This window comes from Streptomyces sp. NPDC102441, assembly GCF_044765585.1.
Lineage (GTDB): Bacteria > Actinomycetota > Actinomycetes > Streptomycetales > Streptomycetaceae > Streptomyces.
This window is the reverse complement of the sequence record NZ_JBIWKH010000013.1, coordinates 235,219-289,285: the sequence shown is the minus strand read 5'-3', so window position 1 is coordinate 289,285 and position 54,067 is coordinate 235,219. Positions and strand designations below refer to the sequence as shown.

59 protein-coding genes (2 of these 59 running past the window's edge) are annotated in these 54,067 nt (G+C 71.6%); 34 read left to right on the top strand and 25 right to left on the bottom strand.

All coding sequences use genetic code 11. From position 1 onward, the window contains the following. Both ACIREO_RS27940 and ACIREO_RS27935 read left to right on the top strand, forming a co-directional pair. Nucleotides 1–347, top strand: the 3' portion of a protein-coding gene (locus ACIREO_RS27940) for a glutamate-cysteine ligase family protein (protein ID WP_404115050.1). The gene continues 1,159 nt to the left of window position 1, outside the view; the window shows 347 of its 1,506 coding nt (coding positions 1,160–1,506); its start codon lies beyond the left edge, outside the window; it ends in the stop codon at nt 345–347. Nucleotides 348–442: 95 nt separating this feature from the next. After that, on the top strand, nt 443–1,222 hold the full coding sequence (locus ACIREO_RS27935; RefSeq protein WP_404115048.1) for a CPBP family intramembrane glutamic endopeptidase: 780 nt from the start codon (nt 443–445) through the stop codon (nt 1,220–1,222). A 21-nt stretch (nt 1,223–1,243) separates the two neighbouring features. On the opposite strand, the gene ACIREO_RS27930 is transcribed toward ACIREO_RS27935, so the two are convergent. Together ACIREO_RS27930 and ACIREO_RS27925 are read right to left on the bottom strand one after the other, a co-directional pair. Further along, the gene (locus ACIREO_RS27930; protein ID WP_404115045.1) at nt 1,244–2,068 is read right to left on the bottom strand and encodes a PhzF family phenazine biosynthesis protein; all 825 of its coding nucleotides are present in this window, start codon (nt 2,066–2,068) and stop codon (nt 1,244–1,246) included. Nucleotides 2,069–2,166: 98 nt separating this feature from the next. Beyond that, nucleotides 2,167–2,826: a class I SAM-dependent methyltransferase gene (locus ACIREO_RS27925; RefSeq protein WP_404115043.1), complete on the bottom strand. Its 660-nt coding sequence runs from the start codon at nt 2,824–2,826 to the stop codon at nt 2,167–2,169. A 150-nt stretch (nt 2,827–2,976) separates the two neighbouring features. Here ACIREO_RS27925 and ACIREO_RS27920 point away from each other — a divergent pair, with 150 nt between their 5' ends. The 4 genes from ACIREO_RS27920 to ACIREO_RS27905 all read left to right on the top strand — a co-directional run bounded on the left by ACIREO_RS27920 (nt 2,977) and on the right by ACIREO_RS27905 (nt 6,567). Continuing rightward, on the top strand, nt 2,977–3,597 hold the full coding sequence (locus ACIREO_RS27920; RefSeq protein WP_404115041.1) for a PadR family transcriptional regulator: 621 nt from the start codon (nt 2,977–2,979) through the stop codon (nt 3,595–3,597). A gap of 212 nt (nt 3,598–3,809) precedes the next feature. Then, nucleotides 3,810–4,352, top strand: coding sequence for a Clp protease N-terminal domain-containing protein (locus ACIREO_RS27915; RefSeq protein ID WP_404115038.1), 543 nt, complete (start codon nt 3,810–3,812; stop codon nt 4,350–4,352). A 67-nt stretch (nt 4,353–4,419) separates the two neighbouring features. Further along, on the top strand, nt 4,420–5,454 hold the full coding sequence (locus tag ACIREO_RS27910; RefSeq protein ID WP_404115036.1) for an EamA family transporter: 1,035 nt from the start codon (nt 4,420–4,422) through the stop codon (nt 5,452–5,454). Between the two features lie 156 nt (nt 5,455–5,610). Continuing rightward, nucleotides 5,611–6,567, top strand: coding sequence for a DMT family transporter (locus ACIREO_RS27905; protein ID WP_404115034.1), 957 nt, complete (start codon nt 5,611–5,613; stop codon nt 6,565–6,567). A 9-nt stretch (nt 6,568–6,576) separates the two neighbouring features. Here the strand turns inward: ACIREO_RS27905 and ACIREO_RS27900 are convergent, their stop codons facing one another. Continuing rightward, on the bottom strand, nt 6,577–7,302 hold the full coding sequence (locus ACIREO_RS27900; RefSeq protein ID WP_404115032.1) for a pyridoxamine 5'-phosphate oxidase family protein: 726 nt from the start codon (nt 7,300–7,302) through the stop codon (nt 6,577–6,579). A 35-nt stretch (nt 7,303–7,337) separates the two neighbouring features. Here ACIREO_RS27900 and ACIREO_RS27895 point away from each other — a divergent pair, with 35 nt between their 5' ends. Further along, the gene (locus tag ACIREO_RS27895; protein WP_404115030.1) at nt 7,338–8,669 is read left to right on the top strand and encodes an aminotransferase class I/II-fold pyridoxal phosphate-dependent enzyme; all 1,332 of its coding nucleotides are present in this window, start codon (nt 7,338–7,340) and stop codon (nt 8,667–8,669) included. Here ACIREO_RS27895 and ACIREO_RS27890 read toward each other — a convergent pair. Beyond that, complete coding sequence (locus ACIREO_RS27890; RefSeq protein WP_404115028.1) at nt 8,656–9,645, bottom strand: DMT family transporter; 990 nt, start codon at nt 9,643–9,645, stop codon at nt 8,656–8,658. The two genes, ACIREO_RS27895 and ACIREO_RS27890, sit on opposite strands and share 14 nt — an antisense overlap. A gap of 73 nt (nt 9,646–9,718) precedes the next feature. On the opposite strand from ACIREO_RS27890, the gene ACIREO_RS27885 reads away from it, so the two are divergent. Beyond that, nucleotides 9,719–10,684 carry a LysR family transcriptional regulator gene (locus ACIREO_RS27885; protein ID WP_404115026.1) on the top strand — a complete coding sequence of 322 codons (966 nt, stop codon included), beginning with the start codon at nt 9,719–9,721 and terminating at the stop codon, nt 10,682–10,684. Here ACIREO_RS27885 and ACIREO_RS27880 read toward each other — a convergent pair. The 3 genes from ACIREO_RS27880 to ACIREO_RS27870 all read right to left on the bottom strand — a co-directional run bounded on the left by ACIREO_RS27880 (nt 10,671) and on the right by ACIREO_RS27870 (nt 13,245). Continuing rightward, entirely contained in the window at nt 10,671–11,120 is a 450-nt protein-coding gene (locus ACIREO_RS27880) for a Rieske (2Fe-2S) protein (RefSeq protein ID WP_404115024.1), read from the bottom strand. The two genes, ACIREO_RS27885 and ACIREO_RS27880, sit on opposite strands and share 14 nt — an antisense overlap. A 159-nt stretch (nt 11,121–11,279) precedes the next feature. Further along, entirely contained in the window at nt 11,280–12,485 is a 1,206-nt protein-coding gene (locus ACIREO_RS27875) for a cytochrome P450 (RefSeq protein WP_404115101.1), read from the bottom strand. Between the two features lie 184 nt (nt 12,486–12,669). Continuing rightward, nucleotides 12,670–13,245: a TetR/AcrR family transcriptional regulator gene (locus tag ACIREO_RS27870; protein ID WP_404115022.1), complete on the bottom strand. Its 576-nt coding sequence runs from the start codon at nt 13,243–13,245 to the stop codon at nt 12,670–12,672. Nucleotides 13,246–13,318: 73 nt separating this feature from the next. Here ACIREO_RS27870 and ACIREO_RS27865 point away from each other — a divergent pair, with 73 nt between their 5' ends. The 10 genes from ACIREO_RS27865 (at nt 13,319) to ACIREO_RS27820 (ending at nt 22,326) form a co-directional block, all read left to right on the top strand. Continuing rightward, nucleotides 13,319–14,368: a zinc-binding dehydrogenase gene (locus tag ACIREO_RS27865; protein WP_404115020.1), complete on the top strand. Its 1,050-nt coding sequence runs from the start codon at nt 13,319–13,321 to the stop codon at nt 14,366–14,368. A 182-nt stretch (nt 14,369–14,550) separates the two neighbouring features. Beyond that, nucleotides 14,551–15,327: a MerR family transcriptional regulator gene (locus ACIREO_RS27860; RefSeq protein WP_404115018.1), complete on the top strand. Its 777-nt coding sequence runs from the start codon at nt 14,551–14,553 to the stop codon at nt 15,325–15,327. A 52-nt stretch (nt 15,328–15,379) separates the two neighbouring features. Next, nucleotides 15,380–15,715, top strand: a complete 336-nt coding sequence (locus tag ACIREO_RS27855; RefSeq protein WP_404115016.1) for a YnfA family protein — start codon at nt 15,380–15,382, stop codon at nt 15,713–15,715. Between the two features lie 524 nt (nt 15,716–16,239). Beyond that, nucleotides 16,240–17,124 carry a HipA family kinase gene (locus tag ACIREO_RS27850; RefSeq protein ID WP_404115014.1) on the top strand — a complete coding sequence of 295 codons (885 nt, stop codon included), beginning with the start codon at nt 16,240–16,242 and terminating at the stop codon, nt 17,122–17,124. Next, on the top strand, nt 17,121–17,504 hold the full coding sequence (locus tag ACIREO_RS27845) for a DUF3037 domain-containing protein (protein ID WP_404115012.1): 384 nt from the start codon (nt 17,121–17,123) through the stop codon (nt 17,502–17,504). Before ACIREO_RS27850 ends, ACIREO_RS27845 begins: the two co-directional genes overlap by 4 nt. Nucleotides 17,505–17,706: 202 nt before the next feature. Further along, nucleotides 17,707–18,468: a 3-oxoacyl-ACP reductase FabG gene (gene fabG, locus ACIREO_RS27840; RefSeq protein WP_398970281.1), complete on the top strand. Its 762-nt coding sequence runs from the start codon at nt 17,707–17,709 to the stop codon at nt 18,466–18,468. 22 nt (nt 18,469–18,490) lie between these two features. Beyond that, on the top strand, nt 18,491–19,246 hold the full coding sequence (locus ACIREO_RS27835; protein WP_404115009.1) for an SDR family oxidoreductase: 756 nt from the start codon (nt 18,491–18,493) through the stop codon (nt 19,244–19,246). A gap of 119 nt (nt 19,247–19,365) precedes the next feature. Beyond that, nucleotides 19,366–20,946: an ABC transporter substrate-binding protein gene (locus ACIREO_RS27830; RefSeq protein WP_404115007.1), complete on the top strand. Its 1,581-nt coding sequence runs from the start codon at nt 19,366–19,368 to the stop codon at nt 20,944–20,946. Between the two features lie 90 nt (nt 20,947–21,036). Then, complete coding sequence (locus ACIREO_RS27825; protein WP_404115004.1) at nt 21,037–21,756, top strand: uracil-DNA glycosylase; 720 nt, start codon at nt 21,037–21,039, stop codon at nt 21,754–21,756. A 75-nt stretch (nt 21,757–21,831) separates the two neighbouring features. Continuing rightward, on the top strand, nt 21,832–22,326 hold the full coding sequence (locus ACIREO_RS27820) for a hypothetical protein (RefSeq protein WP_404115001.1): 495 nt from the start codon (nt 21,832–21,834) through the stop codon (nt 22,324–22,326). Between the two features lie 36 nt (nt 22,327–22,362). On the opposite strand, the gene ACIREO_RS27815 is transcribed toward ACIREO_RS27820, so the two are convergent. Together ACIREO_RS27815 and ACIREO_RS27810 are read right to left on the bottom strand one after the other, a co-directional pair. Then, complete coding sequence (locus tag ACIREO_RS27815; protein WP_404114999.1) at nt 22,363–22,875, bottom strand: DinB family protein; 513 nt, start codon at nt 22,873–22,875, stop codon at nt 22,363–22,365. A gap of 41 nt (nt 22,876–22,916) precedes the next feature. Beyond that, nucleotides 22,917–23,558: a TetR/AcrR family transcriptional regulator gene (locus ACIREO_RS27810; protein ID WP_404114997.1), complete on the bottom strand. Its 642-nt coding sequence runs from the start codon at nt 23,556–23,558 to the stop codon at nt 22,917–22,919. A gap of 82 nt (nt 23,559–23,640) precedes the next feature. Here ACIREO_RS27810 and ACIREO_RS27805 point away from each other — a divergent pair, with 82 nt between their 5' ends. Continuing rightward, nucleotides 23,641–24,852, top strand: a complete 1,212-nt coding sequence (locus ACIREO_RS27805) for an FAD-dependent monooxygenase (protein ID WP_404114994.1) — start codon at nt 23,641–23,643, stop codon at nt 24,850–24,852. Between the two features lie 33 nt (nt 24,853–24,885). Continuing rightward, the gene (locus ACIREO_RS27800; RefSeq protein WP_404114992.1) at nt 24,886–25,791 is read left to right on the top strand and encodes a Gfo/Idh/MocA family protein; all 906 of its coding nucleotides are present in this window, start codon (nt 24,886–24,888) and stop codon (nt 25,789–25,791) included. Here ACIREO_RS27800 and lnt read toward each other — a convergent pair. The 3 genes from lnt to ACIREO_RS27785 all read right to left on the bottom strand — a co-directional run bounded on the left by lnt (nt 25,715) and on the right by ACIREO_RS27785 (nt 28,883). Then, a complete protein-coding gene (gene lnt, locus ACIREO_RS27795; protein WP_404114990.1) occupies nt 25,715–27,343 on the bottom strand; it encodes an apolipoprotein N-acyltransferase in 1,629 nt (542 codons plus the stop codon). The two genes, ACIREO_RS27800 and lnt, sit on opposite strands and share 77 nt — an antisense overlap. 111 nt (nt 27,344–27,454) lie before the next feature. Beyond that, a complete protein-coding gene (locus ACIREO_RS27790) occupies nt 27,455–27,925 on the bottom strand; it encodes a nuclear transport factor 2 family protein (protein WP_404114988.1) in 471 nt (156 codons plus the stop codon). A gap of 175 nt (nt 27,926–28,100) precedes the next feature. Beyond that, nucleotides 28,101–28,883, bottom strand: coding sequence for an SGNH/GDSL hydrolase family protein (locus tag ACIREO_RS27785; RefSeq protein ID WP_404114985.1), 783 nt, complete (start codon nt 28,881–28,883; stop codon nt 28,101–28,103). A gap of 314 nt (nt 28,884–29,197) precedes the next feature. Between ACIREO_RS27785 and ACIREO_RS27780 the strand changes: the two genes are divergently transcribed. Further along, nucleotides 29,198–29,776 (top strand): hypothetical protein, encoded by a 579-nt coding sequence (locus ACIREO_RS27780; protein ID WP_404114983.1) that lies wholly within the window; start codon nt 29,198–29,200, stop codon nt 29,774–29,776. A gap of 68 nt (nt 29,777–29,844) precedes the next feature. Here the strand turns inward: ACIREO_RS27780 and ACIREO_RS27775 are convergent, their stop codons facing one another. The 3 genes from ACIREO_RS27775 to ACIREO_RS27765 all read right to left on the bottom strand — a co-directional run bounded on the left by ACIREO_RS27775 (nt 29,845) and on the right by ACIREO_RS27765 (nt 32,187). Beyond that, on the bottom strand, nt 29,845–30,717 hold the full coding sequence (locus ACIREO_RS27775) for an undecaprenyl-diphosphate phosphatase (RefSeq protein WP_404114980.1): 873 nt from the start codon (nt 30,715–30,717) through the stop codon (nt 29,845–29,847). A gap of 172 nt (nt 30,718–30,889) precedes the next feature. Beyond that, on the bottom strand, nt 30,890–31,636 hold the full coding sequence (locus tag ACIREO_RS27770; protein WP_404114978.1) for a TVP38/TMEM64 family protein: 747 nt from the start codon (nt 31,634–31,636) through the stop codon (nt 30,890–30,892). Nucleotides 31,637–31,704: 68 nt separating this feature from the next. Then, a complete protein-coding gene (locus ACIREO_RS27765) occupies nt 31,705–32,187 on the bottom strand; it encodes a hypothetical protein (protein WP_404114976.1) in 483 nt (160 codons plus the stop codon). 91 nt (nt 32,188–32,278) lie between these two features. On the opposite strand from ACIREO_RS27765, the gene ACIREO_RS27760 reads away from it, so the two are divergent. The 4 genes from ACIREO_RS27760 to ACIREO_RS27745 all read left to right on the top strand — a co-directional run bounded on the left by ACIREO_RS27760 (nt 32,279) and on the right by ACIREO_RS27745 (nt 35,504). Continuing rightward, nucleotides 32,279–32,434, top strand: a complete 156-nt coding sequence (locus tag ACIREO_RS27760) for a hypothetical protein (protein WP_404114974.1) — start codon at nt 32,279–32,281, stop codon at nt 32,432–32,434. A 93-nt stretch (nt 32,435–32,527) separates the two neighbouring features. Beyond that, nucleotides 32,528–33,697 carry an elongation factor Tu gene (tuf, locus tag ACIREO_RS27755; RefSeq protein WP_404114972.1) on the top strand — a complete coding sequence of 390 codons (1,170 nt, stop codon included), beginning with the start codon at nt 32,528–32,530 and terminating at the stop codon, nt 33,695–33,697. Nucleotides 33,698–33,766: 69 nt separating this feature from the next. Continuing rightward, nucleotides 33,767–34,618, top strand: coding sequence for a patatin-like phospholipase family protein (locus tag ACIREO_RS27750; protein WP_404114969.1), 852 nt, complete (start codon nt 33,767–33,769; stop codon nt 34,616–34,618). Between the two features lie 40 nt (nt 34,619–34,658). Further along, nucleotides 34,659–35,504: a spermidine synthase gene (locus tag ACIREO_RS27745; protein WP_404114967.1), complete on the top strand. Its 846-nt coding sequence runs from the start codon at nt 34,659–34,661 to the stop codon at nt 35,502–35,504. Here ACIREO_RS27745 and ACIREO_RS27740 read toward each other — a convergent pair. Continuing rightward, nucleotides 35,466–36,776, bottom strand: coding sequence for an MFS transporter (locus tag ACIREO_RS27740; RefSeq protein ID WP_404114965.1), 1,311 nt, complete (start codon nt 36,774–36,776; stop codon nt 35,466–35,468). The genes ACIREO_RS27745 and ACIREO_RS27740 overlap by 39 nt on opposite strands. 67 nt (nt 36,777–36,843) lie before the next feature. After that, on the bottom strand, nt 36,844–37,872 hold the full coding sequence (locus ACIREO_RS27735; protein ID WP_404114963.1) for a hypothetical protein: 1,029 nt from the start codon (nt 37,870–37,872) through the stop codon (nt 36,844–36,846). 109 nt (nt 37,873–37,981) lie between these two features. Here ACIREO_RS27735 and ACIREO_RS27730 point away from each other — a divergent pair, with 109 nt between their 5' ends. Both ACIREO_RS27730 and ACIREO_RS27725 read left to right on the top strand, forming a co-directional pair. Continuing rightward, nucleotides 37,982–38,419, top strand: coding sequence for a DUF4442 domain-containing protein (locus ACIREO_RS27730; protein ID WP_404115099.1), 438 nt, complete (start codon nt 37,982–37,984; stop codon nt 38,417–38,419). A gap of 128 nt (nt 38,420–38,547) precedes the next feature. Next, on the top strand, nt 38,548–39,210 hold the full coding sequence (locus ACIREO_RS27725) for a DedA family protein (protein WP_404114961.1): 663 nt from the start codon (nt 38,548–38,550) through the stop codon (nt 39,208–39,210). A gap of 67 nt (nt 39,211–39,277) precedes the next feature. Here ACIREO_RS27725 and ACIREO_RS27720 read toward each other — a convergent pair whose 3' ends face one another. Continuing rightward, nucleotides 39,278–39,811 carry a gamma carbonic anhydrase family protein gene (locus ACIREO_RS27720; protein ID WP_404114958.1) on the bottom strand — a complete coding sequence of 178 codons (534 nt, stop codon included), beginning with the start codon at nt 39,809–39,811 and terminating at the stop codon, nt 39,278–39,280. Nucleotides 39,812–39,957: 146 nt separating this feature from the next. On the opposite strand from ACIREO_RS27720, the gene ACIREO_RS27715 reads away from it, so the two are divergent. Further along, complete coding sequence (locus tag ACIREO_RS27715) at nt 39,958–40,710, top strand: acyltransferase (protein ID WP_404114956.1); 753 nt, start codon at nt 39,958–39,960, stop codon at nt 40,708–40,710. Between the two features lie 83 nt (nt 40,711–40,793). On the opposite strand, the gene ACIREO_RS27710 is transcribed toward ACIREO_RS27715, so the two are convergent. Continuing rightward, on the bottom strand, nt 40,794–41,660 hold the full coding sequence (locus ACIREO_RS27710) for an EamA family transporter (RefSeq protein WP_404114953.1): 867 nt from the start codon (nt 41,658–41,660) through the stop codon (nt 40,794–40,796). A gap of 93 nt (nt 41,661–41,753) precedes the next feature. On the opposite strand from ACIREO_RS27710, the gene ACIREO_RS27705 reads away from it, so the two are divergent. Together ACIREO_RS27705 and ACIREO_RS27700 are read left to right on the top strand one after the other, a co-directional pair. Next, complete coding sequence (locus ACIREO_RS27705) at nt 41,754–42,338, top strand: helix-turn-helix domain-containing protein (RefSeq protein WP_404114951.1); 585 nt, start codon at nt 41,754–41,756, stop codon at nt 42,336–42,338. Nucleotides 42,339–42,369: 31 nt separating this feature from the next. Then, nucleotides 42,370–42,924 carry a YbaK/EbsC family protein gene (locus tag ACIREO_RS27700; RefSeq protein WP_404114949.1) on the top strand — a complete coding sequence of 185 codons (555 nt, stop codon included), beginning with the start codon at nt 42,370–42,372 and terminating at the stop codon, nt 42,922–42,924. Nucleotides 42,925–42,950: 26 nt separating this feature from the next. Here ACIREO_RS27700 and ACIREO_RS27695 read toward each other — a convergent pair whose 3' ends face one another. Both ACIREO_RS27695 and ACIREO_RS27690 read right to left on the bottom strand, forming a co-directional pair. Continuing rightward, nucleotides 42,951–43,760 (bottom strand): aminoglycoside N(3)-acetyltransferase, encoded by an 810-nt coding sequence (locus ACIREO_RS27695; protein ID WP_404114947.1) that lies wholly within the window; start codon nt 43,758–43,760, stop codon nt 42,951–42,953. 129 nt (nt 43,761–43,889) lie between these two features. Continuing rightward, nucleotides 43,890–44,306: a CoA-binding protein gene (locus ACIREO_RS27690; protein WP_404114945.1), complete on the bottom strand. Its 417-nt coding sequence runs from the start codon at nt 44,304–44,306 to the stop codon at nt 43,890–43,892. An 82-nt stretch (nt 44,307–44,388) separates the two neighbouring features. Between ACIREO_RS27690 and ACIREO_RS27685 the strand changes: the two genes are divergently transcribed. From ACIREO_RS27685 to ACIREO_RS27675, 3 genes are read left to right on the top strand one after another with little or no spacing between them, the layout of a single operon-like run. Then, nucleotides 44,389–45,036 carry a YigZ family protein gene (locus tag ACIREO_RS27685; protein WP_404114943.1) on the top strand — a complete coding sequence of 216 codons (648 nt, stop codon included), beginning with the start codon at nt 44,389–44,391 and terminating at the stop codon, nt 45,034–45,036. Then, nucleotides 45,033–46,199, top strand: a complete 1,167-nt coding sequence (locus tag ACIREO_RS27680) for an exonuclease SbcCD subunit D (protein ID WP_404114941.1) — start codon at nt 45,033–45,035, stop codon at nt 46,197–46,199. The genes ACIREO_RS27685 and ACIREO_RS27680 overlap by 4 nt, the downstream gene beginning before the upstream one ends. Beyond that, nucleotides 46,196–49,246, top strand: coding sequence for an AAA family ATPase (locus tag ACIREO_RS27675; RefSeq protein ID WP_404114939.1), 3,051 nt, complete (start codon nt 46,196–46,198; stop codon nt 49,244–49,246). Before ACIREO_RS27680 ends, ACIREO_RS27675 begins: the two co-directional genes overlap by 4 nt. A gap of 76 nt (nt 49,247–49,322) precedes the next feature. Here the strand turns inward: ACIREO_RS27675 and ACIREO_RS27670 are convergent, their stop codons facing one another. From ACIREO_RS27670 to ACIREO_RS27660, 3 genes are all read right to left on the bottom strand, one after another. After that, entirely contained in the window at nt 49,323–50,192 is an 870-nt protein-coding gene (locus ACIREO_RS27670; RefSeq protein ID WP_404114938.1) for an ATP-grasp domain-containing protein, read from the bottom strand. An 87-nt stretch (nt 50,193–50,279) separates the two neighbouring features. Then, nucleotides 50,280–51,965, bottom strand: coding sequence for a DUF885 domain-containing protein (locus ACIREO_RS27665; protein ID WP_404114936.1), 1,686 nt, complete (start codon nt 51,963–51,965; stop codon nt 50,280–50,282). A 70-nt stretch (nt 51,966–52,035) separates the two neighbouring features. Further along, nucleotides 52,036–52,551 (bottom strand): Lrp/AsnC family transcriptional regulator, encoded by a 516-nt coding sequence (locus tag ACIREO_RS27660; RefSeq protein ID WP_404114935.1) that lies wholly within the window; start codon nt 52,549–52,551, stop codon nt 52,036–52,038. Between the two features lie 59 nt (nt 52,552–52,610). Here ACIREO_RS27660 and ACIREO_RS27655 point away from each other — a divergent pair, with 59 nt between their 5' ends. Continuing rightward, nucleotides 52,611–53,831: a trans-sulfuration enzyme family protein gene (locus ACIREO_RS27655; RefSeq protein ID WP_404114933.1), complete on the top strand. Its 1,221-nt coding sequence runs from the start codon at nt 52,611–52,613 to the stop codon at nt 53,829–53,831. Here ACIREO_RS27655 and ACIREO_RS27650 read toward each other — a convergent pair. Continuing rightward, a protein-coding gene (locus ACIREO_RS27650) for a GNAT family N-acetyltransferase (RefSeq protein WP_404115098.1) crosses the window boundary here: on the bottom strand, nt 53,761–54,067 show its 3' end. 1,094 nt of this gene lie beyond the right edge of the window; 307 of the gene's 1,401 nt are visible here — the last part of the coding sequence; its start codon lies off the right edge, out of view; its stop codon occupies nt 53,761–53,763. The two genes, ACIREO_RS27655 and ACIREO_RS27650, sit on opposite strands and share 71 nt — an antisense overlap.

The window sequence follows — 54,067 nt, the reverse complement described above, 5'->3', positions numbered from 1 at the left end:
ACGGCATCGAGGCCGAGCTGCTCTGGCCGCGCCCCGGCCGCTCGGGCGGCGTGGCGAAGGTGCCCGCCGTCAAGCTCGTACGGGATGAACTGCTGCCGCTCGCGGCCGCCGGGCTCGACGCCTGGAACATCGAACGCTCGGACCGGGACCGCTACCTCGGCGTCATCGAGGAACGCTGCAGGCTCCGGGTGAACGGCGCTTCCTGGCAGGTCGACACCTACCATCGCGCTCTGGAGGCGGGCCTCGAACGAGAGGGAGCGCTGGCGGCCACCACCCGGCGCTACGGCGAGCTGATGCAGGTGGGTGAGCCGGTGCACACCTGGCCCATCGGCTTTCCCGCGCCCTGAGGTGGACGCAGCCCGGTGTCCCGCCGCACCGGCCCTGTCGGGCAAGCTATGACGACGCATGGCTGACGGCAGGTGTACAGGTGGAGGCGGGGCGCGTGGCTGAATCCATTCCTCACGAGGGGGTGTCCCGGCGGATCCTCCGGTCGGAGACGCTGCTCGTGCTGGCTCTCTCCCTCGGGGCCAGCGGGGTGTCCGCCCTGATCAGCTTCATCGGGTCGCTGACGAAACCGGGGGGCCTCAAGGACCAGGCGGCGACGCTGAACGGGTCGTACGCCCCCGGGCGGCCATGGCTGGACCTGGCCTGGCAGCTGTTCGGTGTCGCCACGGCGCTGGTGCCGGTCGCGCTCGTGGCTCATCTGCTCATCCGGGAAGGTGCCGGCCTGCGGACCCTCGGTCTCGACCGCACCAGGCCCTGGCCGGACCTGGGCCGGGGCACCCTGGTCGCGGCCGGGATCGGCAGCGCGGGACTGGCTTTCTACCTGGTGGCCCGGGCCGCCGGGTTCAACCTGACGGTGGTTCCGGAATCGCTGCCCGAGGTGTGGTGGAAGTTCCCCGTACTGATCCTCTCCGCGGTGCAGAACTCCCTCGTGGAGGAGGTCATCGTCGTCGGCTATCTGCTGCGACGGCTGGGGCAGCTGGGATGGACGCCCATGGCCGCCCTGGTGGCGAGCTCCGTGCTGCGCGGCTCGTACCACCTGTACCAGGGGATCGGCGGATTCATCGGCAACATGGTGATGGGCGTCGTCTTCGTGCTGCTCTACAGGCGCTGGGGCCGGGTCGGACCGCTGGTCGTCGCGCACTCCCTGCTCGACATCGGGGCGTTCGTCGGATACGCGCTCCTCGCGGGAAAGGTGGGCTGGCTGCCCACCCCGTGAGAGGGCGGCCCGCTCCCGCCGTCATCGGAGCCAGGCGAGTAGCTCGCCGTCGATCACCGTGACCGCGCTGCCGGTCAGCAGTGTGCGATCGCCGCGCAGGGAGGTGCGGACCAGGCCCGAGCGGGCGGAGGCCTGGAGGCCGGTGAGGTCGTCACGGCCGAACCTGGCCGACCAGAAGGGCGCCAGGGCGGTGTGGGCGCTGCCGGTCACCGGGTCCTCGTCGATGCCGACCCCGGGGAAGAAGCCGCGCGAGACGAAGTCGTAGGCGCCCGCGGGGTCCTCGGCCGCCGCTGTGGCGATGACGCCCCGCCGGGAGCAGGAGGCGAGCGCCGGGAAGTCCGGCTTCAGGGCTCGCACGGCCGCTTCGTCGGCCAGCTCGACCAGGAGGTCACCGACGCGCTTCCCCGTGTCGTGAAGGGACAGGGGTGACGCGCCGAGCGCGTCCACCAGTCCCGGCGGGGCGGTCACCGGGGTCAGCGGTGCCGTCGGGAAGTCGAGCGTCAGGGTGCCGTCGCCGTGGGCCGTGGTGGTCAGGATGCCGGAACGGGTGGTGTGGCGCACCGTGCCGCTCGTGACTCCGGTCGTGTGCAGGACGTGGGCGGTGGCGAGTGTCGCATGCCCGCAGAGATCGACCTCGGCGGTGGGGGTGAACCAGCGCAGCGCCCAGTCGGCCTCCCCACCGGGCGGCAGCGGACGGGCGAAGGCCGTCTCCGGGAGATTGACCTCGGAGGCGATGCGCTGGAGGTGGTCCGCCGGGGGGAAGGCTCCGGAGTCCAGGATCACGACTCCGGCGGGGTTGCCGGCGAAGGGGCGGTCGGTGAACGCGTCGACGATGCGGATCCTCATGTCGGCGACCGTAGGCAGGGGCGTTCGGCGTCGTCCAAGGCCAATTCCGGATGTGCGGCCCGCGAGCGGCAGAAGCCGGGCGCTGCGGCCCGGAACGCTCAGGGTCCTTCTGGTTTTCGGGCGAAGAACGTGCCGGCCGCCCTCTTCGCGCCTTCGCCGGGCTCCTCCAGCAGGCGCGCGGTGACGACGAGTCCGGCCTGCTCCAGGAGGGCGACGATCCGGTCGGGCGGCACCAGATGGGACTCGAAGGACACCGGATGGTCTCCGTACGCCCGCGTCGGACGCAGGAGCTCGCCGTCGCCCACGTGGCCGGCCATCATCAGGTGCCCGCCGGGTGCGAGCGTGCGCCGGAACTCGGCGAACACGACGGGCAGCATCTCCGGTGGCGTGTGGTGCGTCGAGTAGTAGGCCAGGATGCCGCCGAGCTCGCCGTCCCCGATCGGCGGCGCGGTCATCGAGCCGACCGTGAAGTGCAGGTCCGGGTAGGCCCGCCGGGCCAGTTCGATCATTTTCGGGGACAGGTCGACGCCGAAGGCGGACACCCCCAGGCCGGCCAGGTGTGCCGTGACCTTGCCGGGCCCGCATCCCAGATCCGCGACCGGCCCGCGCCCGGCGGTGCGGACGACCTCGGCAAACGTGGCCAGCATCGCGCGAGACAACGGATCGAGCTCCGCGGGGGATCTGACGAGTGCGGCGTAGTCGGCGGCGACGGTGTCGTACGACTCCCGGACCGCGGCGAGGTAGGTGGGCTCAGTCATGCGGGCGACCTTAGAGCAGCGTCCGGACAGGGTGGACCGCCCCATGGTCAAGAGTGAGGCTTGCCAGTCGATAGCTTCCGATATATCGTTGAGGCATCGCGACCGTTCAGTGAAGAGTCGCGTAACGACAATCATGAGAGGAGCGCAGTCATGCGTTCACACGGAAACGACCACGGAGACAACCACGGATACGGTCCCGGGCGCCGAGGCCCCGGCAGGGGGGACTCCGAAGGCCGCGCCGCGTTCGGCCCGTTCGGACCGCCCTTCGGCGGCGGCCCGTTCGGCGGCGGACCCTTCGGCGGCGGACGCGGCCGGGGAGGCGGCAGGGGGAGGGCCAGGCGCGGTGACGTACGCGCGTCGATCCTCGCGCTGCTCAAGGACCGCTCGATGCACGGTTACGAGATGATCCAGGAGATCGGCGAGCGCAGCGGAGGGGCCTGGAAGCCCAGCCCCGGCTCGGTGTACCCCACCCTTCAGCTGCTGGAGGACGAGGGGCTGATCATCAGCGCCAGCGAGGGTGGCAAGAAGTTGTTCACCCTCACCGACCTCGGCCGCACCGAGGCCCAGTCCGGCCCCGACGCCCCCTGGGAAGAGGCGGGGCGCGGTGTCGACTGGGAGGGCGTGAACGAGATCCGGCAGGCCGGGTTCGGTCTGATGGAGGCGTTCGGCCAGGTCTGGAAGACCGGCTCGGCCGATCAGCGGCAGAAGGCCCTCACGGTGATCAACGACGCCCGTAAGAAGCTGTACCTGATCCTCGCCGAGGAAAGCTGAGCCGTGCGGTACGCGCAAGTGGAGAAGGGCCCCCGCTGTGGGGCCCTTCTTCGGTTCCCGTACCCGCCGTCGCGCCCGGCCCCGTGCTGCCCGTAATGGCGCGATCTCATCCCCGAGGATGAGGAACCCCCCGGTGGCCCCCGCCTTCTGCGGGATGGCGGATGGGTCGTGACGGGGATGTTTTCGCTTCCCGGGGCTGATGGGGTGGAGATGTGCACTACCGGACGTCAGGGATCCCCGAACAAGCCGCACCGAACCACCCATGGGTCGGTGCGGGACCGAGCGCCGCGATGACGGCTGTGGTGACCGGTGCGCGCAGACGGGCGGTGCGCGACGGCGACCGTCATGTCGATACGGCTCACCTCCTGCACTCCCTCGTCGAGTCCGACCCCGAGGTCCGGGAGGCCTTCGACGGAGGGCCGCAGTTGGCCAGGGTGCTCGGATACCTCGTGCAGCGCAGCATCGGATACGGCCTCCGCTGGCAGGGGACGCAGGAGGATTCGGGCGCGTTCCCGGCCGTACGCGAACCCGCGGGCGAAGGGTGGTCGCCCTCGGCGGCGGCGGCCATGGACCGCGCAGTCCGCAGCGCACTCCTGCGCGGGGAGGCCCATGCCGACGGCCTCGACCTGCTGGCTGCGCTGGTCGCGGATCGCCGGTGCCGCGCGGTCGAGGTGCTGGAGCGGGCCGGCGCCGAAGCCGAGTGGCTGCGCGCCCGCGCGGTGGACCGTACGTCCGTGGGGGGACCGCAGGGGTGATCATGAACACGCCGTGGACAGGTGTGACAGGGATGACGCTGCTGACGCCTGCTGCCATGATGTGCCGATGCAAGCGACTCAGGGCAGAAGCGCCGGTCTGGGCCTGGCCCTTGCCTCGGCCTTCGCGTTCGGTGGTTCAGGGGTTGCGGCAAAGCCGCTGATCGAGGCCGGGCTGGACCCGCTGCACGTGGTGTGGCTGCGGGTGACCGGCGCCGCCCTCGTCATGCTTCCGGTCGCCTGGCGCCACCGGAACCTGGTACGGGAGAGGCCCGTACTGCTGGCCGGTTTCGGGCTGTTCGCCGTGGCCGGGGTGCAGGCCTTCTACTTCGCCTCGATCTCGCGTATCCCGGTCGGTGTCGCCCTCCTCATCGAATATCTGGCGCCCGCACTCGTCCTCGGCTGGGTGCGCTTCGTGCAGCGGCGGCCCGTCACCCGTGCCGCCACCGCCGGTGTGGTGCTGGCGGTCGGCGGACTCGCCTGCGTTGTCGAGGTGTGGGCCGGTCTGAGCTTCGACGCCGTCGGACTGCTGCTCGCCCTCGGCGCGGCGTGCTGCCAGGTGGGCTACTTCGTCCTGTCGGACCAGGGCGTCGGCCATGGGGACACGGCGGACGCCGGACCTCCGCACCCCGTCGGCGTGATCGCGTACGGACTGCTGGCCGGCTCGGCCGTGCTGACAGTGGTGGCCGGCCCCTGGGCCATGGACTGGGCGGTCCTCGGAGGGAGCGCGGACATGGACGGGCGTGACGTCCCCGCCTGGCTTCTGCTCTGCTGGATCGTGCTGCTCGCGACCGTGCTGGCCTACGCCACGGGTGTGGTGTCCGTGCGGCTGCTCTCGCCCCAGGTCGCGGGGGTCGTCGCCTGCCTGGAGGCGGTCATCGCCACCGTGCTCGCCTGGGTGCTGCTGGGCGAGCACCTCTCCGCGCCGCAGCTCGTGGGCGGCGGAGTGGTGCTGCTCGGCGCCCTGATCGCGCAGTCGTCCGCGCCGAAGCCGCCGTCTGGACCGGTGGCTTCGGGACCGGTGGCTTCGGGTCCGGGTGTGCCGGGGGCGCACGAGCCGGCCCGTACCGAAAGCGAGTTGTCCCGGCCGCCGGCCTCGCCGTAGGGTGCCGATCATGCCGCAGACCGTACTTCCGCCTCCCGCCGCCTAGCGCGAGGCGGCCACTCCGGACGAAGACCGGGCTCGGGTACGCCCCGAGCGGTTCGTCGCTGCCCGCGCAAGGAGCCGAGCGACCACCACCCCCTTCTTCTGGAGAGTCACGTGTCCCACCCTGTTTCCGGCCTGCCCGTCGGGCGGAGCCTTGTCTATCTCGTCGTCGCCGGTCTTGCCTGGGGCACCGCCGGCGCCGCCGCCTCCCTGCTCTTCCGGATCAGTGATCTCGGGCCTCTCGCCCTGTCGTTCTGGCGCTGCGTCGGAGGCCTCGCCCTGCTGGCCGGGGTGCTCGCGATGCGGCCCCGCCGCCCGGTCACCCCCGTCGAGCCGCGCCGCCGGCGGCTGTTGCGCGTCCTGGGGACCGGTATCGGTCTCGCCGTGTTCCAGAGTGCGTACTTCGCAGCGGTCGAGGCGACCGGACTCGCCGTCGGCACCGTCGTCACACTGGGCGCGGGGCCCGTCCTCATCGCGGTCGGCGCACGGCTGACCATGGGGGAGCGGCTGGGCCGTGGCGGGATCGCGGCCGTGCTGGGCGCCCTCATCGGTCTCGCCGTGCTGGTGCTCGGTGGCGAGCCGGCCGAAGTGCGGCCCACCGGGCTGCTGCTGGCCGTGCTGTCCGCCGCCGGGTACGCGGCGATCACCCTGCTGACCCGGTGGCTCGGCAGGGACGGCGCGGCCGGTGACTCCCTCTCCACCAGTGCGTGGGCGTTCGGCATCGGCGCCGTGGGGCTGCTGCCCATGGCAGCGGCCGAAGGCCTCGTGCCGCACACCGCCGAGACGGGCCACGTGCTGTGGCTGCTCGTCTACGTGGCGGCGGTGCCGACCGCACTCGCCTACGCCCTCTACTTCGCGGGGGCCGCGGTGGTCCGGTCGGCCACGGTGTCGGTGATCATGCTTCTCGAGCCGGTGAGCGCGGCGGTCATCGCGGTGACCGTGCTGCGGGAGCGGCTCACCGCGGCCACGGTCATCGGCACGCTGCTCCTGCTCACGGCCGTCGCGGGGCTGGCCTTCGCCGAGACACGCGGCGCGGCGGTGGCCCGCCGGCGGGCCACCGTGCCGGCCTGACCCGCCCGGTCACGGGGCGGGTGGCAGGCCGCCGTCGCCGGACCGGAGCGCGGTGAGATAGTCCGGCACCTGGACCGACGGGTCCAGGTCGCCGGACGGCACCGGCGCGGCGTATCCGTGGTTCAGCGGAACCACGCCCGCCCAGTGCGGCAGCGAGAGGTCCGCGGGGTCGTCGTCCGGGTCGCCGGTACGGACCTTGGCGGAGACCTCGTCGAGGTCCAGGCGGATCACCGCGGTCGCGGCAAGTTCTTTGGCGTCCGCCGGCCGGGAATCCTTCGACCTTCCCGGCACGACCTGGTCGACGATGGCGTCGAGTGCGACGCGCCGCTCCTCCGGATCGGTCACCGTGCGGGCGATGCCGTGGACCACCACGGAGCGGTAGTTCACCGAGTGGTGGAAGGCGGAACGGGCCAGCACCAGGCCGTCCACATGCGTCACGGTCAGGCAGACGGCGAGGCCCGGGTCGGCCGCACCTGTCGCGCGCAGCGGACGCGATCCGGTCGAGCCGTGCACGTACAGCCGCCGGCCGATCCGGCCGAAGAGCGTGGGGAGGACGACCGGTGCGCCGTCGCGGACGAAGCCCAGATGGCAGAGGTAGGCCGCGTCGAGTATCGAGTGGACCGTCGCGTGGTCGTACGAGGCGCGCTGCTTGGCGCGGCTCGGGACCGTGCGCTCCGTCGGCTCGTAGGCGGCCTCGGGGAGGCCGTTGCTGTCGGGCGTGGCGGTGTCCGGCATTGCGTACTCCATTGCACTAGTACATAATAATGTTTGTGCTAGGAGAGTATCGGATCAGTGGGCGGCGTGCATCCGACATTGCCGCGAGTGTGGAGCGAGGCGTCGCGTCGGGTGAGCTCGCCCCCGGCCATGTACTGCCGCCCATGCGGGAGTTGGCGACCTTGCTCGGCGTCAACCCGAACACGGTGGCCGCCGCCTATCGGACCCTTCGCGAGCGGGGGGTGATCGAGACGGCGGGGCGCCGGGGAAGCCGCGTGCGGCCGAGGCCCGCGAGCACGGCACGTGGTTCGCTCCGGGTGGAGGCCCCTCCGGGCGTGCGCGACCTGGGCGACGGCAACCCCGACCTCGCTCTGCTGCCGGACCTCGGGGAGGCGCTGGCGGCGGCTGCGCAGGCGTACGGCCGTGGGCCCGGTCTCTACGGGGGCGCGGCGGTGGTGCCCCGGCTCGCGGAGCTCGCACGGGCCGGCCTGGACGCCGACGGCGTGCCCGCCGGGCCGGTGGCGGTCACCTCCGGGTGCCGCGACGCGATCGAGCGCGTGCTTGTCGCACACCTCAGGCCCGGTGACGCGGTGGCCATCGAGGACCCGGGGTGGGGCGCCCTGCTCGACCTCGTCCCGGCGCTCGGCATGCGCGTCGTTCCGATGGCGCTGGACGAGGAGGGCCCGCTGCCCGACGCGGTGGAGGGGGCTCTGCGGGCGGGTGCCAGGGCCCTGGTGGTCACCGGCCGGGCGCAGAATCCGACCGGTGCGGCGGTGGGCAGCCGACGGGCCGCCGAACTGCGGGCGGTGCTCGCCGGTCACCCCGACGTGCTCCTGATCGAGGACGACCACGGGCACGCCTTCGTCGACCTGCCGGTGCACCCGCTCGCCGGGGCCACGGAGCGCTGGGCCTTCGTGCGGCCCGTGTCCAAGGCGTACGGCCCCGATCTGCGGGTGGCCGTGATCACCGGGGACGGGCTCACCGTGGACAGGGTGACGGGGCGTCAGCGGCTGGGGCCCGGATGGGTCAGTGGCCTGCTGCAGCATGCGGTGGCGCATCTGTGGGCGACGGAGGCGGTCGACACGGCGGCCGTGGCCCGCTCCTACGGGGAGCGCCGGGACGCGCTCGTACGGGCGCTGGGGGAGCGGGGGGTCGCGTCGTTCGGGCGGACCGGGATGAATGTGTGGGTGCCCGTGGGCGACGAGACCGGGGCGGTGGCCAGGATGCTGCACTCCGGGTGGGCCGTGGCCCCGGGGGCGCGGTTCCGGATGAACTCGCGGCAGGGAGTGCGCCTGACCATCTCTTCGCTGTCCGTCGCCGACGTCGGGCCGCTGGCCGACGCGGTGGCGGCAGCCGTGCCGCCCGCCCGGCCGGTCAGTTACGGCTGAGCGGCCCGGCGGTGACGCGACGGGACGCGCCGGCGGAGCCCTCGGCCCGGCTCCGGGTGAGGGCGGCGCCCGCGAGGACCACCAGGGCGCCCACCGGGGTGTTCCAGCTCAACTGCTCGCCGAGCAGGGTCACTCCGGCCGCTGTGGCGATCACCGGGATGAAGTAGGTGACCATCTGCGCCGTCGTCGGGCCGACCTCCTCGACGAGTCCGTACTGCAGGAGGACGGCGATTCCCGTTCCGAGCGCTCCCAGGGCGATCACGGCGAGCGTGGGAAGGAGAGGGAAGCGTCCCGGCATGGAAGTGAACAGCGGGACGACCAGGGCCAGTTGGACCGTGCCCAGGAAGAGCTGGCTGCCGGTCAGCGCAAGCGTGGAGTTGCCGGTGTCCGCCAGGGTGCGGCGGACGTAGATCCAGCCGACGGGATAACTGAGCGAGGCGAGCAGGGCCATCGCCGTGCCGGTCACGTCGAGTCCCGAGAAGCCCTGCCAGGCGCCGAGCACCGTCAGTACGCCGATGAATCCCAGGCCGAGCCCCGCGACGCGGCGGCGGGTGGGCCGGTCCTCGGAGAGTGCGACGAGGGAGAGCGCCATGCCCCACAGGGGTGAGGTCGCGTTGCAGATCCCGGCCAGCGTGGAGGGGATGGTCAGCTCGGCGTACGCGAAGAGCGAGAAGGGCAGCGCGTTGAGGAAGAAGGCGGCGACGAAGAGGTGGCCCCACGTCCGTCCGGAGCGGGGCAGCCGCTCGCGGCGCACCACCATCGCGACGGCGAGGACCGCCGTCCCGGACAGCAGCCGGCCGAAGGTCACCTGGAACGGGGCGTACCCGTCGGTGCCGGCCTTGATCAGCAGAAAGCTGAACCCCCAGATCAGCGACAGCGCCACGAAGCGGACGCGCCAGTCCACGGCCGGCCTCCGCGCCGGGGGTGCGGAGGTGTCGGAAGGGGGCCTGACTGCCGGTGCGGCGGGGACGCTCACGCGTCAACCATGGCGAGGCAAACCGCGTAGGACAAGTGAGGTTTCGTTGAGCGATTGACGTAGCATCGCTTACATGTTGAACCTGGAGCGACTGCGGACGCTGGATGCCCTGGCGCGGCACGGCTCGGTGAGTGGTGCCGCCGACGGCCTGCACGTCACGACCTCCGCCGTTTCCCAGCAAATGGCAAAACTGGAACGCGAGGTGGGGCAGCAGCTCCTGGCCAAGAACGGACGGGGGGTCCGGCTCACCGACGCCGGCCGGCTGCTGGCGGACCATGCCGCGAAGATCCTTTCGCAGGTGGAGATCGCGCAGTCGGACATCGAGGCCCAGCGGGGTCAGGTCGTGGGCGAGGTCCGGCTCGCGGCCTTCCCGACGGCCGCCCGTGGTCTGTTCCCTGCCGCCCTCACCACGCTCCGCGAGGTCCACCCCGAGCTCAGACTGCGTACGACGGAGCTGGAGCCCGAGGCGGGAATCCGCGCGGTGCTCCGCGGGGATGCCGATCTCGCCGTGGTGCTCGACTGGAGCAACAAGCGTCTGCCCGTCCCCGGAGGTCTCGCCAAGGCCGAACTCCTCGACGACGCACCGGACATCGCGATGCCCGCGGACCATCCTCTCGCGGGCAGGGCGGAGGTGGACATCGAGGACTTCGCCGACGAAGACTGGGTTTCCTGGCCGGAGGGTGAATTCTGTTACGACTGGCTGATGTTCACCCTGCGGTCCAAGGGCTTCGAGCCGCGCATCGCGCACCTGGCGGGCGAGCACCACACCCAACTCGCACTCATCGCCGGGGGATTCGGCGTCTGCGTGGCGCCGCGACTGGGACGGGGACCGGTGCCCGACGGTGTGAGTCTCGTGCCCGTACGGCAGCCGATGCGACGACATGTCCACGCGGTGTGGCGCGCGGACGCCGACCGGAGGCCGTCGATCAGGGCCGCGGTGGAGGCGTTGCGCGCGGCAGGCCGGGGTCTGCACGCCCCGATCCCCGGATCGGGGCGTGCAGACCCCGGCGGCCCCGCCCCGTCCCTCACGCCAGAGTGATGGAGCCGCCCTCCACACGGATCGCCTTCTCCGGCAGCGGCCTGGTCGCCGGGCCGCCCGTCACCTCGCCGGTCGCCGCGTCGAACGTGCTGTTGTGGCACGGGCAGGTGATGACCCCGTCGGCGATCCCCTTCACCGCGCAGCCCTGGTGGGTGCACTCCGACGAGAACGCCTTGAACTCGCCGGCCTTCGGCTGTGTCAGCACCACACCCTGGTCGGCGAGGACCACGCCGCCGCCCTCCGGGATGTCGGCCGTCCTGGCGAGAGGCGCGCCGCCGTTCGCGCCTTCCCCCTCCCCGGCCGGTTCGGCCGTGTCCGAACCGCCGGAGTCCGCCGCTCCGCCGCACGCGGTGAGAGCGACGGCCAGTCCCGTCGCGCCGGCCGCGACGACGGCGCGGCGCCCCACGTGGAACTGGCTCTCCTGCGATGCGCTCATGACCGCTTTCCCTTCGTCGGAGTACGAGACGCCGGTGAGGATGGCGTCAGGTGTGGATACGGATCCGCGCGGCCGCACGTTCAGTCGCGCGGCCGATCCTTCCACGCGGGACCGGCGGGACCGGCGGGACCGGCGTGGACCGGTCGGGAGTGCTCCGCCTCAGCCGTGCGGGCGTACCGGCAGCGCCCGCACGCTGTTGCCCACGAAGGACGCGTGACGCGGCAGTTCGGCGTCCGGGACGGCGAGATCGAGGTCGGGGAAGCGCGCGAACAGCTGGGCGAGCGCGGCGGTGCCCTCCATCCGGGCCAGCGGGGCGCCCATGCAGTAGTGCGCGCCATGGCCGAGCGAGAGGTGCCGGGTGCCGCTGTCACGGGTGATGTCGAAGCGGTCGGCGTCCGGGCCGTGAGCCTTCTTGTCGCGGCCCGCCGCGGAGTAACCGGCGAGCACCGGGGTCCCCTTGGGTATCACGGTGCCGCCGAGTGCCAGGTCACGCGTCGGGTAGCGGAACGGGAAGTAGCTGACCGGGCTGTCCCAGCGCAGCGTCTCCTCCACCACGTCCGACCAGCTCGCCCCGCCCGACCGGACAAGGTCGAGCTGATCCCGGTGGGTGCACAGGGCGCGTACGGCGTTGGTGATGAGATTGAGCGTCGTCTCGTGTCCGGCGATGATCGTGAGCATCAGGGTGCCGATCAGCTCGTGCGGGCCGAGCCGGTCGCCGTCCGCCTCCCGGGCCGTGATCAGCGCGCTGGTGAGGTCGTCCCCCGGATTCTCGGTCCGGGTGGCGGCGACCGTGCTGAGCACCTCCACCATCTCCCGGTTGGCAGCCGTCGCCTCGGCGGGAGCTATGTCGGTGGCGACGATGCGGTTGGACAGGTGGTGCAGCCGGTCGTGGTGCTCGGCGTCCACGCCCAGGAGTTCACAGATGACACCCATGGGCAGCGGCAACGCGAAGTGTGTACGCAGGTCGACGACACCGTCACCGGCGCCGGCGGCCCGGTCGAGACCGTCCAGGAGCGAGGCCGTCAACGCCTCTATGCGTGGGCGAAGCCGCTCTACGCGACGCGCGGTGAACGCCTTGCTCATCAGGGACCGCAGCCGTCGGTGGTCGGCACCGTCCGCGGTGGTCATCCCCTGGACGGTCGCGAACGTCTTCAGCGGCCAGCCATCGGCGATCTCACCCGCCTGGAGCGCCGTGAAGTGCCGCGCGTCCTTGGCCACGTCGGGATGTGCGAGGAACTCCTTGAGCTCCTCATGTCCCAGTACAGCCACGCCCCGAACCTCTCCGGGCAGGATCACCGGAGTGACGGCGCCCTGGGACAGCAGCCGGGCGTTGGCCGCGTGCGGACAGCCACCGGACGGGTCCATGCGGTGCGGGCCGTCAGGCGGGGAGTTCACCGGTGAGGTGTTCAACAGGGCTCCAGATCGGAAGGGGGCCTCGGTCACAAAGCAGACCCTTTTGAGGGTAGGCCCAACCGGCCTGCGGAACAGGGGACATGGGAAGCCCGGACCGGTGGGGCCGACCGAACGCCGGCGCTCCGGCGGTGCCCTCCTACGGGCGGGGAGGTGCGTCGGCCCGAACCAGGGCTCGTGCCAGGCCGGTCGTCTCCGCAAGGGTGTCCAGGGGGAGCGGCTGCGTGGCGAGAGCGCCTTCGTGCAGCACCAGGAGCTGGGTGGCGAGCGCGGCGGGGCCCGAGCGGCCCGCCGCGGTGGCGAGCTCCTCGAAGAGACTGAGAAGCCAGAGCTTCTGGTCCGCCGCGATGCGGTGCGCGGGATGCGAGGGGTCCGGGAGCTCGGCCAGCGCGTTGATGAACGCGCATCCGCGGGTGCTGGTCCGGCTCCAGGTCCGCAGTGCGTCGAAGGGGGCGGTGACGGTCTCGACCGGGTCCTCACAGGCGTCGACGGAGGCCACGACGAGTGACCGCCAGCGCTGGTCACGCTCCATGAGATAGGCCGCCACGAGCTGGTCCTTCGAGCCGAACCTGTTGTACAGGGTCCGCTTGGTCACGCCTGAGTGCTCGGCGATCAGGTCCACGCCGACCGCTGTGATCCCCCGGCTGTAGAAGAGCTCCTCGGCGGCCGCCACGATGCGACGGCCGGCCGGTGTCATGGGCTGTGCTTCCTGCATCGGGCACCTCTTCACTGATCGGTGTACTCTGGAACGCATATACAGATCAGTATACCCGTGAGGAGGTCGAGTGATGACTGTGTCCGAGACCATGCGCGCGGTGCGGATCGTGGAGCACGGAGGGCCGGAGGTTCTTGAGCTGACGGAGGTGGCCGTGCCCGCCCCGCAGGCAGGAGAGGTGCTGGTCCGGGTTGCCGCGGTAGCGGTGAACAACACCGACCTGTGGACCCGGGAGGGTGCTTACGGCCGCCCGGGAGACCCGGAGGCCCTGTCGGGCTGGCGGGGCCCGATCGGCTTCCCGAGGATCCAGGGCGCCGACGTGGCCGGCCGGGTCGTGGCGGTCGGAGCCGGCGTGGACGAGAGCCTCGTCGGCCGCCGCGTGGTCGTCGACCCGGCGGTCTATGACAGCGAGGGACCGGACGCGAACCCGGTGGGCCTGATGGGGAGCGAACGGGACGGCGGCTACGCCGAGTACGTGACCGCGGCGGCGGAGCGCGTACACGATGTGACGGAATCCCCGCTCACGGATGATCAGCTCGCGGCTCTGCCGACCGCGTACGGCACGGCGCTGGGCATGATCGAGCGGGCCCGGCTACGGGAGGGGGAGACCGTCCTGGTCTCGGGAGCGTCCGGCGGCGTGGGCATCGCGCTGATTCAGATCGCCCGTGCGCGCGGTGCGAGGGTCGTGGCCATCAGCAGCGGATCCAAGATCGATCCGGTGCGCGAGGCGGGCGCACACGAAGTCGTCGACCGCGCACGGGACATCGCCGAGCAGATCCGTGCCGCCGCCCCGGAGGGCATCGACGTCGCACTCGACGTCGTGGCCGGCGACCTGGTGGGCGAGGGTCTGCCACTGCTGCGCGAAGGCGGCCGCTGGGTCGTCGCCGGTGCGCTCGGCGGGTCCGGCGTGACCTTCGACGTTCGCCGGCTCTATCTGCACAACGCCCAGTTGATCGGCTCCGCGATGCACACGCCCACGCACTTCGGCCTCCTCATGGACCTGGCCCGCCAGGGGGAGATCCAGCCCGTTGTCGCCGCGACGTTCCCGCTGGAGCGGGCCGCTCGGGCACAGGGGGAACTGGCACGCAGGGAACACGTGGGAAAGATCGTCATCCATCCCTGATGCGGAGCGGGCGGGCGCATACGTACGTGGCGGCGTCGGCGCGCGGGAGTGGCCGTCTGCGGGCACCCGGCGCGCATGCCGCAAACTCGACTTCGCGCCTGCCGCCCCTGGTCCAGCTACTGCTCAGCTCCTACCCGGACAGCTTGACCTTCGAGTCGGGTGGAAGGTTTACCGTCGGCGGTGTGAGCACGATGAGGATCTCCCAGCTCGCCGAACGCTGCGGCGTCCCGGCCACCACCCTGCGCTTCTACGAAGGCGCTGGTCTACTGCCTGCCGACCGAACCGCGTCCGGCTACCGGGTGTACGGCGAGGGGGCGGTGGACCGCCTGGCGTTCATCGGTGCGGCCAAGCACCTCGGTCTGCCGCTCGAAGAGATCGGTGAACTGCTGGCGGTGTGGGGGGCCGGGTCCTGCGCGGATCTGAAGGCCGACCTGCGCCCCCGGATCGCCGCCCGCCTTGACGAAGCCGGACAACGGGCCGCGGAGTTGACGTCGTTCACCGCCTCGCTCCACACCGCTCTTGAACACCTGGACGCGCTGCCCGACCGCACCAGTCCGTGCGACCCCGAATGCGGTTTCCTCACCCCGCCCGCCCCCACCGGCGCCTCTCGCGCGGTGGACGTCGTGCTCTCGCCCAGCCGCCAGGCCGCAGAGGACACCGAGTCCTGGCGCACCGCGCCGGTCGCCTGCTCGCTGACGGGCGACGGGATCGGTGAGCGCACCGCCCAGTGGCACCAGCTCCTCGACGGCGCCGTAGGCCAGGACATCCCGGGCGGGCTCCGCCTGACCCTGCCCGCCGCGCGGGCCGGGGACGTCGCCGCGCTGGCCGCAGCCGAGCAGCAGTGCTGTCCGTTCTTCGACCTCCGTCTCCACCTCGACGGCCAGGACCTCCACCTCGAAGTCCGCGCAGCCGCCGACGGGGCCGACCTGCTCACCGCTCTCTTCGGACCGACGGCCTGACCTGCCCCAGCCCGCCGCTTCACCTCCCCACCAACAGAAAGACCCTGCCACCGTGCTCGTCGCCCGCTCCATCGCCCTGTTCGTCGTCGCCGCGCTCTTCGAGATCGGAGGGGCCTGGTTGGTGTGGCAGGGCGTACGCGAGCACAAGGGCTGGATCTGGATCGGCGCCGGCGTCATCGCTCTCGGGCTGTACGGGTTCGTCGCCACGCTCCAGTCCGACGGCAACTTCGGGCGCATCCTCGCCGCGTACGGAGGCGTCTTCGTCGCCGGATCGATCGCCTGGGGCATGGTCGCCGACGGCTACCGCCCCGACCGCTACGACATCACCGGCGCCATCATCTGCCTCGCAGGGATGGGCGTCCTCATGTACGCACCCCGCAGCCACTGACTCGCCTTGTGCACGAGATGAACCGGCCGGAGTGGCGGATCGGGCCGATCAGGCTCCCTTCCCCGACTCGGCGGCGCGCTTGGCGCGACCTGTGCGATGCGCGTTCGTCGGCCCGTAGTAAGGGTGTGTGAGCACGAAGGTGGTCAGTTCCTGGGTCGAGGGCCGCTTGGGCGTCGAGGAGGTCCTGGGGGAAGTCGTAGGCGGGCAACAACTCGCCATGTGGGTGTCGGCCGGGTCATCGCCGTTCGCTCGCGCTGGAGGCCGCAAGTCCGTCGTGATCTCTGCGCGGTGGCTCGGGCATTCCTCGCCCGCGATCACCCTCGGTTACTATGCTCACTTCATGCCGGAGGCCGGAAGCAAGGGGCGTACTGCCATCGACGGACCGCTCGGGGAGTGAGGGGACGGGGAGGCCGGCCGAAACTCCCCTGATTCTCTCCAGGACCGTTGACGGGTGATTCCCGCTGTTGCATCCCTCCAGGGCTTACCGTGGATTGCAAGCTTGAATAGATGGGTGGCCTGGGATAGTGCTAACAGAAGTGACTGCGACCCGCTATGTAACGCCCCTGCGTGAGGGTGGTTCGCTCCCCGGGATCGTCGAGGCGGATGATCTCGGGACGTACGTCATGAAGTTCACCGGGGCCGGGCAGGGCCGCAAGACCCTGGTCGCGGAGGTCATCTGCGGGGAGCTCGGCAGGAGGCTGGGGCTGCGGGTGCCGGAGCTGGTGACCATCCAGCTCGACCCCGTCATCGGTCTCGCCGAGCCGGACCAGGAGGTGCAGGAGCTCCTCAAGGCCAGCGCCGGGCTGAACCTCGGGATGGACTTTCTGCCCGGCTCGCTGGGATTCGACCCGCTCGCGTACGAGGTGGGGGCCGCCGAGGCCGGAAGGGTCGTCTGGTTCGACGCGCTGATCAACAACGTGGACCGGTCGTGGCGGAACCCCAACATGCTTGTCTGGCACGGTGAACCGTGGCTGATCGACCACGGGGCCACCATGATCTGGCACCACAACTGGCCGGGCGCCCAGGCTTCCGCGGCGAAGCCGTACAACGCCTCCGACCATGTCCTCGCGCCCTTCGGTCCGGACATCGCCGCCGCGGCCGCCGAGCTCGCCCCGCTCGTCACGGACGAACTCCTCACCGAGGTGACGGCCGAGGTGCCGGACGAGTGGCTGGCCGGTGAACCCGGCTTCGGGACCACGGATCACCTGCGCCGGGCGTATGTGGAGCCGCTCCTGGCGCGCGCCGGGAGCATTCATGAGCGCATCCTCCTGGAAGAACCCACCAGGACGCGGCCCTCCCAGGCTCCCGGATGGCTTACCGAACACCTGGCCCCTTGGCCGCACCCCACCAAGAAGGACCGGGACGCACAGGCGGGCGCCGGACGGAACAGCAAGGAAGGCGGCCGATGAGCGAGCGCGATGTCTTCGAATACGCGGTTCTGCGCGTCGTTCCACGCGTGGAACGCGGTGAGTGCTTCAACGCGGGCGTGCTGGTCTACTGCCGGGCCAAGTCCTTCGTCGCCGCGCGGACGCACCTGGACGAGGGCAAACTCATGGCGCTGGATCCGCGTGCCGACGTACTGGGTGTGCGGGCGGCCCTGCGTGCGGTCGAGGGGGTCTGCGGCGGCGGCGACGCGGCGGGCCAGGCGGGCGGTGACGATCCGGGGCGGCGCTTTCGCTGGCTCATCGCGCCCCGTTCCACGGTCGTCCAGCCGGGCGTCGTGCACAGCGGTCTGACCGCGGACCCGGCCGCCGAGGTCGAGCGGCTGCTCGACCTGCTGGTGCGCTGATTCCGTGGACGGGGGCGCCGCCCGGGAAGCGAGGGGCGGCGCCACCGTCCGGTGTGACATGCGCCCGGGCCCCCGTGTGCCGTTGACACCGGGTGCCGGGGCTTCTAGCGTCTCGTCTGCTGAAGGTACTAAGCGGTTGCTCAGTTATCGGGAACTTCCTGACGTCCGCTGAGCCGCGATCCAAGGGCGAGGAGAACCAAGCATGTCCACCACCGAGCAGCGCGTCGCCATCGTGACGGGAGCGGCACGGGGCATCGGCGCCGCCACCGCCGTGCGCCTGGCGGCCGAGGGCCGCGCCGTCGCCGTACTCGACCTCGACGAGGCGGCGTGCAAGGACACGGTCGAGAAGATCACCGCCGCCGGGGGCAAGGCCCTCGCCGTCGGCTGCGATGTGTCGGACAGCGCACAGGTGGAGGCCGCCGTCGCACGCGTGGCCGCCGAGCTGGGCGCCCCGACGATCCTCGTCAACAACGCGGGCGTGCTCCGCGACAACCTGCTCTTCAAGATGAGCGAGTCCGACTGGGACCTCGTGATGAACGTCCATCTCAAGGGCGCGTTCCTGATGGCCAAGGCCGTCCAGTCGCACATGGTGGAGGCCAAGTTCGGCCGCATCGTCTCGCTCTCGTCCTCCTCGGCGCTGGGCAACCGCGGTCAGGCCAACTACTCCGCCGTCAAGGCCGGCCTCCAGGGCTTCACCAAGACGCTCGCCAAGGAGCTCGGCAAGTTCGGCGTGACCGCCAACGCCGTCGCCCCCGGCTTCATCGTCACCGAGATGACCGCTCAGACGGCGGCGCGGGTCGGCATGGGCTTCGAGGAGTTCCAGGCCGCCGCCGCGACGCAGATCCCGGTGCAGCGAGTGGGGCGCCCCGAGGACATCGCCAACGCCATCGCCTTCTTCACCGGCGAGGACGCGGGCTTCGTCTCCGGACAGGTCATGTACGTCGCCGGCGGACCGCTCAACTGACCCCGGAAGGGCAACGGACAACATGACTGTGCAGGACAGTGGCAAGGTCGCGCTCATCACGGGCGCGAGCCGGGGCATCGGCTACGGCATCGCCGAGGCGTTCGTCGCCCGGGGTGACCGGGTCGTCATCACGGGCCGTGGTGAGGACGCCCTGAAGGAGGCCGTCGAGAAGCTCGGCGCCGACCGGGCGGTCGGCATCGCCGGCAAGGCTCACGACGAGGCACACCAGGCCGCGGCCGTGGAGCGGACCATGGAGGCGTTCGGCCGGGTCGACTACCTGGTCAACAACGCCGGTACGAACCCCGTCTTCGGGCCGATGGCCGAGCTCGACCTCAACGTCGCCCGCAAGGTCTACGAGACCAATGTGATCTCGGCGCTCGGGTTCGCCCAGCAGACCTGGAAGGCGTGGCAGCGGGAGAACGGCGGGGCGATCGTCAACATCGCCTCCGTCGCGGGTGTTTCCGCGTCACCGTTCATCGGCGCCTACGGCATGAGCAAGGCCGCCATGGTCAACCTGACCCTCCAGCTGGCGCACGAGTTCGCGCCGGTCGTGCGGGTCAACGCGATCGCCCCCGCCGTGGTGAAGACCAAGTTCGCCGAGGCGCTGTACGAGGGCCGTGAGGCCGAGGCGGCGGCGGCCTACCCGCTGGGCCGGCTCGGTGTCCCGCAGGACATCGGAGGGGCGGCGGCGTTCCTCACGTCCGAGCAGTCCGACTGGGTCACGGGACAGACTCTCGTGGTCGACGGCGGTATTTTCCTCAATGCGGGCGTGGCCTGAGAGAGGGCTGCGCCAGTTTGGCCCTGGTTGCCTCAAGTGCCCTGCCGGGTCAGCGGATTGCTCCGGTGGGGCGCTGCGGTATGGTCTGCCGACCCCAAGGCTGATCGAGGAGCGTGCACGTGTTCTACCGGGCCAGTCTGCAGGCCGCTGCAGCCCTTGCTTCCCTTTCTCTGTTGGCCGGCTGCGGTCTGCTGTCCGACAGCGGTTCGGAGACGGACCAGCGGATATCGGTCGGAACGACGAGCTCGCCCTCGACCCTTGATCCCGCGGCGGCGTGGGACGGCTCCTGGGAGCTGATGAGGAACGTCTTCCAGACCCTGGTCAGCTTCCCGACGGGCAGCACCAGCCCTGAGCCGGACGCGGCGGAGGAATGCAAGTTCACCGACGCCACGAGCATGGCCTACCGGTGCACCCTGCGTTCGGGTCTGAAGTTCTCCAACGGCGAGAAGATCGACGCCGAGGCCGTGAAGTACTCCATCGACCGGATCAAGAAGATCAAGGTCAAGAGTGGTCCGGCCGGTCTCCTCGGTTCTCTCGACCGGGTGGAGACCAAGGGGGACGACACGGTCATCTTCCATCTCAGCAGGGCGGACGCGACCTTCCCGTTCATCCTGGCCACTCCCGCCATGTCACTCGTGGCCCCCGGTGACTACCCGGCGGACAGCATCCGCGACGACGGCAAGGTCACCGGTTCGGGGCCGTACGTCATGGATTCGTACGAGCAGGGCAAGCAGGCGGAGCTGACCAAGAACACCGGTTACAAGGGGTTCGCCGACCGGAAGAACGACGCGGTCACGATCCGCTACTTCGACGACTCCGCCCTCATGGTCGAGGCGCTGAAGAAGAAGGAGATCGACGCCACCTTCCGCGGCCTGACCGCCGAGGAGGTCATCGGTCTCGAGGACGACCAGAAGGACAACAACGGTCTGCAGATCGTGGAGTCGGTCGGCGCCGACATCCGCTTCCTCGTCTTCAACCCCAAGGACCCGGCCGCGGGGAAGCTCCCCGTCCGGCGGGCCATCGCTCAGGTGGTGGACCGCGACGCCCTCGTCGCCAAGGTCTACCGGGGCACCGCGGAACCTCTCTACTCCATGGTCCCGAAGGGCGTCGCCGGACATGCCACCAGCTTCTTCGACACTTATGGCGATCCGGATGTCGCCGAGGCCAGGGCGATACTCTCCCAGGCGGGGATCACCGAGCCGGTCGAGATGACCTTCTGGTACACCACGGACCGCTACGGTTCCTCCACCGCTCCCGAGTTCGCCGAGCTGAAGCGCCAGCTCGAGGCGTCCGGTCTGTTCAAGATCACGCTCAGGAGTGCGCCGTGGAAGTCCTTCCAGGAAGGCTTCACCAAGGGCGACTACCCGGTCTTCGGACGTGGCTGGTTCCCCGACTTCCCGGACCCGGACAACTTCGTGGCTCCCTTCGTCGGCCAGGACAGCGTGACCGGCACCCCGTATCTGAGTGACGAGATCACCCAGGACCTGCTGCCGTCCTCCCGTAAGGAGAGCGACCGCGGTGCGGTCTCCGAGCAGTTCAAGCGGGCCCAGTCGATCCTCGTCAAGGATGTGCGGCTGCTGCCTCTGTGGCAGGGCAAGCTCTATGTGGCCGCGGGTGAGGACATCGGCGGCGGCGAGCGAGCGCTCGACCCGCAGACGGTCATGCAGATGTGGGAGCTGTACCGCAAGGCCAGCTGGTAGGAGTGCGACGGCGGGCTCGCCGGGTTCGTTGTCAGTGGGCCCCGGTAGGTTCTGTACTCAAGAACCGATTGCTTACCGGAGGTTGTGGACGTGACCGACACCGACCTGCTGCCCGAGTCCTGGCGCGGCGTCCTCGGCGAAGAGCTGCAGAAGCCCTACTTCAAGGAGCTCATGGACTTCGTCGAGGAGGAGCGGGCCAGGGGGCCGGTGTATCCGCCGCGCGAGGAGGTCTTCGCCGCGCTGGAGGCCACGCCGTACGACCGGGTGAAGGTGCTCGTCCTCGGCCAGGACCCGTATCACGGTGAGGGCCAGGGCCACGGCCTGTGCTTCTCGGTCCGGCCGGGTGTGAGGACGCCCCCTTCGCTGCGCAACATCTACAAGGAGATGAACGACGAGCTCGGCCTGCCGGTCCCGGACAACGGATATCTGATGCCGTGGGCCGAGCAGGGCGTCCTGTTGCTCAACGCGGTGCTGACGGTCCGCGGCGGCGAGGCGAATTCGCACAAGGCCAAGGGCTGGGAGAAGGTGACCGACGCGGTGATCCGCGCGGTGGCCGAGCGGCCCGACCCGGCCGTCTTCGTCCTCTGGGGCAACTACGCCCAGAAGAAGATCCCGCTGATCGACCAGGACCGCCATGTGGTGGTCAAGGGAGCGCACCCCTCGCCGCTCTCCGCCAAGAAGTGGTTCGGCTCCCGCCCCTTCACCCAGATCAACGAGGCCGTCGCGGCACAGGGCCACGAGCCCGTCGACTGGCGGATCCCGGACCTGGGCCTCGGGACGACCCGGCCGACCGCCGGGGCCCGCGCCTGAGCGCCATCGCCGGTTACTGCGGCTAGCGTCTGAGCGACCGGAACAGGCCGGGCGGTGATCAGGGAGACCTCTGTAGTGGAGCAGCGGGAAGTGCCGGGGAACGCCGTCATGACCAGGATCGGACAGGCGATCATGCTGCTCCACGCCGGGGACAGGGCGGAGGCCCGCAACCGCTTCCGGATCATCTGGTCGGAGATCGGCGAGCGCGGCGCCGCCCTGCACCGCTGCACCCTCGCCCATTACATGGCCGACGCCCAGGACGATCCCGGGGACGAGCTGGCCTGGGACCTCCGGGCGCTGACGGCCGCGGAAGGGCTGACCGGTGCGGCGGACACGGACCCGGCCGGTGAGCACCGGGACGCGACCGCCGTGCGGGCTCTCGTCCCCTCGCTGCATCTGAATCTGGCTGCGGACTATCTGAAGCTGCAGCGCTTCGAGCCCGCCAGGGCCCATCTGGACCGGGCCTGGGACGCCGTGGGGGTGCTGGAGGACGACGGGTACGGCGGAGGGATCCGTGCCGCCATCGGGCGCTTGGAGCAGCGCATGCGGGGGAGCGCGGCGGGGGAGTGACGCCGGCAGGTTCGCAGCGCACTCCGCCCGGGCCGGTCACGCGCCGGTCGCACCGTCGATCCGTTCGCGCACGAGGTCGGCGTGGCCGTTGTGCCGGGCGTACTCCTCGATCATGTGCGTGTAGATCCAGCGGAGGCTGAAGGGCGTGCCCCGCTTGCCCGTGCCGACGGAGAGACCGTCGAGCTCCACCTTCGCGGCGTTCGTCCGGGCCGCTTCGATCTCCGCCAGCCAGGTGGTCCTCGCCTCGTCCCAGGTGTCCGCCTCGGTGACATGGAACTCCCCGTCCGGGTCCTCGTCCGTCCCGTAGATCGGCGGCAGGTCCTCGCCGGCCAGCACCTCGCGGAACCAGCCGCGTTCGTTCTCGGCCAGGTGCCGTACGAGGCCGAGCAGGGTGAACTCCGACGGGGGTACGGACGCCTCCCGCAGCTGGGCGCCGGTCAGCCCCTCGCACTTCATGGCCAGGGTCGCGCGGTGGTAGTCGAGCCAGCCCTCCAGCATCTGTCGTTCGGCTGCGTCGAGGTCCGGCTCGGAACGTTCCTGTGTCGTCATGGTGGGCATCCTCGCGCAGTGATGATCCGTGACGCCAACGCTTAACCGGCCTCCGCGCCGAGCATCCCCCGCAGCAGCTCGGCGCAGCCCGTGCGCAGCTCCTCCTCGGTCGGCACCGCCCGATGGTAGGAACCCACGGCGCACGCGAACATCATTCCCTCGGCCCAGGCCACGACGGACAGTGCGTGGCGCTCGGGTTCGGCCGATCCCGCCGCGGTCATGAGTGCCACAAGCGGTTCGCGGAACCGCCGGCCCGCGTCGTCGTAGAACGCCCGGAGGTCCGGGCGCCGGGTGGCCTCCAGGGCGAGTTCGTAGCGGCAGACGAGGAGTTCGGTGGAGCCGGTCAGATAGCGGTGCAGCGCGTGGGCCAGCCCTGCGGCGGCCTGGGCCGGATCGCCGCTCGTGAGCAGTTCCCCGGGCGCGAGCACCCGTGCCTCCAGTTCGGCGAGCCGGCGAACGGCGGCTTCCAGCAGGGCCTGCCGGGTGCGGGCGTGGTTGGACGTCGAACCCTGGGGGAGTCCCGCCTGCTCGTCCACGGCCCTGTGGGTGAGGCCGCGCATTCCGCGCTCGGCGAGAAGAGCCAGAGCGGCGTCGGCGATCAGTTCGGCGCGTGAGGGTGCGGGCCGGGCGGGCGGGGTGCCGTCGGCTTCGGTGGTCCGCGCGGGCGTGGAACGTGTGGGCATGGAACCAATCTACCGCCGCCACTACATCTGTAGTACCGTGGAGTCCATCCACTACAGGTGTAGTTCCAAGGAGGTGTCAGTCATGACGACGTCCCGGGCCGTGGTCATCGGCAGCGGAATCGGCGGACTCACCGCGGCGGCGGCGCTGCACCGGAGCGGGTGGCAGGTCACCGTGATCGAGCGTGCCGCCTCACTCGAACCCGTCGGCGCGGGCATCAGCCTCGCCCCCAACTCGCAGCGCGCCCTCGACGTCATCGGCCTCGGCGACGAGGTCAGATCCCTCGCCGCCTGGCAGGGGGACGGCGGCATGCGCACACCGTCCGGGCGCTGGCTCGCCCGCACGGACAGCGCCGCCGCGGCCGAACGGTTCGGCGGGCCGCTCGTCCTGCTGCACCGCTCTGCGCTCGTCGACCTGCTCCGGACACGGCTCCCCGAGGACGCCGTGGGCACCGGCACTCCCGCGCGACTCGTGGATCCGGGACGTGTGGGTGGACGCCCGGCCCTCGTCAGGACGGCCTCCGGTGACATCGAGGCCGATCTGGTGATCGGTGCCGACGGCATCGGCTCGTCCGTGCGCACCGAGCTGTTCCCACGTCACCCCGGCCCCTCGTACAGCGGATTCACCACCTGGCGGGTCCTCGCCCCCGGGACCGGCCACACCTTCAGCTCGCACGAGACCTGGGGCCGCGGCGCGCTCTGGGGCAGTCACCCGCTGAAGGACGGCGGGATCTACGCCTACGCCGCGGCCGCCGTCCCGGCCGGAGCCCGGGCCGCCGACGACGAGAAGGCGGAGCTGCTGCGACGGTACGGCGACTGGCACGACCCGATCCCCGCGATCATCGACGCCGTCGAACCGGACCAGGTCCTGCGCCACGACGTGTACCACCTGGCCGACCCGCTGCCGTCCTTCCACCGGGGCCGCACCGTGCTCGTCGGCGACTCCGCGCACGCCATGGTGCCCTTCCTCGGCCAGGGCGGTAACCAGGCCATCGAGGACGCCGTCGTGCTCGCCCATCACGTCACTCCGGACGGTGACCTGGGCGCGGGCCTGGCAGCCTACAGCGCGGCCAGGCACCCCCGTACGACAGCCATGGTCCGCAAGGCGGCGAAGGTCTCCCGGATGACAGGACTGTCCGGTGCGCCGGCCGTCGCCCTCAGGAACGGGCTGATGGCCGCGGTCTCCCGTCTCGGCCCGGGGCTGGTCCTGCGTACGTTCGACGGGATCTGCGACTGGCAGCCGCCGCAGCGCACGTATGCTGCCGGGACCAGGGAAGGACAGACGGCGCGACCGTGACAGGGCCCTGGCCAAGGCGACAGGGAGAACCTCGTGAAGGTCGGCTGTATCGGGCTCGGCGACATCGCGCAGAAGGCGTATCTGCCGGTACTGACGACTCTGCCCGGCGTCGAACTGCATCTGCAGACCCGCACCCCGGCCACGCTGGCGGCCGTCGCCGGTGCCCACCGGATCCCCGCGCGGCAGTGTCATGAGGATCTCGGCACGCTGCTGGACCAAGGCCTGGACGCAGCCTTCGTGCACGCGCCGACCGCCGCGCACGCTGAGATCGCCGGGCGGCTGCTCGAAGCGGGCGTCCCCACCTACGTCGACAAGCCCCTCTCGTACGAACTCGCCGAGTCCGAGCGGCTGGTGTCCCTGGCCGAGGAGCGCGGTGTCTCTCTCGCAGTCGGTTTCAACCGCAGGCTCGCCCCGTCGTACGCGCAGTGCGCCGAGCACCCGCGCGAGTTGATCCTCCTGCAGAAGAACCGGGTGGGTCTGCCCGAGGACCCGCGCACCATGGTGCTGGACGACTTCATCCATGTCGTCGACACCCTGCGCTTCCTGGCCCCCGGACCCGTGTCGAACGTCGTTGTGCGGGCACGGATCGCGGACGGGCTGATGCACCATGTGGTGCTCCAGCTGTCCGGCGACGGATTCACCGCCATCGGCATGATGAACCGGCTCAACGGATCGACCGAGGAGATCCTCGAGGTCTCGGGGCAGGACAGCAAACGCCAGGTCCTGAACCTCTCGGACGTCGTCGACCACAAGGGCCAGCCGACCCTGCGGCGGCGCGGCGACTGGGTGCCGGTCGCCCGCCAGCGCGGAATCGAACAGAGTGTGCTGTCCTTCCTGGACGCGGTGCGGTCCGGCGAGGTGCTCAGTGCCCGGGACGCTCTGGAGACCCACAGGCTGTGCGAGCGGGTGGTCCAGGACGCGTCGGAGCAGGCGTCCTGAGGGACCGCAGCCCCGACGCACCGAGGAAGACGGCCAGCACCGCCAGGGCGCCGTACACGGGCCAGGCGCCCAGCCGGACGTAGAGGGTGGTGCCCCGGGCGAGCGGTACGTCGTACACGGTGGCCTCGCTCGCATCCGTACCGAGCGGTGCGCCGGCGCGTTCGCCCCGCGGTCCGTACACCGCGCTCACACCCGTGAGAGTGGCGTGCACCATCGGGCGGCCCGTCTCGGCCGCCCGCAGCGCCGCCAGCGAGGCGTGCTGCTCGGGGGCCCAGCTGTGCTGGAACGTCGAGGTGGACGACTGGGCGACGAGCAGCTGTGCCCCGTCCTTCGTCAGCTGCCGGCTCATGTCGGGGAACGCCGACTCGAAGCAGACCAGAGGGCCCAGCCGCAGCCCGTCGGGAAGGTCCATCACCACGGGCGCGCTGCCGCGCAGCCGGTCCTCACCCGCGGCCTTGCCCACCGAGGTCGCCCAGCCGAGCAGCGCGCGGGCCGGGACGTACTCGCCGAACGGCACCAGGCGCATCTTGTCGTATCGGTCCCCGGTCGGGCCGTCCGGGCCCACCAGCACCGCGGACTTGAAGATCCCGGTGCGGTCAGGGCCGTCCGTGCGCCGGGCATCCATGTTGACCAGCACATCGGCCCCGACAAGACGCGAAAGTGCGGCGACGCGGTCCGCCGCCTCCGGGCTCCGGGAAAGATCGACGGCCACACTGCTCTCGCCCCACACCACCAGGTCGACGTCACGGCCCGCCAGGTCACGGGTCAGTTCCTCGCCGCGCGTGAAGCGGCGTTCGATACTGCCGGGGCCGTCGACGACACCTGGCTGCACGACGGCGATCCGGGCCGTGCCGGTCTCCTCGGGACGCGGCGCCCACAGCGCTGTCGCGCCCACGCCCAGCGCACCCGCAACCAGGCACGCGGCCCCGGCTTTGCGGGCCGCCGGCACGGCGAGCAGCACCACGACCGCCGTGTTCACGGCCACGACGCCCAGACTGACCAGCCACACACCCCCCACCGAGGCGAGGCGCAGCGCCGGCGGGACGTCCCACTGGCTGGCGCCCAGCAGACCCCAGGGGCCGCCGAGCCCCTCCCAGGAGCGGACCAGCTCGATCATCAGCCAACCGGAGGGCACCACGGCCACAGCAGTCGCGGAACGCCGGACCGACGGTGAGCCACCGAGAAGCCGGGACACGAGCAGCCCCCAGGGGGCCCACAGCAGTCCCAGCAGGGCCGCGAGCGCCAGGATGAACACATGGAGGCTCGGCATCAGCCAGTGGTGGACGGCGAGCATGAAACCCGTACCGCCGAGCCAGCCGTCGACCGCCGCACGGCGCCCTGTGTCCGCCGACCGGATCAGCAGCAGCCAGGGCACCAGGGCGATGTACGCGAACCACGAGAGCGACGGCGCGGGAAACGCCAGAGCGGGCAGGGCCCCCGCACAGAGCGCCGCGGCGCCCCGCCCGGTACGGGAGCGGAGCAGCCGCTCGTAACGACGTGCACCGTCCTCACCGGCCGGACTTTCGGGAAGCCGCCCGCGCCGCATCGGCATGCATGCCCTCCTCGCCGGTCGTGCGCCTGATCCCAGTGTGGTGCAGAAGATCAGCTGCGCACAGGGGGCGTGCCGCGGCCACCGGGGGCTTGCGCCCCCGCCGGCCGTGGGTCAGCCGGCCGCCGCCTCGGGCGCGTACCGCCACGTCCGGTGCGCCGTGACGGTACGGATCCGCCAGCCCGGTTCCGTACGCAGCAGCTCGAAGTCGTATCTGCCGCCGGTGACCAGGGCCGGAGCGGACTCCCCGTCCCAGGCCACCGGGCCCGTCGGACTGAGGTAGTCGGCCCGCACCTGCGCCCGGTCCCCCGGGTAGCCGCCCAGGTCCTGGAGATCCAGGCGTCTGTTGACGATCAGGTGCTGGCGGGCGGGTAGGAGCCGCAGGCTGTCCGCCAGCCACCGCCGGGCCTCGGCGGCCGGCCCTTCGGATCCGCCCGCGCCGCGGTAGTCGGCGCGTCCGTCCGGAGTGAACAGGGCGCCGTAGTCCTCCCAGGCGCCGTCCCCCCACGCCACGGCGTAATCGGTGATCACTGCATCGATGGAGAGCCGGTCCATCACCGTCGCGAGAGCCACGCGCTGTGTCATCGGCCAAGTCTCGGTCGTCGCGCGCCGCACGCCAAGGGGCCGTGCGTGGCTCCTTGACGCGGACGGGGGCCTCACCGGCGTCCGCGGGCGACTGTGCGGCGGACGTAACCACGCTTGATCGTCCGGCGTGACACCCGGGAAACAGATGTTTCGTACCGTCGCGATATGACTGAGCTCAGTTCCCCGGCACGGCGGCGCTGAAGGCCGGCAGATACGCGGACTCATGGCCCTCGGCCGTCGGGTGGACGTTCGAGCTGCTGATCCATGCGTCGCTCGTGCAGATCTCGTGCCCGGCGAAGGCGGACCGGCCGTCGGCGAACGCGAAGCCGGCCGCTTCCGCACGGCCCGCGATCGTCTCGTCGAGCAGATCCGAACCCTGGTTGACGGCCGTGCGCTTGGCGGAACTCAGCCCGCCGAGGCAGAGGCCGCCCTCCTTGTAGAGATGCGGGTATCCGATGATCACGACCTCGGCGTGGGGCGCCCGGGCCCGGACGGTCGCGTAGAGGCTGTCCAGTTCGCCCGGCAGCTCGTTCACGACGTACTCGCCGGCCGTCGCCAGGGCCCGCTCGCAGGCCGACTGCGTGGAGTACTGGCAGCTGAGCATGGTCGACGCGAACCCGGAGTCGTTGCCGCCGATGCTCAGGCTCACCAGAGTGGTGTCCTCGTCCAGTTCGCTCACCTGGTCGCTGAGCACATCGGGGATCTTGGCGCCGCCGCAGGCGGCGAAGACGAACGACGCCGGCTCGTTGGCATCGGCCCAGAGGGCCGGGTAGGCGTTGCGGCTCCGTGTGCACGCGATGTCGGAGTAGCTGCCGGCGCCGGTACCGGAGGCGTACGAGTCCCCGAGGGCCACGTAGTTCACACCCGCGGCCTCCGGGGCGGCTGCCGCCGTGGACATGGTCACCGAGGCGAGAGCGAGGGCCAGGAGCGCGGCGCCGGCTGTACGGGGCAGGGACATGGGGTCCTCCGTGATGTGGGAGCGGGGGCGGCAGGTGCACGGCTGCCGCGTGGCTCCGGCGGCCGTGACCATGCCTCAACCTCCCGCCTCCGCGTCCCCACGTCATCGGTGAAATGACCGACGGCCCGGACCCGCGCCGCGCGGACGCGGTCTGTGGCCGGGTTCACCGGTTCGGGTACTCACCCACCTTGCTCGCCTGCACTCGTGCAAGCTCGTGGTCGAGCGCCGGGCTTTCGTAGGTGGCGGGGACGCACCGCCACCGAGCCGGCTCTCCCTGTGTCATCGGTGTCCGGCCGGTGGGGAAGAGGTCTGTCATGTGGGAGTCCGAGGAGTTCGGCAGCGAGCACGAGGGCCGGCCCGGTGTCCTGCTCGCCGACGGCACCGAGCCGGGTCCGGTGTACTTCGACGCCGGGAGCGGTCCGTCGGTGCACCGGAGCACCGACTGGTGGGTCTACGACGGAACCCTCGGGGCACCGTCCGCGGCCGAGCTCCGCGGCGTGTGCTCGTGCGGCTGGCGTGCCACCACCACCTACCCGATCGACTGGGACGCCGTGGAGCGCCGACGCCCCTACCTGGCCGATACCGGCGGACCGGAAGCCGACTGGGAGACGCACATCGCGGACGTGACGTCACGGACCGTTCCGGTACCCGTCGAGCTCACCGCCCTCCTCGACCAGGTGGAGGCACGCCTCACCACGCTGGCCGCGGACGAGCCTCTGGCCGCCCTCCGCGCCGCCGCTGCCCTGGAACGCCTCACCCAGCTCGTGACGACCGACGTCGCGTTTCGCATCGACACCGCCGACGGGCCCCGATGGGACACCGTCGCCAAGGCGCTGGGAGTCAGCGAGAAGACCGCTCGCTCCCGCCTGACCCGCCGTGCGCTCCGCCGCTGAGCCCACGGGCCGGGCACCCCGGCCCAGGCATCCACAGTCAGCGACGGGAGACTGGGCGGGCATCGTGCTCAGCCGGCGGACTCACCCGCGTGAGGGCTCAGCTCACCGGCTGCGATCAGGACGAACAGCACGACGCCCAGAACGATGCGGTAGATGACGAACGGCATGAAGCTCTTCGTCGTGATGAACTTCATGAACCACGCGATGACCGCGTAGCCGACCACGAACGCGATGATCGTCGCGAAGATCGTCGGTGCCCAGGAGACGTGCCCCTCGCCCGCGTCCTTCAGCTCGAAGACGCCCGACGCCAGTACCGCGGGAATCGCCAGCAGGAAGGAGTAGCGGGCAGCGGCCTCACGGGTGTAACCCATGAGCAGACCACCGCTGATCGTCGCACCCGAGCGGGAGACGCCCGGGACCAGGGCCATCGCCTGGCAGAAGCCGAAGATCAGGCCGTCCCTGACACCCAGCTCCTTGAGGGACTTGCGTTCCTTGATCGCCCGGTGCTTGCCACCGGTCTCGTCGCGGGCCGCGAGCCGGTCCGCGATGCCGAGGACGACGCCCAGCACGATCAGCGTCGTCGCGATCAGGCGCAGGTCGCGGAACGGGCCCTCGATCTGGTCCTTGAACGTCACGCCGAGCACACCGATGGGGATGGATCCGATGATGACCAGCCACCCCATCTGGGCGTCGTGGTTGCTTCGCATCGCAGAGTCGGTAAGTGACCGGAACCAGGCCGAGACGATCCGGACGATGTCCTTGCGGAAGTAGATGAGGACCGCGGCCTCCGTGCCGATCTGCGTGATCGCGGTGAACGCGGCTCCCGGGTCGTGCCAGCCCGCGAAGGCCGCGGTCAGCCGCAGATGCGCGCTGGAAGAGATCGGCAGGAACTCGGTCAGTCCCTGAACGAGGCCCAGGACGAATGATTCGAACCAGCTCATGGGGCTTAGGCCATCCCGGAGGTACTCATGCAACGGCCGACGGACGCGAGGGCCGTCGGCGGCGTGCGAATGCGGTCAGAAAAAGGGGACGGGACGTCATGGCCCCGGACATCCTCTGTCGGTTGCGCGCAGCGTATCGCCTACAGGTGAACAGACTCCCGCCTGCCCCTGGCTACGCCGCGTCGCCCGCCCCGGGCGCCGGCGCACCGGCCGTGCCGCCCAGCTTGTGCCGCCTGCGCCAGGCCACGAGCGCCGCACCCGCCCCGGACAGCACGATGAAGCCCATCGCGGCCAGGAACACCGGTGACGTGGGGGAGGAGGCCGAGCTGCCCGCGATGACGTACGCGGCCGTGTTCGGGATCGAGCCGAGCCCGGTGGCCAGCAGGAACGGCGGATAGCCCATACGGGAGGTCGCCGCGCAGTAGTTGGCCGCGGCGAAGGGCACCCCGGGGAAGAGCCGCAGCGCCAGCATGGACCTGAACCCGTGCCGGCTCAGCAGCCCGTCCGCCGCCTTCAGGTACTTGCCCCGCAGCAGCGTCCGGAGCGCGTCCTGACCCAGCACCCGGCCGAGCAGGAAGGAGACGCCTGCCCCGAGGACGGTTCCGGCCAGCGCCGCCGCGAGTCCGGCCTGGGCACCGAACAGCGCCCCGGCGGCCAGGTTGAGCAACGGACGCGGCACGAAGGCCACGGTGCACACGCCGTACGCGAGCCCGAACAGCATCGCCGCGCCGGAACCCGTGAGTTGATGTGGCCAGCCGGACGCCAGGAGCCGCTGTGGTTCGAACAGCAGCATGGTGGTCGCGGCGGCCAGCAGGACCGCCACGAGCAGGGAGAGCCGGGACCAGGGGGACAGGAGCGCCCTCGTGCAGCGCACTGCGAGGCCGCCGGAGGGCCGTGTTGCGGGGACGGGGTCGAACATCTGGGGAGCGTAACTGAAACAGGTGTGTGATCGCCGTAACGTGCGGGCGGCGGACGACGAGTCACTCGTCACGCACCCCGGTCCCTCCGGGCGGTGGCCCCGGAGCGCTCCGGAACACGGAACACCCGTTCTCCGCGGTGCGGCAGGCCGCAGTCGGTCGCCGCGCGGACCCCGGAAGTCCACCGAGGTGACGAGGACATCCGCGCCCATGCGGTGTCTGGCGGTACGACGGCTGAACGGGCGCGGCCGCCGGCCGAGTTGATCCGGAGGCCGTCCTTGCCCGCCTGCTTCGTCCGGCCGGCGTCGTAACCGTCCTGGACGCCGGTGACGTTCAGCGCGGTCTGTATCGCCAGGTCGGCGACGATGTTCTCGATCGCGGCCACCGCTGGCTCCGTGAGGGCGACGATCTCCGAGACGGCCGCCTCCGCCATCTCCTTCAGGATCCGCTTGAACGCGATCCGGGTTGCGGCGGTCTCGGCGCCGGCCAGCAGCGTCGACAGGCCGGCCGTCCCCACACCCTCGTCCGCGAACTCCCGCAACGAGTCCGCCATGTCGCGGTAGGGCGTCCTCGTCCACGTTCGGCGGGTTCGGGCAGCGTGAAAATCATTCGACGTCGTGCCACCGCTCCGCCATGATCAGGGCATGTTCCGGTACGCCTTCCTCGCAGCGCAGTCCGCAGTCGCGGACGCGCCGAAGGCTGCCGTGAGCCTCGCGGCAGCAGGCACCGCAGCAGTCGCGGCAGCAACCGACGCAGCGTTCGCCGCTGCCGCAGCGCCCTTCGGCGGCGCCCGAAGCTGACCCTCCCCCGACAGTCCGGCGGACCCCGCAAGGGGAGGGTCGGCAGGGCCCTGGGGTCTTCTTCTCTCAGCTTCGAAAACCAAGGAACGAGCCATGCCCAAGACGGCATACGTGCGCACCAAGCCGCACCTCAACATCGGCACCATGGGCCACGTCGACCACGGCAAGACCACTCTGACCGCCGCCATCACCAAGGTGCTCAGCGACCGCGGCACCGGCACCTTCGTGCCGTTCGACCGGATCGACCGGGCCCCCGAGGAGGCGCAGCGCGGCATCACCATCAACATCGCGCACGTCGAGTACGAGACGGACACCCGGCACTACGCGCACGTCGACATGCCCGGACACGCCGACTACATCAAGAACATGGTCACCGGAGCGGCGCAGCTCGACGGGGCGATCCTCGTCGTCTCCGCGCTCGACGGCATCATGCCGCAGACCGCGGAGCACGTCCTGCTGGCCCGTCAGGTCGGCGTCGACCACATCGTCGTCGCGCTCAACAAGGCCGACATCGGCGACCCCGAGCTCACCGACCTGGTCGAGCTCGAGGTCCGCGAGCTGCTCTCCGCGCACGGTTACGGCGGGGACACCGTCCCCGTCGTACGGGTGTCCGGGCTCGGCGCGCTCCAGGGGGACCCACGCTGGACGGCGTCCGTCGAGGGGCTGCTGGACGCCGTCGACACGTACGTACCGATGCCGGTGCGCTACACCGACGCGCCGTTCCTCCTGTCCGTGGAGAACGTGCTCACCATCACCGGCCGCGGCACCGTCGTCACCGGAGCCGTGGAGCGCGGCACGGTGCGCGTCGGGGACCGGGTGTCGGTTCTCGGCGCGGACGTCGAGACCGTCGTCACCGGCCTGGAGACCTTCGGGAAGCCGATGGAGTCCGCGGAGGCCGGCGACAACGTCGCGCTGCTGCTGCGCGGGGTCGAGCGCGACCGGGTACGCCGCGGTCATGTGGTGGCGGCGCCAGGGAGCGTCAGCCCGAGCCGGCGGTTCACCGCGCAGGTGTACGTCCTGTCGGCTCGGGAAGGAGGCCGGACCACGCCGGTCACCACGGGATACCGGCCGCAGTTCTACATCCGTACGGCGGACGTCGTCGGGGATGTCGACCTCGGCGAGGCGGCGGTGGCGCGGCCCGGCGACACGGTCACCATGACCGTCGAGCTCGGCCGTGACGTCCCGCTGGAGTCCGGCCTCGGCTTCGCGATCCGCGAGGGCGGTCGCACGGTCGGCGCCGGTACGGTCACCGGTCTGCTCTGACGGCTCGGCGCGGCCCGTCTCCCCACCCCCGGGGAGGCGGGCCGCGTGCCGTGCCCCAGACTGGGTGCCATGGCAGACACAGCTCTCGTACTGGGTGCCGGAGGCGTCACCGGCACCGCCTGGGAAACCGGCATCCTGCACGGCCTCGCCAAGGCGGGCGTCGACCTCTCCACCGCCGATCTGATCGTCGGCAGTTCGGCGGGGGCCATCGTCGGTGCGCAGCTCGCCTCCGGCCTCGTCGCCGTCGGCGACCTCTACGAGCGGCAGCTCGCCGACCCGGAGAACGAGAAGGGGGCGGTGGGCCGGCTGGGTCCCGTCACCGTCCTGCGGTACGCGAGAGCAGTGCTTTCGTCCCGTACGCCCGAGGAGTACGGGCGCAAGCTCGGCGCCCTGGCCCGGGACAGCCGGCCCGGGGCGACCGCGGCCGAACGGCGCGAGATGATCGCGAGCCGGCTCGCGTCGCCCGAATGGCCCGGACGGCAGCTGCTGATCACCGCCGTGGACGCGTCCTCCGGCGCGCTGCACACCTTCGACAGGACGGGCGAGGTCCCGCTCGTCGACGCCGTCACCGCGAGCTGCGCGGTCCCCGTGGTCTGGCCCGTGGTCAGCGCGGGAGGCGGGTACTGGATCGACGGGGGCGTGCACTCCCCGGCCAACGCCCAGCTCGCCTCCGGCTACGGACGCGTCGTCGTGATCGCGCCCACCGCCAGTGGCAACAAGGTGATCGTCTCGCCCCGCGCGCAGGCCGCCGAACTGGAGGCCGCCGGCGCCCGCGTCGAGGTGATCACCCCGGACGCGGGCACGCGGAAGGCCATCGGCCGCAACTCCCTGGACCCCGCACGGAGGGCCGCGGCAGCCAGAGCCGGCCTCGCCCAGTCCGCCGCCCACACCGAAGCCGTCGCCGAGGTGTGGAACGGCTGACCCGGCGGGGAGGGTGTCCGGCGCCCGTCACAATGGGGGCGTGAACGAACCGATACCCGTCATCCGCGACACCGACTGCGGCACCGCCAGGCTGCTGCCCGACGTCGACCGGGACCGGGCCTGGCTGCTCACGGTCGACGGCGCCCCGCAGTCGTACGTCGACCTCGACGAGCCGGAACACCTCGAATTCGAGTACGTAAGACGGCTCGGCCATGTCGTGGACCGGGCCGACGCGAACGGAACGCCGCTGGACGTGGTGCACCTCGGCGGCGGCGCGCTCACGCTGCCGCGCTACGTCGCGGCCACCCGCCCCGGCTCGCGGCAGGACGTGGCCGAGGCGGACCAAGGGCTCGTCGATCTGGTCCTCGAGCATCTGCCGCTGCCCGAGGGGGCCGGTGTCACCGTGCACGGCTCCGATGCCCGGGGCTGGCTCGAGGAGGCACCGGAGGGTTCCGCGGACCTCCTGATCGCCGATGTCTTCGGCGGTGCCCGCGTGCCCGCGCACCTCACTTCCGTGGAGTACGCGCGAGCCGCCGGACGGCTCCTGCGGCCGGACGGCGTCTACGCCGCCAACCTGGCCGACAGCGCCCCCTTCACCTTCCTGCGGTCGCAGCTGGCGAACTTCGCCGACGTTTTCGACGAGCTCGCTCTGATCGCCGAGCCGGCCGTGCTGCGCGGCCGGCGCTTCGGTAACGCCGTGCTGCTCGCCTCCCGTGCGCCCCTCGACGTCGGGCCGCTCACCCGGCTGTGCGCCGCCGACGCGTTCCCCGCGAGGGTCGAGCACGGTGCGGCGCTCGCCCGCTTCATGCGGGGTGCGAAGCCGGTGCGGGACAGTGAGGCCGTCGCCTCACCCGAGCCCCCTGACGGCGCCTTCAGCATCGGCTGACTCCCGGGACGGTTCCGGGACGCTGATCTGCTTCACCCCACTGCGGCGCGTCAGATTCCGTACGTCCGGGACGAAAAGCACGCCCGCCGTCACCAGTACGATCAGCGCGGCGCATCCCCACAGCGCCTCGCTGCGGCCGACGAGCGTCTCCACCGGGCCGGCCGCCGCCGTGGCCAGCGGCACCATCGCGACCGAGCCGAACCAGTCGTACGCCGCGACCCGGGACAGCTTCTCCTCCGGGATCTCCTGGTGAAGGGCCGTCATCCAGGAGACCCCGAACACCTCGATGGAGACCCCGGTCACGAACATCACCGCGCAGAGGCCCGCCACCGGCAGCGGGATCGCGAGCCCCGCGGACGGCAGGGCCAGGGGGAACACGCAGAGCGTCCCGGCCAGCAGCAGCCGCCGGGGTTTCCACCGCATCATCAGCAGCGCCCCGCCCAGCGTGCCGACGCCGAACGCCGCGAGAGCGAACCCCCAGGGCCGGGCGCCTCCGAGCTCGTCCCGCGCCACCAGCGGCCCGTACACCGCCTCGGCGGCCCCGACGACGGCCACGACCACGGAGAACTGCAGCACGACGGCCCAGAGCCAGGGGCGCCCGACGACCTCCTGCCAACCGTCCCGGAGATCGGCGAGCAGTCCGCCGCCCGGTGCGCGCGCGGGGATGTGGCTCACGTCCAGGAAGGCCCGGAGCACACCGGCGACGGCGAACGCCGCAGCGTCGACCGCCAGCACCCAGCCCGGGTCCATGGCCGCGATCATGGCGCCGCCGAGTGCCGCGCCGCCGATGGCCGCGCCGTGCATCGACATCCGGAAGAAGGCGAAGGCGCGGGCGGCCTGTTCACCACTGACGCTGGACATGAGCATGCCCTCGGCCGCCGGGCCGAAGAAGGCCTGCCCGGTGCCGCAGAGCGCGGTCAGCAGCATCATGTGCCAGAGCTCGGCTCCGCCGGTCAGCACCAGCCAGGCGAAAGCTGCCTGCGAGAGACAGTTGAGTGTGTTCGCGGCCACCATCACCCGGTGACGCGGCAGCCGGTCCGCCACCGCGCCGCCGATCAGCAGGAAGAGCACCAGCGGCGCCGTGCGCGCGGCGGCGACCAGACCGACGTCGCCGCCGTCACCGCCCGACTCCAGAACCGCGAAAGCCGCCGCGATCAGCGCGCCGTTGGTGCCCAGGCTCGTGATGATCGCGGCGGCGGTCAGCAGACCGAAATTGCGGCCTGCCGGCAGGGAGCGGAGGGCGGGGGAGGGGGAGGAGGCGGCGGAAGTCACCAAGGGACTATCCCCGCCCCGGCCCCCTCCCGCCAAATGGACGGTCACGGCCGCGTGAGCCGAAGGCTCAGGACGGGGTCTCGGTGCTCTTCACCAGGCGTACCGTGCTGAGGATCTTCTGGATGGTGGCGTCCGGGAGTTCGTCGTCGATACCGGCGTTGGCGTAGAGGACCCAGGTCGAGTACTCGTCATTGGAGTTCTTGAAGGAGAACGCGATCGACTTGCCGTCGGTGTCGCACTTGTCCTTGTTGGCCAGTCCGGTGGCGGTGGCCGTGACGAAGCTGCCCGAGAGGCCCGACTTGGTCGTGTACGCCTTGGGCTTGTCGGTCTTGACCTTGCTCTTGGGATCCGACTGCGCATAGGCGGCCCAGACCCAGTTGGAGGCCTCGTTCGTGGCCGCCTCATCCGTGCTCTTGGTACCCTGCGCGCCCTTGGTGCCGACGCCGGCCAGGCTGGTGTCCTCCTGGGTGCCGTCCTTGTCCGCGTCGTCGGTGCACCACTTGCTCTTGTAGTGCGCGGGGGAGGAGAAGCCCACCGCCGGCTTGCCCGTGGGGTCCTCGTCGTCCGAGAAGCCCGAGAACACTCCGCTGCCCGCGACCTCCCAGTCGCCGGGCACGTCGAACTGCGTGCCCCACTTGGGGTTGGTCACGACCTTCCAGCCCGGAATCGTGGGCGCGGCGTCCTCACCGCCCCGCGGGTTCGCCGCCGGGGCGGACGCGGACTCGGACGTCTTCGCGGACGGTGACGAGGACGCCTTGCCGTCGGCCACCTTCGATCCGCCCTTGTCGTCGTCCTTGTTCATCACGACGACACCGGTGACGACCGCCGCGACAACGACCGCGGTGGCCGCGACGACCGCGACGATCGTCGTCTTCTTCTTGTCGTCCGGCTTCGGGCCTCCAGGCCCGCCCGGCACGGCGTACTGCGGCGCCGTGGGCTGCTGGTACGGGTTGGGCTGCGGGTAGCCCTGCTGCTGCCCCTGCTGCTGATATCCCGGCTGCTGATAGGGATTCGGCTGTTGGTACCCCGGCTGCTGGTACGGGTTCTGGTCCTGCGGGTTCTGCTCGCCCCCGGGCGGCTGCTGTCCTGGCCACATGGCCAGTAACCATAGAGGGGTGGGGCGTGCTCTGCCACGGGCGCCCCTGTGAGGGGATGGTCAAAGACTGCTACCCGCTAGTAACGTCGGCGCCATGAGCACTGAAGAGATGACAGTCGGCGACATGCTGTCCGCGAGCGTCCCGATGGTCCGGACCCTCGGCATCACGTATCTCGAGACAACCGCGGAGCGCGCCGTCCTCTCGCTCCCCGACCGCGCCGAGTATCACAATCACCTCGCGGGGCCCCACGCCGGAGCGATGTTCACGCTCGCCGAGTCGGCGAGCGGCGCGATCGTCGTCGCCGCGTTCGGCGACCAGCTGACCCGGGCGGTCCCGCTGCCCGTCACCACGGAGATGGCCTTCAAGAAGGTGGCCATGGGCGAACTCACCGCGACGGCGGTGCTGGGCCGCCCGGCGGCCGAGGTGATCGCCGAACTGGACGAGGGGAAGCGCCCGGAGTTTCCCGTCAGCGTCGAGATCCGGCGCGCCGACGGCGCCGTCACCAGCGAGATGAGCGTGGTCTGGACGCTGCGTCCGAACCGCTGACCTCCGCCCGGCCCCCGCACCCCCGGTCGGGAGCCGCGGGGGCCGGTCCGGCCGTCCGGCCCGGTAGGCTGCCCGCCGTGCACCACTCGTGGTGCACGGCTGCAGATCTCTTACGGGAAGGACCCGCGTTGCACGTCCAGGAGTGGCTCGAGACCGTCCCCGCGGTCAGCATTTACCTCCTGGTGGGGGTCGTCATCGGACTCGAGAGTCTGGGCATTCCGCTGCCCGGAGAGATCATCCTCGTGAGTTCGGCGCTCCTCGCCTCCCAGCACGGCGACATCGACCCCGTGGTGCTCGGCGCCTGTGCGTCGGCCGGAGCGATCATCGGTGACTCCATCGGTTACGCCATCGGCCGCAAGGGAGGGCGCCCCCTGCTCGCCTGGCTCGGCGGAAAGTTCCCCAAGCACTTCGGGGCGCCCCAGATCGCCCTGGCGGAGCGGTCGTTCGAGAAGTGGGGCATGTGGGCGGTCTTCTTCGGCCGTTTCGTCGCACTGCTGAGGATCTTCGCGGGACCGCTGGCCGGTGTCCTGCGCATGCCGTACTGGAAGTTCCTGATCGCCAACGTGCTCGGCGGAATCCTCTGGGCCGGCGGCACCACCGCCGTCATCTACTCGGTGGGAGTCGTCGCCGAGGCGTGGCTCAAGCGCTTCTCGTGGCTGGGGCTGCTGGCCGCCGTGCTGATCGGCGTGATCTCCATGCTGGTGCTGAAGAACCGCGCCAAGAAAGCGGCGGCGCAGGCCGACCGTGCTGCGCCCTCGACCGAGCCGGACACGGTCCCCGCGGGGGACTGATCCCGCGCGGACCGGGCGCGGACCCGGCGGGTCCGCCCTGGTCGGGTCCGCCCTTGCCCGGGGGCTGTCAGCCCTCGCGGTGCGCCTCGCGGTGGGCCTTCGCCAGCTCCACGTAGCCGGCCGCGTTGAAGGCGATGCCCTCACGCTCCTCGGCGGTCAGCTCCCGCTTGACCTTCGCGGGCACACCGGCGACCAGGGAGCCCGGCGGCACCTGCATCCCCTGCGGCACGAGGGCCTGTGCGGCGATCAGTGAACCCGCTCCGATGTGTGCGCCGTTGAGCACGGTGGCGCCCATGCCGACCAGGACGTCGTCCTCGATGACACAGCCGTGCAGCACGGCGTTGTGGCCGACGGAGACCCTGGCGCCCACCGTCAGCGGGAAGCCCGGGTCGGTGTGCACGCTGCAGTTGTCCTGGATGTTGCTCTCGGGGCCGAGGGAGATCGGGCCGGCGTCGGCACGCAGCACCGCGTGGTACCAGACGCTGGAGCCCGCGGCCATCGACACATCGCCGATCACGACGGAGGTGGGGGCGAGGAAGGCGTCCGGATCGATGTCCGGCTCCTTGCCGCCGATACCGGTGACCAATGCCTGCGATGCCATCGTCTGTTCCTCCGGTGGGATGTGGTGCGCTCGGGGCCATGCTCCGCACGAACCGTAATGGACGGCTCCGGGGCTCCGGGCAGGTGGGGTGAACATCACAGCCCGTCGCGCGGAACCGTTCCGGCCGGGCGGACTACCGTGAGCGGGTGCCGAAGAACCGGAACTCGCTCTCCTCCCTGGCCCTCCGGCGGCGTGGCCTCGCGTCCCGCGCCGTCCACCGCGTCTGGGCCTGGGTGCAGGAGACCGGAGCGGTCACCGCGCAGCACCCCGGGCGGCTGCGGTTCGGACGCATCGGTACGGGGACCCGGCTCGCCTTCCCGCAGGGGACCGTCTTCGGGGAACCGTGGATCGAGCTGGGCGACCACTGCATCATCGGGGAACAGGTGACGCTTTCGGCCGGCCTGATGCCCGGCCTGGATCTGGGAGCCGAGACCGTCCTGACCCTGGGCAACGGTGTGGTGCTGGGGCGGGGCAGCCATGTGATCGCCGACACCAGGGTGTCGATCGGCTCGGACACGTACTGCGGTCCGTACGTCTACATCACCTCCACCAACCACAGTTACGACGATCCCCACGAGCCGGTCGGCAAGCAGTGGCCCCGCATGGAGCCGGTCGAGATCGGGCCGGGCTGCTGGATCGGCACCGGAGCGGTGATCCTCCCGGGGGCCAGGCTCGGCCGCAACGTGGTGGTGGCGGCAGGGGCCGTCGTACGCGGAGAGGTCCCCGACCACGCGGTGGTGGCAGGGGCGCCGGCCCGGGTGGTGCGGAGCTGGGATCCGGAGAAGGGCTGGCAGCCGCCGCTGCGCACCCCCGCACCGGTCCCGATCCCCGACGGGGTCACCCCCGAGCAACTGGCCGCTGTGGCGCTCCTCCTGGAGGACGCGGCCGAGGGGGCCTGACCCCTGGGGACTGCCCCACCTGTGAGTGGGTGGCCGCCCTGTTCCCCGTCCCTGAGCGGGTGGCCCGGCCGTCCGAGAGGCCCTCAGCCCGTCGCCAGCAGGAGAGTTCCGAGCAGGGCCAGGCCCGCACCCGCCGCCTGGACCCCGCGCAGCCGCTCGCCCAGCACGCCCCGCGCCGCCAGCGCCGTCACCACCGGGTACAGCGAGGCCAGGACGGCGGCCACGGTGACCGGGCCGTGCTGGGCGGCGATCGAATACGTGCCGTTGGCCGCGACATCGGCCAGTCCGACGAAGGCGAGTGCGGGGAGCGCGGCCCTTACGACGCCGGCCCCGCCCTCCTCTGGCAGGGCGCGGCCCCCACGGCGTACGGAGAAGTACAGGGCCGTTCCGCCCACCGCGATGTTCGTCATCCGCTGGACGAAGAGGGCGAGGAAGAGACCGGTGAGCGTCGTGGACGCCTCCGAGATCAGCGCCATCACCGCTCCGAAGCCGAAGGCGGCCAGCAGGGTCAGCGCGACCGCCTGCCGCTGCACCGGCGCCCCGCGAAGCTGAGGACCTCCCGCCATGACGACCCCCGCGACGGCCACGGCCACCCCGGCGAACTGCAGCATCCCGGGCCGCTCGCCGACCAGCAGTCCCACTCCCACCGGGACCGCCACCCCGAGGGAGCCGAGCGGGGAGACCACGCCCATAGGGCCCAGTGCCAGGGCCTTGTAGAAGCTCAGCATCGCGACCGGGCCGACGGCCCCCGCCGCGACCGCGAACCAGAGGCGGCCCCCGGCCTCGCTCCAGCCGCCGGTCGCGATCACGATGGCCCCGAGGACCACGGCGGCGATGCACTGCGAGACGACCACCACGGTGAGAGCGGGCGTCCGCCGGGTCAGCAGCCCGCCGCCGAAATCGGCCAGCCCCCACAACAGACTCGTGGCCAGGGCGAACAGTGCTGTCATCGGGCGCCTCGCAGTACAGTGCGGTGGTCGGGTGGGTACACCACACCGTAGTGCACTATTTTCGACTCTGTCATCCAGAATATTGGACGGAATGTGTCTGACCTCGATCAGCTCACCCAGTCGCTCGCCCGCAACCTCAAGCGCTGGCGAGGGGAGCGCGGATTCACCCTGGACACTCTCGCGGCCCGAGCGGGAGTCAGCCGCGGCATGATCATCCAGATCGAACAGGCCCGTACGAACCCGAGCGTCGGCACGACCGTCAAGCTGGCCGACGCGCTGGGCATCAGCATCACCACCCTGCTCGACTACGAGCAGGGATCCCAGGTGCGGCTGGTGCCCGAGAGCCAGGCGGTGCGCATGTGGTCGACCGAGGCGGGGAGTTCGACCACGCTGCTGGTGGGCACGGAGGCCTGGGGGCCCATCGAGCTGTGGTCCTGGCACCTGATGCCCGGCGACGGCAGCGACTCCGACCCGCATCCCGAAGGGACGGTGGAGCTGCTCCACGTCACGTCGGGGGAACTGACCCTGATCGTCGACGGCGAGGCCCACGCGGTACCCGCCGGTACCTCCGCGACGTTCGAGGCTCACGTGCCGCACAGCTACCGCAACGACGGTTCCGAACCCGCCGACCTGACCATGGCGGTATCGATCCCACCGGTCCGCCGAGAGGGCAAGTGAGCAGCTCGCGAGGGCTGTTAGCGTGAGAGCCATGCGCGCACTCCTGGACATCTTCAGCGATGCCTCTCCCGCCGCCGGCCGGCTGGACCTGCTCACCCAGCCCGTCGCGGACGCGGTGGCGGCCGGCTGGGGCGGCATCCCCTCCGAGTCGGTCGTCTACGTCGACACCGACCCCGATATCGCCGACACGGCGGTCTTCGCCGAGCACTACGGACCTGAACTGCTCGACACATCGGCCAACTGTGTGGTGGTGGCGGGCAAGCGGGGCGGTGACATCACCCTGGCCGCGTGTGTGGTGCTCTCGCGCGCCCGCGTCGACGTGAACGGGGTCGTACGCAAGCACCTCGGGACACGCAAGGCCTCCTTCGCTCCGATGGACGTGGCCGTCGGCGAGACCGGCATGGAGTACGGAGGGGTGACCCCTGTCGGCCTCCCGGCAGCGTGGCCCCTCCTGGTCGACCCCGCTGTGGTGGACGAGGAGTGGGTCCTGATCGGCAGTGGCCGCCGCCGCGGCAAGCTGATCCTCCCGGGCAAGGCGCTGGCGGCGCTGCCGGGAGCGGTCGTGCTGGAGGGTCTCGGAGTCTGAGGCGGCGGCGGACGGTGCGCGATGGCTCAGGGACCGTCTTCCCGACGGTCCCCGAGCCATCCGGTGGCGAAGTCCACGGCCGCACGGAGGCGGAACAGACGGCTGCGTGCCGCCGCCACCGTGCCGTAGGTGACCGCTCCGGGCCGTGAACGGCCGAAATCGTCCCCGAGGGCGGCGAAGTCGCTGTCGTCCAGGGCGATGTCCTCGTACTCCCACCAGCGGCGTCCGTCCTCCGAGGCCACCACGCAGCGGTAGAGGCGGCGCGGCGGGGCGGGGCGGCGGTACTCCGCGAGGTGGAAGGCCGTGCAGCTGTCGAAGCCCGTGCCCAGCAGCAGGACCTGCGCATCGGCCTCGTACAGCCGGGAGAGGGGGGACCCCTCGCCCAGATGGCAGTCCTGGCGGTGGCCGGCGAGCAGCTCCTCCGCCGCCGGACCGAGCGCGGCGAACGAGGTCTGCGGGTGGGTGCTGCGCAGCGAACCAGGAGCCAGCCGCACCGTCTCCGCGAGAGCGCCCATGGCAGGTGCGGGGGTCGTCGCCGGGTCGAACGCGGGCATCGACGCACGCACCTCCGCACGGGCCTCGTCGCTCAGACCGCGGACACGGTCCAGGTAGGCGCGCGAGGTGTCCGAATTCTCCGGGGTGAAGGCGGGCACGACCAGCGTCCCCGCCGGGCCCAGGGTCCGGCGCAGCGCATCGGCCATGCTCCCGGCGTCCCCGCCGGCCGAGCGTATCGAGGCGTGCACCAGCAGGACGCCACCCCGCCGCACGCCGAGCTCGGACAGCTGGGTGGCGGCGCGTTCACCGCCGAGGAGGAGATGCTGTGTCACAGCGGACATTCTCCTCGCCGGAGGTGTCCCGCGACACCACGCCTCCGCGGCGAAGGACCCCCTCGGCGAGCCGCCGGCCCGCCGAGACGGCCGCGCACGAACCGGAGACGCGCGGAGACGGTCCCGCACGACGCGGTGTCAGCGGCGGAGGCCCAGGCGGGGTATCTCGATCGCCGGGCAGCGGTCCATCACCATGGCGAGGCCGGCGGCGCGCGTGCGGCCGTAGGCTTCCTCGTCGATCACACCGAGCTGGAACCAGACGGCCTTCGCGCCCACCGCCACCGCGTCATCGGCCACACCGCCCGCCAGCTCGCTGTTGACGAAGACATCCACGACATCGACGGGGAAGGGTATGTCCGCCAGCGAGGCGTATCCCTGTTCGCCGTGGACCGGCTCCGCCTTGGGGTGGACGGGCACCACCTTCTTGCCGAAGCGCTTGAGGACCTCCGCCACCCCGTAGGCCGCGCGGGAACGGTTGGTGGACAGGCCGACCACCGCCCAGGTGTCGCCCGTGTCCTGGAGGATCCTGCGAACCGTCTCATCGTCTGCGTACATGCCCGGACAACGGACGGTCCCGCCGGACCATTCCCCACGGGAGGGTGAAAGTGCCGGGCGGGCCGGCGCATAGGGTGGACCGATGCAGGAGCAGTACCGGACAGTCGCCCGCGCGGGCGTGCACGAGACCGAGGTCAGCCGATCGCGCTTCCTCTGCGCGCTCGCCCCCGCCGCCACCGAGCAGGAGGCGCAGGAGTTCATCGCGCGCGTCCGCAAGGAGCACCCCACCGCCAACCACAACTGCTTCGCCTACGTCATCGGCGCCGACGCGTCCGCGCAGAAGGCCGGTGACGACGGAGAGCCAGGCGGAACCGCGGGTGTCCCCATGCTGCAGATGCTCATGCGGCGGGAGGTGCGGTACGCGGTCGCCGTGGTCACCCGTTACTTCGGCGGCGTCAAGCTCGGAGCGGGCGGACTGATCCGGGCGTACGGAGGAGCGGTCGGTGAGGCGCTCGACGCGCTGGGCACGGTCACCCGCCACCGGTACCGCCTCGCCACCGTCACCGTGGACCACCAGCGGGCCGGGAAGCTGGAGAACGATCTGCGCGCCACCGGCCGCACCGTTCGCGAAGTGACCTACGCGGAGGCGGTGACCATCGCGGTCGGGCTGCCGGACGCCGACGTCGACGGCTTCAGGGCCTGGCTGGCGGACGCCACGGCCGGCTCCGCGACGCTCGAACTGGGTGGCGAGGCATACGGGGACGCCGGAGCCGGCGGAGCGATGTCGTGAGGATTCTGCACACCTCGGACTGGCACCTGGGACGGTCGTTCCACCGTGTCTCCATGATCGACGCCCAGGCCGCCTACCTCGACCACCTGGTCGCGACCGTGCGCGAACACGCCGTCGACGTGGTCGTCGTGGCGGGCGATGTCTACGACCGGGCCGTGCCTCCGCTGTCGGCCGTCCAGCTCTTCGACGACGCACTGCACCGGCTCGCCGCCGCCGGGGTGCCGGCCGTCATGATCTCCGGAAACCACGACTCGGCCCGCAGGCTCGGCGTCGGAGCCGGGCTCATCGCACGGGCCGGAATCCACCTGCGTACCGACCCCGGCGACTGCGCCACCCCTGTCCTGTTGCACGACACCCAGGGCGACGTGGCGTTCTACGGGCTTCCGTATCTGGAACCCGCACTGGTCAGGGACAGCCTGGGCGCCTCGAAGGCGGGACACGAAGCAGTCCTCACGGCTGCCATGGACCGGGTGCGGGCCGATCTCTCGGCGCGGCCGGACGGCACCCGGTCCGTGGTCCTCGCCCACGCGTTCGTAGCCGGCGGTGAACCCAGCGACAGCGAACGCGACATCACCGTCGGAGGCATCGCAGCCGTCCCCGCCGGCGTGTTCGACGGCGTCGACTACGTAGCGCTCGGCCACCTGCACGGCTGCCAGACGGTCACGGAGCGCGTGCGCTACTCGGGCTCGCCCCTCGCGTACTCCTTCTCCGAGCACGCGCACCGAAAGACGATGTGGCTGGTCGACCTCGGCCCCGGCGGAGACCTCGTCGCCGAACGTGTGGACTGCCCGGCGCCCCGCCCGCTCGCACGGCTCCGCGGACACCTCGGCACGCTGCTGGAGGACCCGGCTCTCGAACGGCACCGGGACTCCTGGGTGGAAGCGACCCTCACCGACCCGGCGCGGCCCGATGAGCCCATGGCCCGCCTCATCGAGCGCTTCCCGCACACCCTCAGTCTGGTCTTCGACCCGGAGCGGTCCCCGCAGGACCCCAGCGCGTCGTACGCCCAACGTCTCGAGGGGCGCGACGACCATCAGGTGGCGGAGGATTTCGTGGCACACGTGCGCGGTGGGAACGGCCCCGACGAAGAGGAGCGGACGGTGCTGCGCGCCGTCTTCGACGACGTGCGGGTGGGCGACGCCGCCGACGAGGTGTCCCGTTGAGGCTGCACAAGCTCGCCCTGACGGCGTTCGGGCCCTTCGGCGCCACTCAGGAGATCGACTTCGACGCGCTGTCCTCGGCCGGGATCTTCCTGTTGCACGGTCCCACCGGCGCGGGCAAGACGTCCGTCCTCGACGCCGTCTGCTACGGCCTGTACGCGGCGGTACCCGGCGCCCGGCAGAGCCCCGGCACCTCACTGCGCAGTGATCACGCCCCGGCCGGCCTGCCGACCGAGGTGCGCCTGGAGCTGACCGTCGGGGGGCGCCGCCTGGAGGTCACCAGACGGCCCGCCCAGCCGCGCCCCAAGAAGAGGGGTGGCGGCTTCACGACCGAGAAGGCACAGAGCTGGCTGCGCGAGTACGACCCCGAGCACGGCTGGAAGGCGCTCAGCCGCTCCCACCAGGAGATCGGCGAGGAGATCGGTGGGCTCATCGGGATGAGCCGGGACCAGTTCTGCCAGGTGGTGCTCCTGCCGCAGGGCGACTTCGCGCGGTTCCTGCGCGCCGACGCGGAGGCGCGCGGAAAGCTGCTCGGCCGGCTCTTCGACACCCGCCGTTTCGCGGCCGTCGAGGAGCGCCTGGCCGAACTGCGACGGGCGGCCGAAGCCCGGGTCAGGACGGGGGACGAGCAGATCCTCGCCCTGGCCCAGCGCATCGACCAGGCGGCCGGCCCGGCGGCGGACGAGGTGGCGCTGCCCGAGCAGCGCCCCGGCGAGCCCGGCCTCGCCGAAGAGGTCCTGCGGTGGGCCGCCGTCGCGCGCGTCGGGGCCCGTGAGCGGCTCGACATCGCCCGGTGCGTGCTGGCCGGCGCGGAGGACCGTAACGCCGCCGCACGCCACTCGCTGGAGGCCGAGCGTGAACTCGCCCGGCTCCAGCAGCGGTACGAGGAGACCCGCCGCCGGTCCGCGGGGCTGGAGGACCGCCGTGCGGAACGCGACCGCTGCCACGAGCAGCTGGCCCGCGCCCGCAAGGCGGACCTGGTCGCCCCGGCGCTCGACCTGCGCGACGAGGCCGAGCGGGCCCACCGCACGGCTGTCGCGGCGCGCGAGCGGTCCCGCGCCGGACTGCCTCCCGAACTGGCCGAAGCGGGCTTCGAGCAGCTGGCCGGCACGGAACGAGGCCTGCGGGCGGAACTGGGCGCACTCGATGCCGCGCGCCGGGCCGAACGGCGCAGCCGGGAGATCGACGCCGAACGGACCGGCCTGGAAAGGCACTCCCGCTCCGACGACGAACTGATCCAGGAGACGACGGACTGGCTGGCCGGCTGGGACGCCACCCACCGGAGGTTCAGGGAACGCGTCGAGACGGCGCAGGACGCGGCGACCCGCGCCGAGCAGCTGGCCGGCCGGCTCGACCCCGCGCGCAGGAGGCTGGAGGCGGCACGCCGCCGCGACGCTCTCGGCGTGCGGGAGGAGACGGCGGCCGTGGCTCTGACCGAGGCCCGTGAACGCGCGGTGGACGCGCACGAGACATGGCTGGCGCTGCGGGAGCAGCGGCTGCGCGGCATCGCGGCGGAACTGGCCGGCCGGCTCGCCGACGGCGTTGCCTGTACGGTCTGCGGCTCGCCGGAGCACCCGGAGCCGGCCCGCGCGGAGGCCGGCCATGTGGACCGGGCCACGGAGGAGGCGGCGCTCGCCGCCCACCAGCGGGCCGAGCGGGCCCGTGCGGACGCGGAGAGCGAGCTCGGGGTCCTGCGCGAACGCCTCGCCTCGGCGCGGACGGAGGCGGAGGACCCGGGGGACGGATCCGGAGCGACGGACCGTGCCCCCGCCTCGGTGGCGGGACTGCAGGAGGCCGTCGACCGGCTGACCCGGGAGCACGCCGACGCGCACCGTCTGGCCGCGGGGACGCACGCGGCGAGGGAAGCCCTTGCCGCCGCGGAACGTGAGCACCTGGGCCGCCTCGACGACCGGCAGCAGGCAGAGCGGCGTGCCGCTGCCCGGACCTCGCAGCGGGAAGCGCTCGACCGTGAACAGGGCGCGCTGGAGGCCGAGCTGGTCAGGGCCCGTGGAGCCTGCGCCTCCGTGGCCGAGCACGCCGGGCTGCTGGAGCGCCGTGCCGGACTGCTGGCCGACGCCGCCGAGGCACTGCGCGCCGAGGAGAGCGCCGCCGAGCGGCTCAAGGAGGCCGACGGGAGGCTGGCCGACGCCGCCTTCAGGGCCGGATTCGCCACCCCGCAGGAGGCCGCCGCGAAGCTCCTCGGCGACACCGCGCAGCGGGAGCTGCAACACCGGATCGACGCCTGGCAGACGGAGGCCGCCACGGTCGCCGACCGGCTCGCCGAGGAGGACGCCCGGGCCGCGGCGGGCCGGCCGGCCGCGACACCGGCGGCGGCCCAGGAGACCTACGACCGGTCCGCGAAGGTGCTGCGCGACAGCGCCGCCGCGCACGCCGCCGCGCAGGAACGCGGTGCGGAGCTCGGCCGGCTCTCCCGCCGGGCCGAGGAGGAGGTGCGGGCGCTGGGACCACTGCGCCAGGAGTACGAGAGGGTGGCCCGTCTCGCCGGGCTGACCGCGGGCACCTCTGCGGACAACGAGCGCAGGATGCGGCTGGAGGCCTACGTACTGGCGGCCCGCCTGGAACAGGTGGCCGCCGCGGCGACGGCCCGCCTCCAGCGGATGTCGGCGGGCCGCTACACGCTGGTCCACTCCGACGAGCGCAGCGGGGGCCGCAGGGCGGGGCTCGGCCTGCACGTCGTCGACTCCTGGACCGGCCGGGAGCGCGACACGGCCACGCTGTCCGGCGGGGAGACCTTCTTCGCCTCGCTCGCCCTCGCTCTCGGCCTCGCCGACGTGGTGACGGACGAGGCCGGGGGAGTCCGCCTGGACACGCTCTTCATCGACGAGGGCTTCGGCAGCCTGGACGATCAGACCCTCGACGAGGTCCTCGACGTCCTGGACTCGCTGCGCGAACGCGACCGCAGCGTCGGCATCGTCAGCCATGTGGCCGACCTACGCCGTCGTATCCCCGCCCAGCTCGAGGTGGTGAAGGAACGTCACGGATCGGCGGTCGTCCACCGGGTGGCCGGCACGGGCAGGCTCAGCGGCTGATCGGCGGCGCACCGCCGACCCGCTCACCGCACCCACGAGCGCCGCCGACTGCGGCTGCTGAACAGGTGGGGGCCGCTCACGCGTCGAGGAGCGCGGTGAACAGGCCCTCACCGTCGTCGCCGGCGGGCAGCCCGCTGACCTGACCGTCACCGACCTCCACCACCCGCCACACCCCGTCCTCCCGCAGCGCCATGTCGGTGGTCACCCACCGGCAGCGGAGCGCGCGCACCGCCTCGCCGACGGCGTCGAGGGCGGGCGCCGGGAGCAGCCCGGGGGTGTCCGGATGAGCGGTCACCCGCACCGGCTCGCCGTCCACCCACCACACCCGTGCCTCCCCGCCCCGCACGAACGGTTCGTAGGCGCGCAGCACCACTCCGCCGGCCAGGAAGTCCCCCTGCAACCCGACGAATCGGCTGACGACTGCGGCGAGCCGGTCCGTGTCGCTCAGCTCCGGCACGAAGCACGCCTCGTGCCACTCGTGCTTACGGGACTTCACGAAATCCTTGACGATGCCGGGACCCGGACCGAGCCCCCCGGCGAGGTCCGACCACGCGGAGGGATCAGGCAAGGCCCCGCCCGCGGCCAGGGAGCACCAGACGCTGCGCGGGGTGAGCTCGGTGAACACCTCGTACCAACCGGGGAGTTCATGGGCGGTTCGGTACGCGGAGGCGTTCGTGAGCAGCACGCAGCCACGGGCGGCGAGTGCGTGCTCCAGTTCCGCGTAGCGGACGGGCGGAATCATCCAGCCCCGGTACCAGTACGGCCCCGAGTCCCGCCGGACCAGGCCGACGGCTGCCTCCGGATCCCCGTCGAGCAGCGCGTCGTGATCGACCAGGACCGTCCGCGCACCGGCGCGCCGTGTGGCGGACGCCTCCTGGGCGAACTCGGAATCGGGGTGCCGTGGCCGCAGCGGGTCGCAGCAGAACAGGAAGCCGGGCGGAGCCATACGGACCTCGTCCTTCGGACGGTCGGCGGGGAAGGGCACCGGGGCCGGGGGCCGGTGATCGTGTACCGGCCTCCGGCGCCGCCGGGGTCAGAGCTTGGACAGCTCGTCCACCAGGTCGTCCAGGCCGAGTGACCCCTGCGACAGGGCCGCCATGTGCCAGGCCTTGAGGTCGAACGAGTCGCCGTGGGCCTTGCGGGCGTTCTCCCGGCCCAGGAGCCAGGCACGCTCGCCCAGCTTGTAGCCGATGGCCTGCCCCGGCATCGACAGATAGCGGGTCAGCTCGCTCTCCACGAAGTCGGCGGGCCGTCCGCTGTGGCTGCCGAAGAACTCCTCCGCCAGAGCCGGCGTCCACCGCTCACCCGGGTGGAACGGGGAGTCACCGGGGATCTCCAGCTCCAGATGCATGCCGATGTCGACGATGACCCGGCAGGCACGCATCATCTGCGCGTCCAGATAGCCGAGGCGGCGCTCCGCGTCGGGCAGGAAGCCCAGCTCGTCCATGAGCCGCTCGGCATACAGCGCCCAGCCCTCGGCATTGGCACTGACCTGGCCGACCGACGCCTGGTAGCGCGAAAGACTCTCGGCGACGTGCGTCCACTGCGCGATCTGCAGGTGATGGCCCGGCACGCCCTCGTGGTACCAGGTGGACACCAGGTCGTAGACGGGGAAGCGGGTCTCGCCCATGGTGGGGAGCCAGGTGCGGCCCGGCCGTGAGAAGTCCTCCGACGGCCCGGTGTAGTACGGAGCGGCGGCGCCCCCCGCGGGAGCGATCCGGGACTCCACCTTCCGGACCCGCTCGGCGAGTTCGAAGTGTGTGCCGTCGAGCGCCTCGATGGCCTCGTCCATCAGGCTCTGCAGCCAGACCCGGACCTCGTCGACGCCCTCGATGTGCTTCCCGTGCACGTCGAGATGGGCGAGCGCCTCCCAAGGACCCGCGCCCGGAAGGATCTTGTCCGCCTCGGTCTTCATCTCGGCCAGCAGCCGGTGGTATTCGGACCAGCCGTACGCATACGCCTCGTCGAGATCCAGATCGGTGCCGTTGAACTGTCGTGCCCAGCGGGCGTAGCGCTCCCGGCCCACGGTGTCGGGGGCGCCCTCGACGGCGGGGGCGTACACCTCACTCATCCAGTCCCGCAGGGCGACCAGGGCCCCGGTTGCCCGGGCTGCCGCTTCGTCCAGCTCCGCGCGCAGCGATCCGGGCCCCTCGGCCACGAAGTCCTGGAAGAAGCCGGGGCCGTCCTCCCCGGCCCAGGCGCCCAGCTGGCCGATGAACGTCGCGGTCGGGCGCGGGCCGCCGTGCAGCTTGCGCTCCAGGCCGAGGGCGAGCGAGGCCCGGTAACCCTCGAGAGCCGCCGGGACCGCCCGCAGCCGGTCCACGACCGCGGCCCAGTCCTCGTCCGTCGCCGTCGGTGTCGCCGAGAAGACATCACGGAGACTGTGGGCCGGCGAGTGGATGTTGGAGACGGCCCGCAGGCCCTCCTCGGCATCATGGACGGCGAGTTCGGCCGTCAGGCGCTCCCGCAGCAGTCGCGCACAACGCCTTTCCTCGTCGGTGTCCGCGCCCGGCACCTGCTCGGCCGCGTCGAGTTCCACGAGAGTGCTGCGGATGAGTCCGGCCATGGCGGCCTGGCCGGCAGGCGAGAAATCGGGCAGCCGGCGGGAGCTTTCCGCGACACCGAGATAGGTACCGGTGATCGGGTCGAGTTCGATGTATGCGTCGACGTAGGCGTCGGCGACCTGGCGCGGCAGTGCGCTGCTCGATGTGTCTGACATGTGGGACATCCTCGTACGGCGAAGGCCTCCACGTCACGGGGGGACCGGACTTCGGCCGGAGGAAGATCCTTCATGCCCCGGAGGCGCCCGGACGCTCCGGGCTCCGCACGCCCGTCTCGGGCGGCATGAGAGGCCCGCACTCCCACTGCTGGAAGATCAGCCTGGTCTCCACACGGGCCACCTCGCGGCGTGAGGTGAACTCGTCCAGCACCAGGCGCTGCAGGTCCGTCGGGTCGGCTACGGCCACATGCACCAGGTAGTCGTCGGGCCCGGTGAGGTGGAAGAACGCCCGGGACTCCGGCAGCGCCGTGATCCGTTCGACGAACGGGCCGATGAGCTCCCTGCGGTGCGGCCGGACCTGGACCAGCAGGAGTGCCTCGAGGCCCCGGCCCAGCCGCGCCGGATCGAGCCGCAGCCGGTGCCCGAGGATCACACCGGATCGGCGCAGCCGTGCCACCCGGTCCAGGCACGTCGACGGGGCCACTCCGACTTCCGCGGCGAGCTCCCGGTAAGTCGTCCGCGCATCGTTCTGCAGAAGACGCAGAATGTGCAGATCGACCGGATCAAGAGCGACGGATTCAGCCATCGGGCGAACGTAGCACGGCCTTCTGGCATCATCGGCCGGTCGCTGTTCAGGCTGGTGACATGGACACCGAAGCCTCCTCGCTGACAACCCAGCCCTCCTTCCGGTCCAGGGCGCTCGCCACCGAAGCCGTGCACGCCGGACGCGACGACCTCGCCTCTCTCGGTCTGCACGCCGCGCCCATAGATCTGTCCACCACCTATCCCTCGTACGACTCCCGGGGAGAGGCGGAGCGCATCGACGCCTTCGCCGCCACCGGGGCCAGGCCCGAGGGGCCGCCCGTGTACGCACGGCTCGACAACCCGACGACGGGCCGTTTCGAAACGGCCCTCGCCCGGCTGGAAGGCGCCGCCGCCGCAGTCGCCTTCGCCAGCGGAATGGCGGCGCTCACCGCGGTCCTGCTGGCTCGCGCGAGCGTGGGCCTGCGCCATGTGGTCGCGGTGCGGCCGCTCTACGGCTGCAGCGACCATCTCCTGGGAGCCGGACTGCTGGGAACCGAGGTGACCTGGACGGATCCGGCGGGCATCGCCGAAGCGATCCGCCCGGACACCGGTCTGGTGATGATCGAGACACCCGCCAACCCGACGCTCGCCGAGATCGATATCAGAGCTGTAGCGCACTCCTGCGGCTCCGTACCGCTCCTCGTCGACAACACCTTCGCCACGCCTGTGCTGCAACGGCCCCTCGAACACGGGGCCCGGATCGTGCTGCACAGCGCCACCAAATATCTGGGCGGTCACGGTGATGTGATGGGCGGCGTAGTCGCCTGCGACGAGGAGTTCGCCGCGACGCTGCGGCAGGTGCGGTTCGCCACCGGGGGAGTGCTGCATCCGATGGCGGGCTATCTGCTGCTGCGCGGGCTGTCCACACTGCCGGTAAGGGTCCGGGCGGCGTCCGCCGCCGCGGCCGAACTGGCGCGCAGGCTCTCGGCCGACCCCCGCGTCGCCCGCGTGCACTACCCCGAGGTGGGGGGCGCGATGGTGTCCTTCGAGGTGTTCGGGGATCCGCACGGGGTCATCGGGGGAGTCCGGCTGATCACGCCGGCCGTGAGCCTCGGCAGTGTGGACACGCTCATCCAGCATCCGGCCTCCATCAGCCACCGCATCGTGGGTGAAGGAGACCGGAGGGCCGCCGGAGTCGGTGACCGGCTGCTGCGTATGTCGGTCGGCCTCGAGGATGTCGAGGACCTGTGGGCGGATCTGTGCCGGGCGCTCAGTGAGGGAAGCGCTGTTCCGTCTGCGGCGCGAACTGCTGGACGGGAACCTCGGACAGCCGCGCGGTGATGACCAGGGTGCCTTCCTCGATCTGGTAGTCGAGGGGCAGCGAGAGCGCCCGCATGGCGGCCACCATCCCCGTGTTGTGGGCCTGCGTCACCGCGTAGACGCTCTCGCAGCCCGCCTCGACGGCCAGGGCCACCAGCCTGCCGAGGAGCTCGGAACCGATACCGCGGCGCTGCCAGTCGTCCTCGACGAGGAGGGCGACCTCGGTCTCGTCCCCGTCCCAGAGCAGATGGCCGAGA

What these genes read in the sequence shown, in the direction of transcription:
- ACIREO_RS27930 (WP_404115045.1), bottom strand. Translation starts at nt 2,068, where the DNA reads ATGAGGATCCGCATCGTCGACGCGTTCACCGACCGCCCCTTCGCCGGC.
- ACIREO_RS27925 (WP_404115043.1), bottom strand. Translation starts at nt 2,826, where the DNA reads ATGACTGAGCCCACCTACCTCGCCGCGGTCCGGGAGTCGTACGACACC.
- ACIREO_RS27920 (WP_404115041.1), top strand. Translation starts at nt 2,977, where the DNA reads ATGCGTTCACACGGAAACGACCACGGAGACAACCACGGATACGGTCCC.
- ACIREO_RS27910 (WP_404115036.1), top strand. Translation starts at nt 4,420, where the DNA reads ATGCAAGCGACTCAGGGCAGAAGCGCCGGTCTGGGCCTGGCCCTTGCC.
- ACIREO_RS27900 (WP_404115032.1), bottom strand. Translation starts at nt 7,302, where the DNA reads ATGCCGGACACCGCCACGCCCGACAGCAACGGCCTCCCCGAGGCCGCC.
- ACIREO_RS27885 (WP_404115026.1), top strand. Translation starts at nt 9,719, where the DNA reads ATGTTGAACCTGGAGCGACTGCGGACGCTGGATGCCCTGGCGCGGCAC.
- ACIREO_RS27880 (WP_404115024.1), bottom strand. Translation starts at nt 11,120, where the DNA reads ATGAGCGCATCGCAGGAGAGCCAGTTCCACGTGGGGCGCCGCGCCGTC.
- ACIREO_RS27875 (WP_404115101.1), bottom strand. Translation starts at nt 12,485, where the DNA reads ATGGACCCGTCCGGTGGCTGTCCGCACGCGGCCAACGCCCGGCTGCTG.
- ACIREO_RS27870 (WP_404115022.1), bottom strand. Translation starts at nt 13,245, where the DNA reads ATGCAGGAAGCACAGCCCATGACACCGGCCGGCCGTCGCATCGTGGCG.
- ACIREO_RS27865 (WP_404115020.1), top strand. Translation starts at nt 13,319, where the DNA reads ATGACTGTGTCCGAGACCATGCGCGCGGTGCGGATCGTGGAGCACGGA.
- ACIREO_RS27845 (WP_404115012.1), top strand. Translation starts at nt 17,121, where the DNA reads ATGAGCGAGCGCGATGTCTTCGAATACGCGGTTCTGCGCGTCGTTCCA.
- fabG (WP_398970281.1), top strand. Translation starts at nt 17,707, where the DNA reads ATGTCCACCACCGAGCAGCGCGTCGCCATCGTGACGGGAGCGGCACGG.
- ACIREO_RS27835 (WP_404115009.1), top strand. Translation starts at nt 18,491, where the DNA reads ATGACTGTGCAGGACAGTGGCAAGGTCGCGCTCATCACGGGCGCGAGC.
- ACIREO_RS27815 (WP_404114999.1), bottom strand. Translation starts at nt 22,875, where the DNA reads ATGACGACACAGGAACGTTCCGAGCCGGACCTCGACGCAGCCGAACGA.
- ACIREO_RS27810 (WP_404114997.1), bottom strand. Translation starts at nt 23,558, where the DNA reads ATGCCCACACGTTCCACGCCCGCGCGGACCACCGAAGCCGACGGCACC.
- ACIREO_RS27805 (WP_404114994.1), top strand. Translation starts at nt 23,641, where the DNA reads ATGACGACGTCCCGGGCCGTGGTCATCGGCAGCGGAATCGGCGGACTC.
- lnt (WP_404114990.1), bottom strand. Translation starts at nt 27,343, where the DNA reads ATGCCGATGCGGCGCGGGCGGCTTCCCGAAAGTCCGGCCGGTGAGGAC.
- ACIREO_RS27790 (WP_404114988.1), bottom strand. Translation starts at nt 27,925, where the DNA reads ATGACACAGCGCGTGGCTCTCGCGACGGTGATGGACCGGCTCTCCATC.
- ACIREO_RS27785 (WP_404114985.1), bottom strand. Translation starts at nt 28,883, where the DNA reads ATGTCCCTGCCCCGTACAGCCGGCGCCGCGCTCCTGGCCCTCGCTCTC.
- ACIREO_RS27780 (WP_404114983.1), top strand. Translation starts at nt 29,198, where the DNA reads ATGTGGGAGTCCGAGGAGTTCGGCAGCGAGCACGAGGGCCGGCCCGGT.
- ACIREO_RS27775 (WP_404114980.1), bottom strand. Translation starts at nt 30,717, where the DNA reads ATGAGCTGGTTCGAATCATTCGTCCTGGGCCTCGTTCAGGGACTGACC.
- ACIREO_RS27770 (WP_404114978.1), bottom strand. Translation starts at nt 31,636, where the DNA reads ATGTTCGACCCCGTCCCCGCAACACGGCCCTCCGGCGGCCTCGCAGTG.
- ACIREO_RS27765 (WP_404114976.1), bottom strand. Translation starts at nt 32,187, where the DNA reads ATGGCGGACTCGTTGCGGGAGTTCGCGGACGAGGGTGTGGGGACGGCC.
- ACIREO_RS27760 (WP_404114974.1), top strand. Translation starts at nt 32,279, where the DNA reads ATGTTCCGGTACGCCTTCCTCGCAGCGCAGTCCGCAGTCGCGGACGCG.
- tuf (WP_404114972.1), top strand. Translation starts at nt 32,528, where the DNA reads ATGCCCAAGACGGCATACGTGCGCACCAAGCCGCACCTCAACATCGGC.
- ACIREO_RS27750 (WP_404114969.1), top strand. Translation starts at nt 33,767, where the DNA reads ATGGCAGACACAGCTCTCGTACTGGGTGCCGGAGGCGTCACCGGCACC.
- ACIREO_RS27735 (WP_404114963.1), bottom strand. Translation starts at nt 37,872, where the DNA reads ATGTGGCCAGGACAGCAGCCGCCCGGGGGCGAGCAGAACCCGCAGGAC.
- ACIREO_RS27730 (WP_404115099.1), top strand. Translation starts at nt 37,982, where the DNA reads ATGACAGTCGGCGACATGCTGTCCGCGAGCGTCCCGATGGTCCGGACC.
- ACIREO_RS27720 (WP_404114958.1), bottom strand. Translation starts at nt 39,811, where the DNA reads ATGGCATCGCAGGCATTGGTCACCGGTATCGGCGGCAAGGAGCCGGAC.
- ACIREO_RS27710 (WP_404114953.1), bottom strand. Translation starts at nt 41,660, where the DNA reads ATGACAGCACTGTTCGCCCTGGCCACGAGTCTGTTGTGGGGGCTGGCC.
- ACIREO_RS27700 (WP_404114949.1), top strand. Translation starts at nt 42,370, where the DNA reads ATGCGCGCACTCCTGGACATCTTCAGCGATGCCTCTCCCGCCGCCGGC.
- ACIREO_RS27695 (WP_404114947.1), bottom strand. Translation starts at nt 43,760, where the DNA reads ATGTCCGCTGTGACACAGCATCTCCTCCTCGGCGGTGAACGCGCCGCC.
- ACIREO_RS27690 (WP_404114945.1), bottom strand. Translation starts at nt 44,306, where the DNA reads ATGTACGCAGACGATGAGACGGTTCGCAGGATCCTCCAGGACACGGGC.
- ACIREO_RS27685 (WP_404114943.1), top strand. Translation starts at nt 44,389, where the DNA reads ATGCAGGAGCAGTACCGGACAGTCGCCCGCGCGGGCGTGCACGAGACC.
- ACIREO_RS27670 (WP_404114938.1), bottom strand. Translation starts at nt 50,192, where the DNA reads ATGGCTCCGCCCGGCTTCCTGTTCTGCTGCGACCCGCTGCGGCCACGG.
- ACIREO_RS27665 (WP_404114936.1), bottom strand. Translation starts at nt 51,965, where the DNA reads ATGTCAGACACATCGAGCAGCGCACTGCCGCGCCAGGTCGCCGACGCC.
- ACIREO_RS27660 (WP_404114935.1), bottom strand. Translation starts at nt 52,551, where the DNA reads ATGGCTGAATCCGTCGCTCTTGATCCGGTCGATCTGCACATTCTGCGT.
- ACIREO_RS27655 (WP_404114933.1), top strand. Translation starts at nt 52,611, where the DNA reads ATGGACACCGAAGCCTCCTCGCTGACAACCCAGCCCTCCTTCCGGTCC.